This is a genomic window from Pseudomonas corrugata (assembly GCF_001269905.1).
Classification (GTDB): domain Bacteria; phylum Pseudomonadota; class Gammaproteobacteria; order Pseudomonadales; family Pseudomonadaceae; genus Aquipseudomonas; species Aquipseudomonas corrugata.
The window spans coordinates 1-57,671 of record NZ_LHVK01000010.1; the positions used below are offsets into that span (position 1 = coordinate 1).

A 57,671-nucleotide genomic window follows, 5' to 3' on the forward strand; every position below is an offset into this window, starting at 1 on the left:
CTCGCGAAGGCGGTGTGTCAGATGACATGACTATCAACTGACACACCGCCTTCGCGAGCAAGCCCGCTCCCACAAGGGGTTACCGCACCCGGGTCAGGCGTAGTAATCGACCGCGCTGGTACCGATGACGCTGGTGGTAGCGGTCGCCACCTCAGCAACACTGACCGGCAGATGCTCATCTGTCGAATCCACTCGCCCACCGGATGACGATATGCGTCCGGTCTGGGCCTGCTGCTGCGCCTGCTGGTCCGGGTTCTGTGAGCCACGGGACTGATCGGACACGTTGACGTCGACCTGGCCCATGCCTTGCTGGGCGAAACTGTCCCGCAGGCGATGCAGTTGACCCTCAAGGGCTTCGCGAACACCGGAGTGGGCACTCATGAAGGTCACCTGGGTCTGTTGATCCGGCGCCATGTTCACGCGAATGTCCAGACGACCGAGTTCAGCAGGCTGCAACTGGATGTCGGCGGCCTTGAGATTGGCGCTCGACAAATACATCACCCGGTTGACCACTTCTTCGGTCCAGCCACTCTGATTCATGGCAATGGGTTGGTTGACCGGCACCGCATTGGCGGTTTTGGGCGTAGCGGCCTGGGTCAGGGCGGCCAGGCGGTTGGCAAAATCATCCACGCGGGTGTCACTGGAAGCCGCGCCCAGATCCTTGAGACCCTCGCCGATCAGGCCGCTGAAGGCTTTTTCCCCACCTTGGCTGCCAGGACCGGTACTGTTCTGATCGGCCTGCACCGTGAGCATGCTTGCCATACCGGCGGCAAACGTCTGGGCCGACGTCGGCTCACCGTCGAGCGCAGCCGGGGCGGTGTTTTTGGATTGGCTGGTAGCGGAGACGTGACCGCCCTGCTCCATCGCCAATCGCAACGCCGGCAAGGCATCGAGCGGATCGGCCTCGGGGTCGAACTTCGGATCCTCCGGCGGCGCGGCCTGGACTACCGGGACCAGGGGAACGACCGGGGTCGCCACCGCAGCCGCGACCTGCGGCACAGTCGAAGCGTCTACCGCAGGCGTGGGTACCACGTCGGCTTGAACCACAGGCACAGCCGCGTCCGGCGGCAAAATCGGGTCGACAGCAGGATCGGCAGGGACAGCGTCCGCCACCGGAGTCTCTGTGTCGCCGTCGGCGTCATTGTCTGTCGCGCTATCGGCCTTGACCGGCTTGTCGGCGGGCAAGGATTTGCCGCTATCGGCAACGGTCGGCTCCGGAGCGGCAGCCGTTTCATCGCTGGAGTCTTTTTTGACGCCGCCGTCGTGCGTCTTGTCGCGCACCGGCTTCATCGCAGGCTCAAAGGCCGACGAGGATTTGACGGGAGCTTGCTGGGCGAAGACCTGGGCGAAGCTGGAGGCTCTATTGCCGAGGTCCGGAGCCGCTGCCGGCGGATTGACGGCAGCCTGTGGCTTGGCCTGGGCAGTGGCCTGAAGCAGTGTATTGGGCGTAACGGGCATAAAAAGGTCTCCGCTGCACTGAAATCATAGGTACAGTCGAGACTGGACAATGCAAGGGGCGGGCCAACGTTCGGACAGCGGCGATGTCCGGCAGATAATCAATCACTCAGCAGTGAAAGCTTTCGCGCTCTTCCCTGCAAAGATTTCGCACGTGGGCAAATTCGCTATCGATTTCGCTGACCAGCTTCTCGATGCCGCCCAAGGACGGTTGTTTGGCTCGCTGCTCCAGTTCGCCGCACAGTTCGGCCAAGCGGATGGCGCCCATGTTGCTGCTGCTGCCCTTGAAGCTATGGGCGGTGGCGCTCAGCCTTTCGGCGTCGCGGGCTTCATGCAACACGCGCAGGCGTGCCTCGGAGTCGTTGAGGAACGTATCCAGCAGCTCCAGATACCCATCCTCCATGACTTCCTTCAACGTGCTGAGCACGTCGCGGTCCAGATGAATCTCGTTCACTTGTTCGCTCCCTGACCAACAGTGACGCGGATTATGCCAGAGCCTCCCAGAAAAACTCCACGCGGACACTACGACCATCGTCTGACCAACAGGCCCGATGGCTCAACTGACGCACCAGGCTTACACCACGTCCCGACAACCGATCACTGTCCAACGGCCGGGCCAACACGCGGGCAACATCGAAGCCCTCACCGCTGTCTTCAACCTCAATCACCAGTCGACCACCGTCGCCGTGGGGCGTGACATGCAAGTGTATCCGGATGTGACCGGCATCCAGCTCATCCAGACGGGTGCTGCGCTCCATGTAATAGCGCGCAAAGCCCGATGCATCGCGCTTGATGCTCGAATCGAGCCCCAGCACCCCATGCTCCAGGGCATTGGAATAAAGCTCCGCAAGAACGCTGTAAAGCGCGCCACTTTGAGCCCTCAGTCCATGCACCTCAAGCAGCAATTGCAGCAAATACGGCATCGGGTTAAAGCGCTTGAGGGTCTCGGCCCGAAACTCGAAACTCACTGACCAGTCCAGCGGACTGGACTGGCCGCTATCGGAGTAGACCGGTGGCGGCGGATTGAGTTGCGTCGGCGCGACCATCCGCACTTCAACCATGCTGAAATCATCGCGGGCTTCGCCGCGAAAGTCCCGCAGGGCCTGCTGGATATCTTCGAAAAGACAATCGGGCTCACGGTTGGCGGCAAATACCTGCTGCAAGCGTTCCACACCGAACAACTGGTCATCGTCATCGCTGGTGTCGATCACGCCGTCGGACAGCAGGAAGACCCGATCGCCCACCGCCATGGGATGCACTTCGGTCCGATCATCGAATAGCTGAGGCGTAAGCACCCCCAATGGCAAGTGCCGCGCCGGCAGTGGCGTGCGCACCCCAGTGAGACCGTCATGCAAGTACCCGTCGGGCATGCCGCCATTCCAGATTTCCACCGTGCAGCGCTGGAAGCCCAGGCAGAGCAGCGTCGCACAACAGAACATGTCCACCGGAAGGATTCGTTTGAGCTTGGCGTTCATTTCCCGCAGGATCTGCGCCAAGCCATAACCTTTGGCGGTCATTCCGTAGAACACTTCCGCCAGCGGCATCGCACCGACCGCCGCCGGCAGGCCGTGTCCGGTGAAATCCCCCAGCAGGACATGCATGTCGCCGGCCGGGTTGAACGCAGCCAGCAGCAGGTCGCCGTTGAACAGGGCATAGGGCGATTGCAGGTAGCGGATATTCGGCGCGCTCAGACAGCCGGAATGGGCGATCTTGTCGAACACCGCCTTGGCGACCCGCTGCTCGTTGAGCAGGTAGTTGTGGTGCAAGGCGATCTGGTCGCGCTGCTCCACGACCGTGGCCTGCAACCGGCGCAAACGGTCCATGGCCTTGATCTTGGCGGCCAGGATCACATGGTTGTAGGGCTTGGCCAGGAAATCGTCACCGCCAGCCTCCAGGCAACGGGCCAGGCCTTCGCTTTCGGTCAATGACGTGAGGAAGATGATCGGCACCAACTGGTCACCGGCCAATTGCTTGATCTTCTGAGCAGCCTCGAATCCATCCATGACCGGCATCATTGCATCCATCAGCACCAGGTGCGGACGTTGCTCCGTGTAGATTTCGACCGCTTCGGCGCCATCGGCTGCGGTGATCACGTGATGCCCCTGGCGGCGAACAATGGTCGACAGCAGCAGTCGGTCAGCGGCACTGTCTTCGGCAATCAGGACCGTCAGCGACTCCAGATCGGACAACATGGCTGTCGATCAGGCTTTACCCGGATGGGATTTTCCCGGGTGGAATTCGTCGTGATGATGTTTGTCCTGATGGGCTGGCGCTGCCTGCGACTTGTCCTTCTCCGACTTGTCGTCTTGCGGGCCGTCGATATCGAACAGTTTGTCGAAATTGGAAATCGCGAGAATCTTGCGCACATCCGCGCCGCAGTTGGTGACATTCACGTCGGCATCTTCACCACCGGCATGATCACGGAGCAAGAGCAGCATCCCCAGCGCAGAGCTGTCGAGGTAGGTTGTATCCTTCAGGTCCACGACGTAGGTTTCAGGCTTGCGGTTGAGCTTTTCATAGGACTCGCGAAATTCCTGATGCCGGCCAAAATCGAATCGACCCTTGATCGAAATCGTCAGCTTCTTCCCATCATCGGATACTTCGGTAACGACTGACATAGTTGGCTTCCCTGTCATGGACATACGTGTACAAGGTTTAGCATCTGGTAAAGGACTGAGCAAGGTTTTGGATAACCCAACCGACAAAATCCCGACTTCACGTTCAAAACGAATCCTGGCGCGGCAGGCGCTGGGATAACTCATCCAGCAGTTTTTGCTCGCGCTTGTCTTCCAGCTGCCTCGCTTCATCGATATAGCGCTGCACCAGTTTGCGCAGCCCCTCTACCCGGGCAAAAGCTTCTTGCCAGCTCTGACGCGCCTTATCCAGGTTGTTCTGGTGCCAGACCAGGCTTTGGCGCTGCTGGTCAATGGCGGTACCCAATTGTGCAAGGAAGCCCTGGTACCCCAACAGCCACTGGCCGGAAACGCCATGACTGCCACGAGCGATCCATTGCTCCTGATATTCGAGACGGAAGTTCTCGAGGTCCGCCAGCTTGCTTTCGGCGACCGCCACCTGCCCCTGGAAATAAGCCAGTCGCTGAACAGCGGTTTTCTCGGCCTTTTCGGCCATGTCCACCACTGGCGCAAGGCGCGCCGCACGACTCGTGGCCATGGCCGATTACCCGCCGGCGACCGGAGCGAAGATGGTTTGCAGGTGCGCTTCGCTGGCGCCCATGCCGATATTGTCATTCAGGCTCTGGCGAAGATAAACGGCCATCGCCGGATAGAGATTGATCGCGGTATCGGTTTCACGGTCGCCGCCGGGCACATAGGCGCCGACACTGATCAGGTCGCGGCTTTGCTGGTAACGCGACCAATATTGCTTGAACTGCTGGGCACGTTTCATGTGCTCGGCACTGATGACCGATGGCATGACCCGGCTGATGGACGCTTCGATGTCGATGGCCGGGTAATGACCTTCTTCGGCCAGCCGCCGCGATAGCACGATATGACCATCGAGCACGCCCCGCGCCGAGTCGGCGATGGGGTCTTGCTGATCGTCGCCTTCGGACAGGACGGTGTAGAACGCCGTGATCGAACCGCCACCCTTCTCGGCGTTGCCGGCGCGCTCCACCAGCTTCGGCAGCTTGGCGAACACGGAAGGCGGATAACCCTTGGTCGCTGGCGGCTCACCGATGGCCAGAGCGATCTCCCGCTGGGCCTGGGCAAAACGGGTCAGCGAATCCATCAGCAACAGGACATTCTTGCCCTTGTCGCGAAAATATTCGGCAATGCGCGTGCAGTACATGGCGGCCCGCAGGCGCATCAAGGGCGCGTCATCTGCCGGCGATGCCACTACGACAGAACGCTTGAGGCCTTCTTCACCGAGGATGTGTTCGATGAATTCCTTCACCTCACGACCCCGTTCGCCAATCAACCCCACTACGATGATGTCGGCCTCGGTAAAGCGGGTCATCATGCCCAACAGGACACTTTTACCCACCCCAGTACCGGCGAACAGGCCCAGACGCTGGCCTCGCCCGACCGTCAACAAACCGTTGATGCAACGAATGCCCACATCCAGCGGTACGCTGATGGGGTCGCGCTTGAGGGGGTTGATGGTCGGGCCATCCATCGGCACCCAGTCTTCGGCCTTCATCCCGCCCTTGCCGTCCAGGGCCCGACCGGCCCCGTCCAGCACCCGTCCGAGCATGCTCATGCCCATGGGCAAGCGACCGGTATCGGCCAGGGGAACCACCCGCGCGCCAGGGGCAATCCCGGCCACACTGCCCACCGGCATCAGGAATACCTTGCTGCCGGAGAAGCCCATGACCTCAGCCTCGACCTGCACCGGATGGTAACTGTCGTCGTTGATCACCAGGCAGCGACTGCCCATGGCGGCACGCAGGCCCTCGGCTTCGAGGGTCAGGCCGACCATGCGTAACAGGCGTCCTTCGAGAATCGGCTGGCCGGCCAGCTCGGTGGCCTCGGCGTAGCCGCCCAGACGCTTGCCGAAGCTGGTGCGCTCAAGACGCATCGCGGCCATCCGGCTCAGCAGCAATCAACTCGGCACCGTCAGGGTCGACGGGAAAAACGACCGGGGGTTCGTCGGGCAATTCCAGACTCAGATCGGCGGCGGCCGGATGCAGGGCCTGCTCGTGCAACTGGTCGAACAGCTTGGCCATGATCTGGCTGATGCGGGTTTCGATGGTCGCATCGATGCGGCTGTGTTCGGTTTCCACCCGGCAACCGCCCGGCAACAGGGTTTCATCCTCGACGATGCGCCAGGTTTCCTCATGACGCTCGCGCAGGGCTTTGACCAGCTCGAAATCCTGGGGATTGATGTACAGCCGGACGTTGCCAACGCCCAACGGCAAAAGCTTGAGGGCCTCGCGCATGACGTGTTCGATCTGGCTCGAATCGATGGCCAGTTCACGCTGAATGACCTGCCTGGCAATGTGTTGCACCAACCCCACCAGGGATTTTTCAATCTGGGTGTCCTGCTCGGCGATAGGATCGAACAGGTTGAGCATCAGCGATTCCAATGCCCGCAGCTTGGCCGTCAGCGCCACGTCAGCTTCCTGGCGGACTTTGAGCGAGGTGCTGTGGAAGCCTTCCTTTTCACCGATGGCAAAGCCTTCGTTGTAGGCCTCCTGGCGAATGCTCTCGACCTCCTCGAGCGTCAGCGGCTGGACTTCCTCCAGCGGCACCTCTTCCATCTCCGGCAGTTCTTCCACCGGCTCCGGTTCAGGCTCGGGTACATGGGGATCGAAGCTGGGCAGCGACCAGACGTCGAAACCACCGACATCCCGGGCGCGGATCAGGTCGCTGGATGAATCATCACTCTTGGCAGACATAACGACCTTAGATCATCTCTTCGCCGCCCTTGCCACCGAGCACGATCTCTCCGGCTTCGGCCATGCGGCGGGCGATGGTGAGGATTTCCTTCTGCGCGGTTTCCACATCGCTGACGCGCACCGGGCCCTTGGCCTCGAGATCGTCGCGCAACAGTTCGGCCGCCCGTTTGGACATGTTCTTGAAGATCTTCTCCTTGACGCCTTCGTCCGATCCCTTGAGCGCCAGGACCAGCACGTCGGAGGACACTTCGCGCAACAGCGCCTGGATGCCACGATCATCGACATCGGCCAGGTTGTTGAACACAAACATGAGGTCTTCGATCTGACCGGACAGGTCTTCGTCGAACTCGCGGATCGAATCCATCAGTTGACCTTCGATCGAACTGTCGAGGAAGTTCATGATGTCTGCCGCACGCTTGATGCCACCCAGGGTGGTGCGCGAGGCATTGGAGTTGCCCGAGAACTGCTTCTCGAGAATCTGGTTCAATTCCTTCAGGGCCGCTGGCTGCACGGTATTGAGCGAAGACACCCGCAAGATGATGTCCAAGCGCACCTTGTGGTCGAAATTGCCCAGCACTTCACCGGCCTGGTCGGGGTCAAGGTAAGCCACCACGATCGCCTGGATCTGTGGGTGCTCGTAACGGATCACGTCGGCAACGGCGCGCGGTTCCATCCACTTGAGGCTGTCCAGGCCGCTGGTGTTGCCACCCAACAGGATACGGTCGATCAGGCCGTTGGCCTTGTCCTCGCCCAGGGCCTGGGTGAGCATCTTGCGCACGTAGTCGTCGGAACCCACGCCCAGGCTGGTCTGATCGCCAACGATGTCGACGAACTCGCTCATCACCTGTTCGACCTGTTCGCGGTGCACGTTCCCCATCTGGGCCATGGCCACGCCCACACGCTGGACCTCCTTGGGCCCCATGTGGCGCAGCACCTGGGCAGCGTCGGTCGATCCCAGGGACAGCAGCAGAATCGCGGCTTTGTCGACCCGGGACAATTTGGCAACAGCGGCTCGATTATCACTCATCTGCGTTGATCCACTCTTTCACGACCTGGGCCACACGACCCGGGTCTTCTGCCACCAGACTCTTGATGGCGTTCAACTGAGCGTCATAGCCTTCGCTCGGGCTTGGCAGCAGAATGCTCTGCGGTCCGCCGAGGCTGACGCGATCGTTAGCCAACTCGCCATCCAGGCCGCCCATGCCTCCCAGCTCTACATCGCCCAAGCCAGCCAACTGCTTGTTCTTGCCGCCATTGGTAATGTTGTTGAGCACCGGACGCAGCACGCCAAACACCAGTACCAGGATGAACACCACGCCCAATACCTGCTTGACCACATCCCAGAACCAGGGTTGCGAATAAAACGGAATATCGGCGATGACTTCACCGCGCTCCGAAGAGAACGGCACGTTGATCACGCTGACGCTGTCGCCACGGCTGGCGTCGAAACCGACGGCGTCCTGGACCAGGCGAGTGAAGCGCGCCAATTCGTCGGCGCTCCAGGGTGCACGGCTGGTTTCGCCATTGGCCGGGTTGACCTTGACCTGGTCGTCCACCACCACCGCAACCGACAGGCGCGTCACACGGCCCTGCTGTTGCTTGGTGTGGCTGATGGAGCGGTCGAGCTCGAAGTTCTTGGTCGATTGTTGACGCTTGTCGGCCGGGTACGGCGCCAGCATCGGTTGGCCGGTGGCCGGATCCATGATCTGCTGGCCGTTGGCGTCCACCAGCGGCTGGCCTGGTTGTATCATGCCGGCGGCGGCAGTAGCGCCCCCAGTGGTTTGCGGCGCGCTGGCCGGCGACGGCGGCTGATTGCTCAGTGCACCGGGTACACCTTGCGGGCCGTTGCTGGCGGTGCGTTGTTCGTTCACCGACTGCTCGCTGCGCAACGCCGGTTGGTCAGGGTTGAACTGCTCGGACGTCGACTCGACCGCGCTGAAATCCACGTCTGCCGAAACTTCGGCCTTGTAGCGGTCATTACCCAGGATCGGTTGCAGGATGTTGTGCACCCGCTGGGTCAGCATGCTTTCCATCCGACGGCTGTAATCAAACTGCTTGCCGGCCATGGTCAGTTCGGAATTTTCCACCTGGTCGGACAGCAGGGTGCCCTTCTGGTCGACCACGGTGATCTGGGACTTGCTCAACTCGGGCACACTGGTCGCCACCAGATTGACGATGGCGAGGACCTGCCCTGGCTCAAGAGAGCGGCCTGGGTACAGTTCAACCAGGACCGAGGCGCTTGGCTTGCGCTCGTCGCGCACGAACACCGAGCTTTTCGGAATCGCCAGGTGCACGCGGGCGCCCTTGATATTGTTCAGGCTGGAGATCGTACGCGCCAGCTCGCCCTCCAGGCCGCGACGATAACGAGTCGCTTCCATGAACTGGCTGGTACCCAGGCCCTGGTCCTTGTCGAGGATTTCGAAACCGATGTTGCCATCGGTAGGCGTCACGCCAGCGGCAGCCAACTTCAGACGCGCACGTGCCACATCGTCGGCCTTGACCAGCAAAGCGCCGGAATTCGGCTCAACGGTATAGGGAATGTCGGCGGAAGCCAGGGTTTCCATGACTTGCTTGGCGTCCATGCCCGCCAGGCTGCCGTACAGGGGACGGTAGTCTGGCTGCTGGGACCACAGCACCACGGCGAAACCAATTGCCACACTGGCAGCCAGGCCGACCAACAGGCCTACCTGACGCAACATGGTCATCTCGGAGAGGTTTTCCAGGAAGGACAGCCCGAACAGCGGCGGTTTGCCGTCTGGTGGGGTGGCCTTGGCCGGAACGTTATCTACGGCTGCTTCTGCCATGACTCAATAGTTTCCTTAGACCGGCATCTGCATGATGTCTTGGTAGGCCTGGACCAGTTTGTTGCGAACCTGGGTCAGCGCCTGGAACGAGACAGTGGCTTTCTGCGAAGAGATCATCACGTCGGTCAGGTCAACGCCACTTTTGCCAATTTCAAAAGCACTGGCTAATTGGTTCGACGCTTGCTGGGTATCGTTCACTTTATTGACGGCCTGACCAAGCATGTCGGAAAAACTGCTGCCGCCCACCTGGGGGGCCGCGACCGATTTGGGCTGCGACATCGCGTCCATCTGCATGGCCCGCATGTCCAGCATCAACCGATTAAATTCAATACCTTGGCTCATGGTCTACTCTCTCTGGCGGCCCGCGTTTTTTTGACGCTTACTCAATGGGTACACAGGTGTTAGCAACAAGGGTGCCAGCTCCACGGCGACATGAAACAAATGCTCACACAGATCTGCGTGGGAGCGAGCTTGCTCGCGAAAGCGGCCTGTCAGTCGAAACATGCATCGACTGAGCCACGTCTTCGCGAGCAAGCCCGCTCCCACAAGGAATTTGCTGGTTTACACAATTCAACTGGCGAACAGATACGCCTCGACATCCATCCCTGCGTCACGCATTTGCGCCAGCTTGTAGCGCAGGGTGCGTGGGCTGATACCCAGGCGTTCGGCCGCTTCTTTGCGACGACCGCGTTCGGCCCGCAGGGTATCGATGATCATCTGGAATTCGCGTCGACGCAGGTCGTCTTCCAACGCGCCGGCCGACTCGCTCTCCACTTCCAACCTCGGTGGGACTGGTACCGGCGCCGGCAACGGCGCGCACGCCACAGGACCTGCCAGACAGAAATCCTCCGGCTGGATCAGACCACCCTGCTGAAGGATCAGCGCACGCTGAATGGCGTTATCCAGTTCCCGCACGTTTCCAGGCCAGGGATAAGCAATCAGACAGGCCTGCGCCTCGGGCGAAAGCCTGGCCGCCGCATGCTTCATTTTATTGACGTGCCGGGCCAGCAGACGCTCGGCCAGTGGCAGAATATCGGCAGTACGCTCGCGCAATGGACGCCAGGCAAGAGGGAATACCGACAGGCGGTAATAAAGGTCCTCCCGAAAACGTCCTGCCGCCACCTCACCGGCCAGATCCCGGTTGGTGGTCGCCACCACACGGATGTCCAGACTGATGGGCTTGCGTCCCCCTACCCGCTCAACTTCCCGCTCCTGCAACACCCTCAATAGTTTGGCTTGAAGGCCCAAGGGCATTTCTGAAATCTCATCGAGCAGAATCGTGCCACCATCGGCCTGCTCGAACTTGCCGGCCTGGGCCGCAATGGCACCGGTAAACGAACCCTTCTCGTGACCAAACAGCGTCGCCTCAAGCATGTTATCGGGAATCGCCGCGCAGTTGATGGCAATGAACGGTTCGTTGGCGCGCCGGGATTGCTCGTGAATGTAGCGCGCCAGCACTTCCTTGCCGGTACCCGACTCACCGGAAATCAACACAGTGGAATCGCTGCGCGCCACCCGTGCGGCCAATTCGAGCAATTGGGCACTGGCCGGCTCGAGCGCCACCGGCCCCTCTCCCTCGACCACAGGAACGCCGAACGCATGACGAGCCACCAGATCGAGCAGCGCCTTGGGCTCGAATGGCTTGACCAGATAATCCGCAGCTCCCTGGCGCATGGCGTCCACCGCTCGCTCGACCGCCCCGTGGGCCGTCATCAGCAAGACCGGCAACTGAGGTTGGCGAGCACGCAACAGTCCCAGCAATTGATGGCCGTCCATGCCCGGCATGTTCACATCGCTGACCACCAGGCTGAAGGTGTCCCGACCCACGGCCAGCAACGCATCCTCTGCCGAACCGACCGCAACGTAGTCGTGCCCGGCCAGCACCAGCGTGTCGGCCAATGCTTCACGCAAGGCCCGGTCATCCTCAACCAGCAACACCTTGATCACCATCGACTTCACTCCACCTCCGACGCGCCGGAAAACAGCGGCAGGAGCACCAGCGCGCAGGTACCACGCCCCAGTCGCGAACGTAGTTGCAATTCTCCCTGATGCGCACGAGCCACAGCCTTGACCACAGTCAGGCCGAGGCCGGTCCCGGTGGTCTTGGTCGTGAAGAACGGCTCGCCGAGACGTGCCAGCACCGCCGGCTCGATACCGCCGCCATTGTCACTGACACACAGGTGCAAGGTACTGTCACGGCTGTACAGATGAACCTTCAGTCGTACGTCCTCGCCACCGGCCTGAATGGCATTCTCGATGAGATTCAAGACCGCACCCACCAAGGTGTCGCGGTTGCAGAGAATTTCCCCGGCATGGCTGTCGCACTGCCAGCGGATCGGCAGATCCCGCACATGGGTCAATGCTGCGGCCTGCAGGGATTGCAGGAGAGTTTTCGGGGTTACCCGGTCGGTCAATGGCAACTCACCGCGAGCAAACACCAGCATGTCCCGCACTTGATGTTCGAGCTCATGCAGGCGCTCTTTCAGACGTCCGGCGAAGCGCTGCTGGGTTTCCATCGGTAGCTGCTGTTCGGTCAAATGACTGGCGTACAGCAACGCAGCGGACAGCGGCGTGCGAATCTGGTGAGCCAGGGATGCCACCATGCGCCCCAGGGACGACAGGCGCTCGTGACGAGCTAACTGGTCCTGCAGGTGACGGGTTTCAGTCAAGTCGTTGAGCAGCACCAACTGGCCGGGTTCGGCGTCCAGCGAGCGCGTCGAAATAGACAAGCGCCTGCCGTCCTTGAGGGACACTTCATGACCATCGTCCTCGCGAGGAGCAAAGCAACGCGCAATGACGTGTCGCCACAGCTCACCTTCAAGCGGCAACCCGAGCAGCTCACAGGCCGCCGGATTGGCCTCGCGAACGAAACCATGGGCATCGATGACGATGACGCCGCCAGGCAACAGGTCGAGCAGGTTCTGCAGCCGGTTGGCCAGACGCTCTTTTTCCGCCAACTCCTGCATGCGCTGGGCGCTGACCACCGCCAGCTCGCCCTTGAGCTCAGTGACCCGGGCCTCGAGCAGACTGTAGGAATCGGTCAACTGGCTGGACATCTGATTGAACAGCGAAAACGCCTGCTCGAGCCCAGCGCGGCTTGCCTGCTCGGCGGACGGCATGAGCCCCGACTCAGGGACAGGAGACATCTGGACGTGGGCGGCTTGGTTCATCGAACTCTCTCGCTTGGCTGACCGTCAGTTAAACGGACTGTTGAGAGAGCTTTAGCAATACCCGTGCCGGAAGGTGGTAAACATGAACCGAGCTGTAGCTGGAACTCCGTGGCGAGGGGATTTATCCCCGCTGGGGCGCGAAGCGGCCCAGTTTTTGGGGCCGCGACGCACCTCAGCGGGGATAAATTCCCTCATCATAAAAAATCAGGCGGTCATGAACAGGCGTCAATCATCCGCCTGCTCATCTCCTTCGCGACGGCTCATGCCGTACTTGCGCATCTTCTCCACCAGGGTGGTGCGACGGATACGCAAGCGTTCCGCTGCACGGGCGACAATACCGTTGGCGTCATCCAGGGCCTGCTGGATAAGCCCTTGTTCCAGGCCACCCAGGTAATCCTTGAGATCGAGGCCTTCCGGGGGCAGCAAGGCACCGCTGGTGAAATCCGGTGTATGGCCGTTGATCGCCACGCGCTCTTCCAGGTCGCTACGCAGGGTATCGACCATTTGTTCGTCTTCGTCGTCGACGTAGCGGAATTTCTTCGGCAGCTCAGCCACACCGATCACACCATAGGGATGCATGATCGCCATGCGCTCCACCAGGTTGGCCAATTCGCGAACGTTGCCCGGCCAGCCATGACGGCACAGGGACATGATCGCCGCCGAATTGAAGCGGATTGAACCGCGCTTTTCGTGCTCCATGCGCGAAATCAGCTCGTTCATCAGCAGCGGAATATCCTCGACGCGCTCACGCAGCGGGGCCATTTCGATCGGGAATACATTGAGGCGGTAGTAGAGGTCTTCGCGAAAACTGCCGACCTCGATCATGCTTTCGAGGTTCTTGTGGGTCGCAGCGATGATCCGCACGTCGACACTCTGGGTCTTGTTGCTGCCCACGCGCTCGAAGGTGCGCTCCTGCAGGACCCGCAGCAGCTTGACCTGCATTGGCAACGGCATGTCGCCGATCTCGTCGAGAAACAGCGTGCCGCCGTTGGCCAGTTCGAAACGCCCGGCCCGGCTGGTGATCGCGCCAGTGAAGGCACCCTTCTCGTGCCCGAACAGCTCGCTTTCCAGCAACTCGGCCGGAATTGCTCCGCAGTTCACCGGCACGAACGGCGCTTCGCGACGCTTGGAGTGGTAATGCAGATTGCGCGCAACCACTTCCTTGCCGGTGCCCGATTCGCCCAGGATCAGCACGCTGGCGTCCGTATCGGCGACCTGCTGCATCATCTGGCGCACGTGCTGGATCGCCCGGCTGGTGCCGACGAGACTGCGGAAAAGGTTGGGTTCGCGATGCCTGCCGCGCTCACGGGCCTGATCGTACATCTCGCGGTAAACCTGGGCGCGATGCAGCGAATCGAGCAATTTGCTGTAGCTGGGCGGCATCTCGAGCGTGGAAAGCACTCGACGACGCTGGTCTTCTGGCAAGTCAAGGGAAGAATTTTCGCCCATTAACAAAACCGGAAGGAACTCATCCCAGGTTGAGAGTGTCTTTAGCAAGCCCAATAGAGTTGCGGGGGCATTTACGGTCCCGATGAGGACGCAAATGACTTCACGACTGGACGCCAGCGAGCCGACGGCCTGCTGCCAGTCATGGCTTCCGCAAGGTAAATTTTCTTCGCCAAGAAAATTTAAAATCACCGCCAGGTCACGGCGGCGGACGCTGTCGTCATCGATCAGGAGAATTTTGGTTTCACGCCACATGCAATAGCAACTTCCCTAGTCAACTCAGTGCCCGAAATTTAGGGGGCAAGCTAGACGCTTGCAGACTTGTCATGCCTGTAGACGCCTGAAATCTGTAAACAGCTACTAGTTAAGTCAAAAAACGGTGCACAGTCAAATTTATGGCGCACTTTGTTCGGATTAACTAAGCATTAACCGAACAGATGGTAAACCTTTGCAGCGTTTTGTGCTTGATGGACTTGCGACATCTCGTCGACTATCGCCTGACGCTCCCCAGTCGCCGCCTCGAGCAGTTGCTTGTAGACCCCCAGCAACTCCTCAAGATTATTGCGCAACGCCGCCTCGTCCAGCCCAGACTCGCTCATGACGTCTTCCATGCAGGTACGGCATGCCAGGTCCAATTGACCAATGGCTTCCCAGTTACGCTCGGCCAGGGCATCAACCAGGGCGTCGCGGGTTTGTTCTATTCGCTGCAGGACAAGACTCATGGGAGCACTCCTTAGAATTGCGGACCAGGCGCGGCGATGGCATCCCAGCCATCTTTGACCGTGCGCAGCAGACCGGCGACTTCGTCGAGGATCTTCGGGTCGGTCTTGGCGTTGGCTTCGGCCAAGCGCTTCATCATATAGGTATAGAGGGCGTCCAGCTCAGCCACCGCTTCGGCCTGGTTTTCCAGGTCCAGGCCCTCACGCAAGCCGCCAACGATGCCAATCGCCTTGCCGATCAGAACACCTTTATTGGCGATATCCTTACGCTCCATCGCCCCCTTGGCCTGGGCGATACGATCCAACCCGCCCTCCATGAGCATCTGTACAAGACGATGGGGGCTTGCTTCGGAGGTTTGCGCCTGAGCGCCAATCTTCTGGTATTGGCGAAGGGCTAACATTGGATTCATGTTCTACCTCATCAAAATCTGCGGTTCGTATAAACACCATATCGACGCCGCGTCAAAAAACTTTAGATCGAAAAAGCCAAAAGCCCGGAGCACTCAAGAACGCTACCGGGCTTTTTGCATCAATCAAACTCAGCTGTTTTTCTGCTGTGCCGTCAGTGCTTCGAACATGGACGTGATGTTGCTGGCGGTGGCTTTCAGCTTGCCGACCAGGGTATCCATGTCGTTGTACTTTTTCGTCAGCACCGCGGTCAGGGTTTCAATCCGGCGATCCAGTGCCAACTGATCATCGCCCAGTTTCGACTTGATCAGATCGAGGTTTTTGGATCGAGTCGTCAAAATGTTATCGACGGTCTTTCCGTTTGAGTCCTTCCTGCCGGTCTCGGTGTAAGGCTTGAGGGCGTTCTGCATGCGCTCGATCAAGCCATTGTCCCCGGTGAACAGCGTCTGGACTTCTCCACCCAACTGCTTATCGTTGAGCGCCGTAGTGAACTTCGCACTGTCGAAATCCAGGGCACCCGTTGTCTGGTTGGTGGTGATCCCAAGCTGAGACAAAACGGTCAATTTGTCGCCGGCACCGGTTTCCGACAAAGGCGCACGCATGGCCGCCAGCAAAGATCGTGGCAATGAGTCACCGGTCAACGCAGCTGAAACCGGGTTACCATCAGCATCGGTCGACGGCTTGGTCAGGGCGGTCACAGCCTTGGCAATGGCGTTGTAAGCATCGACGAATTTCTGAATCGAAGCTTTCAAGCCGTCGGAGTTGGTGGCAACCGTTACCGTTGTCGGACCACTACCGGCAACGACCAGCGTCATGCTCAACCCTGAGACAACGTTGTCCAGTTTGTTGGTAGGACTGGTCATTGCCAGCCCATCGACAGTGAACTCTGCGTCCTGGGCGAGGCCGATGGAACCGGATGAGGTTGCACTCGGCGTCCCCATCAGGACAGAACCATCCGCTTCCAGGCCGGTAATGCCACTGAGGGAAATGTCGCTGCCCGCACCGGTCTTAGTCGACCCCACCACCAGACGCGAACCGTAGCTATCGGTCACGATGTTGGCGGTGAGACCATTGGAAGAGTACTTGCTGTTGATTGCGTCCCGAACCGACTGCAGCGTCGAGCCACTCGGAACGTCAAGAGCGTAATTGGTAGACCCCTGAGTGATAGTCAAGGTACCGGGGTCCACTGCACTGGAGGTACCACCGGCGAATGCCGCCGTTGCTACTTTTGAAGAGGTCGCCAGCTTGGTTACGTTGATCGAGTAGGTACCACTCACCGCCGAGTTACCGGCCGTCACCGTCAGCGCACTGGTGTTGGCCGAAGTGGCAGCGACCCCGGTGAATTGAGGAGTGGTCGTGCTGCCCAGGCTTGTGAGCGAAGACTGGAACGTAGCCAGCAGTGACTTCAGGGTGCCAATCGCAGAAATGTTGGCGGTATTGGTCTTGGTGGCGCGGTCGATCTGACCTTGCTTGGCCGCCTTGTCGGAATCCACCAGCGCCTTGACGATTGCGGTGGTATCAAGGCCCGAGCCTAAACCCAAGCCAGGTAGAATTGGACTTGCCATGTGAAACTCCCTTCAGTGTGCCGCCGGCCTTTTGACCACTACAACGCCCAAAAGAACAGAACAACAAAATTCGTGCCAGCTGTCAGACTTCCGCGCTGAACAACAGGCTATTGGCATCATTCAAACTGTTGGCCAGTTTCAGAACTTCTTCATTCGGGATCTGGCGAATCACTTCACCGGAACCACTGGCAATTACTTTGACTACCACTTTGCCTGAAGGCTCATCAATTGAGAACTCCAGGTTACGCTTGACCGACTGAACGAACTTTTCGATCTCCTGCACAGCCTTCTTGAGTGTTTCCTGGTCGGCAGCAGCGTCTTTAGGGGCTTTCTTGACCGGTGTCACGACAGCGGGATCGGCTTGAGGCTTCTCCAACGACTTGGCGGCCACGGTGGGCGTCGGTTTCGCCGCTGGATAAGACAAGTTCAGCTTGGCGCTCATATCCATGTCCATCACCTCTTGAACGGAAAAAGCGAGAGAGTACGCAAGCGCACTCCCCCGCTAAAGTTCATCCAGCTATTACTGAAGCAGCTTCAGTACAGCGGATGGCAGTTGGTTGGCCTGGGCCAGAACTGCGGTAGATGCTTGTTGCAGAGTTTGTTGCTTGGTCAACTGTGCAGTTTCAGCAGCAAAGTCGGTGTCTTGTACACGACCCAGTGCAGCACTGGCGTTTTCGTTGATGTTCTGCAGGTTGGAGATGGTGCTGGTCAGACGGTTTTGAGCAGCACCCAGATCCGCACGGCTGGAGTTGATGGTTGCCAGAGCCGCGTCGATCGCGTCGATAGCAGCAGCGGTGTTGGTTTCGGCAGAGGCACTGTCAACAGCACTGATCACGATGGTGCCAGAGTCAACGCTCAGAGTCGCTGCGTCGAAGCCGCTGTCCAGGGTCAGGGTGATCTGGTTGTCAGTACCGGTGTTGGAACCGACCTGGAAGGTCATGGTGCCAGCGGAACCGTCGATCAGGTTCTTGCCGTTCAGGTTGGTCGAGTTGGCGATACGGGTCAGTTCGTCCGACATCTGAGCAAATTCTTTGTTCAGAGCGGTACGGTCTGCGGTGCCGTTGGAGTCGTTTCGCGACTGTACAGCCAGTTCACGCATACGCTGCAGGATGTTGGAAGATTCCTGCAGAGCGCCTTCAGCGGTCTGAGCGATGGAGATACCGTCGTTGGCGTTTTTGATCGCAATGGTCTGACCGCGGATCTGCGAAGTCATACGGGTAGCGATCTGCAAGCCGGCGGCGTCGTCCTTGGCGCTGTTGATTTTCAGGCCGGAAGACAGACGAGTCATCGAGGTGGAGAGAGCATCGGAAGCGCGGTTCAGGTTTTTCTGAACGTTCAACGATGTGACGTTGGTGTTTACTGTTAAAGCCATGACGAATTCCTCGTTGGTTGGGTACTGCGGCTTCCGGCCCTGGCAACCGCCGGGTGTGGCCTAGAGAACCTTCGTAATAGTTATCGTCGTATTCGGAACTTGCTTTAGCAGTTTTTTCAAAATTTTTGCCATCAGGGTGCCACCCCTCTTAAATCAAGGACTTGGCTGCGCTCAGGAGGTAAAAAAATGGCGCCAGGGAACCGTCCGAACCTGATCCCAGGAGTGCCATCAGCGCCGATCAATTGAAAAGTGCTCAAAAAGCCAGCCCGGTGCTCAGCAATTCCACCAGCTCATACTCAAGATAGTCGGCCAACGAAATCCAGTTCTGCGACTGCTGATCAGTGAACATCACCCCTAACAACACGCCCCAAGACGACTGGACATCGCCTGGCATCCGTTCAATCCAGGGTTGAGCCGCTTCAACCAGCGCGACCATGGCCAGTCCTGCCTCGACATCCCGTCCCAGACGAAAAAGTCCGGCACAGTCACGGGCCTCATCGATCACCTCTTGAAGCCCGCTCACTTCGTAAACTCCGGATGGAAATCAGTACCGGCGATCATCGCCCCGTCCCGACTGCTGTTATAAAAACGCACCTGAGGATGTCCGGCGATAAATCGCTCCAACTCACACAAATAGCTACGGAAGTTGAGCTGTGTCTTGACCCTCTGGCCATGCCCGTCGAGTACCCAGTGCCTGGCCACCTCCAACTGGGGGCCCAGGTCGCCATCGCTCCAACCTGCGTGAGTCCGATCATGGGGAAACGCAAAGTCGGCACCGAACAGAGTGATCCGTAGCGCCCCCATCTTCACGGCCAGATCAACGGCCGGATGGATTACGCTGCCGCCTACATACAACTCATGCCGGCTCAATTGCTGACGCATCCGGTGATAGATCGGGCTGGCGGAATAACCGACATAACGCGGCCCCCGCCAAGCGCCAATCACCAACGGGTCGGCCATTGGGAGGTAAACCAGCGCAATCTCATCGGTGTCGTCAGGCGGAAGATGGCGTGCGGTAATACGTTGATCGATGCTGACCACGATATCCGGTCGGATCCCATGGTTGATCAATGGCCGGTAGGCCGTATCAACACAGATCAACAATGGTCGTTCGGCCTGCTCACTCAAGCCGCGCAGTCTCTCGAAATGCCGTTCGAGGCTAGGCCCGGTAGCGATGACAAACGCTTCGCGCTCTTTGAAAGAGCCGAACAGCTCCCCCACGTCGCGATCCCCCTGCACGAGATGGAAGGTGGAATGCAGACGCTCAATGATTTCAGGGGCTGCTGGGTCGAACTCCCGATTGTTGAATGTCAGATGGGTTTCACTAACCAACCGGTCGCGAATCTTTGCACTGAAGTCATCGGCCAGTACCAGTTCGGCGGGCAAGGCGAAGAAAGGTAACTGAATTTCCGCTTGGTCTCCTGCGTAAAACAGTTCGACTCGCGGATCATCAAGCCACTGCGATTGATCCAACACCCGCAGCACCAAGGCGAACACCGAGCCGTTAAGAATATTCACGTGCAGGCGCTCAAGCTTTGCCCGCTCCAGCAAACGGCTCTGCAAATCCCCCAATCCCGTGCCATAGAGATGCACGACGGCAGCGTCCGACGGCAGGCTGGACGCCTGCAGCTCAGCCTCGGCACGGCGGTCATGTCGACTGGTCAATTGAATGCCATTGATGCTCAAGGTCGAGCCCAGTCCCTCCACCAGATCGGCCTGCAACCCGTCGACTTCCTCCAACAGCAAGCGCTCGGCCATGGCTGGCCAGCGCTGCTCGATCACCTGGAGATTGCGCTCAAAGAACTCGCTCATGGTGTCTCGACTTTCCATTGGGCAAAAAAATAGCGTTCAAGGTTACACCCTTGGACGCTATTTTTTATGCACGGGTTTCAGGTGGTTCAAGGGCGATAGATAATCGCTGACCCCCAGGACAGCCCAACGCCGAAACCACTCAATGCCACACGCCTCCAATTGGAGTCGAGCACATGTTTTTCCAGCAGCAACGGGATGCTCGAGGATACGGTGTTCCCGGTCTCGACCATGTCCTTGATGAATTTCTCGGGTTCGCCTTCAAAACGCCGCGCAACGGCATCGACAATCGCGGCGCTACCCTGATGGATACAGAATGCATCGATATCATCGGGCTGGAGATTGGAGTCGGCAAGCAACTCATGCAAGTGAGCCGGCACCTTGAGCAAGGCGAAGTTGAACACCTGCCGGCCATTCATGAAGAACACGCCGTCGCTGACCTTCAAGTGCGGCGCACCGGAACCGTCGGTGCCGAACTTGGACCTGCCCAACTGCCACGGTGCGTTTTCGCCCATCCAAGTGGCGGTGGCGGCGTCGCCGAACAGCATCGTCGTGTTCCGATCTTCCGGATCGACGATTTTTGAATACGGATCAGCCGTTATCAACAGCCCATTTTTCAGGCCAGCGGCTTCCATGAAGCCCTTGATAGCGTAAATGCCATAGACATAACCCGAACAGCCCAGGGAGATATCAAATGCAGCCACGGTAGTAGGCAAGCCAAGCTTGTCCTGAACGATGGCTGCCGTATGGGGCAATCCTTCTTCGTCGCCATTTTGGGTGACCACGATCAAAACGTCGATGGTTTCGCGTTTCAAACCGGGATTGTTGGCAAACAACGCATTGGCCGCTTCGACACACAGGTCCGAGGTTTCCTGTCCATCATCCTTGCGCGGTAAGAAAGCGGAACCAATCTTGCCCAGGATGAACTCTTCATCCTTCTCAAACTTCGCACCCTGTGCGTAATTGTCCACGCCGGCTACAGGAACGTAGCTCGCAATGCTTTTTATGCCAATCATTACGGCTTCCCAATCAAAAACAGCCCAATACCACCGCTCGCAACGAATCGAGGGGCGCCGACAATCGGGAAGTACGGAGGGCTATCACTGGGCCTGATGAGGGCCAGGCGCCATCTTCCCGGTCAATACAATACAGTGAAGATGCGCGTTATGACTCGCAGGTCACGAGATTTTTCCCAATAAGCCCTTTTTGCAAGGGCTCTTGGGTTGGGGACAGGAGACGGATGAGCTACGCAAGCAACCGCGCCCAATCCACAGCCACGGCAGTACCCAGCGCAAAACCGGTACCAATCAAAGCCAGATTGGGATTACGGGCTGTGTCGTGTTCGAAACGGGCTTGCCATTTCTCTTGCAAGGCCTCGGCTGCCTGCGGCGCGTCGGGCAATGTGCCGGGATGCAGCATCTGCGCCTGGGACGTCCAGACCGTGAGAAAACCTGCATCGGCCGCCTTCAGGCACAAGTCGACATCGGCAAAGGCCTCGGCAAAGGGTCCTTCGTCCAGACCGCCGATAGCCTCGTACAGCGCCTTGCGGATCATCAGACAGGCACCGGACACCGCTGAGTAGTTCTGCTCCGCCTGGTGGCCGTTGAGGTAACCCTTGGCGTCCTTGCGCTCGCCAATGAATACCGAGCCCACCCCACCGTCAGGCTTGAGCACCAGGCCCGCCTGGGTGGTGATGCCGCGAATGTCCATCTGCTTGCTGCCAACGATCCCAACTTCAGGCCGCTGGGCCTGGTTGAGCAGGCTGTCGAGCCAGTTGGCGTTGATTACTTGCGCCTGGGCCGACAACAGCACCAGGTAATCGCCCTTGGCCTGGGTGCTTGCCCAGTTATACAAAGCCGATGTATTCAGGCGGCGGTCACTGCGCAGGATGCGGATCCGGTCGCCTTTGCCTTCCAGACTGTCCAACCATTGAGCCAGTTCTTCGGATTGGCTGTGATTATCAGCGATCAGTATTTCATGGCGATGGTAACGGGTCCGTTGCAGCACGCTGACCAGCGCCTGCTGTACCTGTTCGAAATTATCACGGCTTTCGAGAATGATCGACACCAGTGGCCGCTCGGCATGCTGGTAATCGATCTGATACGTCAGCGGCTGAGCCGAGCTGACCTGGGCACGATAACCCCGTGCGGCCAGGTGACGCTTCAGGACCTGACGTTCCTGGGGGTTTTCCTGCTCTGTTGGGGCGTTGCAGATCAACAACGGCTCGGCCAGGTGCGCCAACCCTGCCAGCCCTGCGTCCTCGATCAGGCGCAACAGCAAATCCAGCTCCAGGGCCTGGACGTATTCGGCGGTAAATCCACGGGCCTGAGCCAGGACTTCACGACGAATCAACCAATGCCGAGCCATGAATGAAGGGGCCGATTGCAGCAGATCAAGGTTGACCCCGGGACGGAACACGTCGCCAAGACTGCCATCGGCCTTGCGCTGAATTTCGTCCATGGCCACGGCGCGCACGCCTTCTGCATCGATCAGTTCGAGGCTCGCGCGCAGCAGGCCGCTGGCGGTGAACTGGTCACCGGCCTCGGCAAGCATCAGCCAGTCGGCCGTGGATTGACCGATGATTTGATTGATGCGATCGACATAGTTGGTGGTGCTGACTTTGACGAAGTGTACGGTGTCACGCACCGTGGTAGTCGCCGGCAGGTCGCCGGTGGTGAAGACCACGACGTTGAACGCTTTGCAGTGACCGTTGACCAGGCTGTCGAAAGTCGCCTGCAACTTGAACATGTCAGCGTCCAGGTCCAACAACAGGATACTGAAGCGAGGCCCGCCCTGATGCTCAGCCAGATGGCCGTTAATGGCCTTGAGCTGCTGCGTGTCGGGATTACGCGCTTCGAGCCAGCTCAGCAGCCGCCCGGAGTGCATGTTCTCCAGAAGTTGCCGATCCTGTTGGCCCGGTACCGAGTCCAGTTGCTCGCCCCAGGCCAACAACTTCAGCGCTTCCTCGGGCTCGTCACTGTTTTTCAACGACTCGGCCAGGCGCTTCACCACAGTACGGTTGAAAGCGTACAGGCCTTGGGCTTCCCACAAACGGCTGCGTATCGTGCGTTCATTGTCGTTGGGCTGTACGCGCATCAACTCTTGTTGACGCAGCAGAATGCCTTCCAATTGCTGAAGCTGCAGGCGCCCTGCCGGCATGGCATGCAGGAGGAATTCAAACCCGGTCAGCAGATCGAATACCCGCTGGTTGTAGAAAGGCATTTCGACAAACTGCTGCGGCCCAAATGAGCGCACAGGCTCGCCACCAGCCTCCAACCAGGCCGAGCGAATGATCTGCGTACCTTTGAGTGAGCGCCCCTGGAGCAAGCAATCAGCCATGGCTGCAAAGCTGTCCAGAGCGATCTGTTTGACACGCCCGGGGGCCTGTTCAATGAGCGGCGTAGGGAGGGACGCCAGGAACTCGGCAAACTGCTCTCGCTCGGCGACGCTTTTTGCGTCCTTGTAGCTCAGCACAGTCAGCACGTTGGTATTGTGCTCGGAGCCGCCATAATTGAGTTCGCGAACAGCGAACGGGATCGGCAGGATCCGTGCCTTGGCGCAAGCCAGCAGGTAAAAGGTGTGTCCGATTTCCTGCCATTCGAAACTGGTCCCTGGCGGCAACAAGCTGTACCACTGCTGCAGCAGGTCGGTACGAGTCACAGCATAGAACGGCGGCAGGAACTGATCCATGAAACGGATGACCCGGTCTTCGGCCAGTTCGCTGTTGTAATCCTCATGCACCTTGCGATCACGACGGAAGTAACACACCTCGGTTGCACAGGAGAGGTACATGATCCCGTAACCGTGACACAGCCCGTAATCGGGATTGGCTTCGAGAAACTCCACCGACTCGGTCAAAGCATCGTGCAACAGGAAGTCGTCATCGGCGGCGAACACCATGTAAGGCGTTGTGACCTGGCTGACCCCATAAACCAGTTTGTCCTGCAGCCCCTTGTAGGTGAATTGCGGCAAATGCCGGTAGTCGACCGAGGGAAAGTCCCGGGCTATCTGCTCATCACATTCGACCGAAGAATCCAGCACCAGCACCGAGCAGGGGTAGCTGCTGTAGTAATGCAGCGTACGCCGCAGGAATGCGCTGCGATTATGGGAAATGACCACCACCGTGAACCGCTCGCTCAGCGGTGCTACGTTGTCTTGAAGAGTGTTTCGAACCTGCATATTTCCTGTCCCCACAACCTGCCAGACGCCAATGACTTGAAACGGATGAGTTAACGGACCCGACGCAGATAGCCGTCCGGTGCAACAGTGATGAGCAGCTTGTTCTGCAGCTGCCGGTCGATTTCGAAGTCGCCGTTTTCTTCCAGGTACTTCCACACCGCAGTCTTCGGGTTATCCCCCGGGCCCCATGGACGGTCCGGGAAAAAGTCCGCAGGCATGTCTTCCACGACTGTATCCATTACCACGCAGTAACTGCCTACCGACACCAGCGGTGCATAAAGGCGCAGCTCTTCGAGCACGTGGTCATGGGTGTGATTGGAGTCGAGTACCAGAATGACTTTTTTGCCTTGGGCGGCGGCATGAACCTGCTCGGCAATCGCGGCATCGATGCTCGACCCTTCGATCATCGTGATGCGCTTGCTCATCGGATGGCTTTCGATGGCCTCGCGGTTGTGAGGACGAATATCCAGGTCGATGCCGAGCACTTCGCCGTGGCCTTGCAGCTCCAGCAACGAGGCGTAGTAGATGATCGAACCACCATGGGCGATGCCGCACTCGATGATCAGATCAGGCTTGATCTGCCAGATCAGTTCCTGCATCGCCATCATGTCCTGCGGCAACTGGATGATTGGCCGGCCCATCCATGAGAAGTGGTAGCTGTACTTGTGCTTGGCCGACTCGTTAAAGAACTCCTTGGCCAGGCTGACAAGTTTCTGGTCTTGGCCCTGACCGGCAATTTCGGTCTGGCATTGGGCTTGGAAAGCGTTATGAATGGTGTTGTCGGTCATGTTCGAATCTCGCGGTTATTGGAACGAAGCGCTGTCAACGGCGTGGTAGACGTAGCGTCCAGCCGTCATTCGCCTGATTTCTTCGAGGTAATTGGAATTCATCACAAATACGTTTGCCCCTTCGGGCAGGAGGTGCATCGCCTCGTCGGGCGAAGAGACGCGCATACCACTCAATGGCAGGTACCGTCCCTGCTTGGCCGGATTGATATCCACCACGCAGTCCACCGCGACACCGGCCCGCTGCAGGAACAGCGAATAGATTACCCCTTTGGAAGATGCCCCCCAGATAGCAGAGCCTTGGCCCGGGGAGGTCTGGATAATCTGTACGGTACGCCCCAGGCTGCCAGTGAATCCGTCGGGCAAGGTCAGTTTCGACACCGGTTGTTCCGGTCTCAGGCGCAACGTCGCCAAGTCGGCAACGATGTACAGATATTGGCCACCGAACAGATGTCCAGCCTCGTACACCGTGCCAAACATCCGACGCAGATCGTCGAGGCGGAAATAGTTGACGTGCTCATAAAACAGGTCGAACCAGGCGCGATGCTCCAGGATCCAGTCCAGGCACGGCACTTCGATATAGATTTGTCCGCCCTGGTTGGCCGCTGCTATTTCGACCAGGAACTCCACCGGGTCCTGGATATGCTCCAGTACATGACGCAGCACTACCGCATCGGCCGACAGGCCCAGCTCGCGAGTGAACGGCGCCTTGATCACATCGACACTGTCGCCCTCGTAGGCCGGGTCTATGCCGGTGACGGCATAGCCCCGGCCCTTGAGCAGTTCCAGGAAATAGCCCTTGCCACAACCGACTTCAATCAATTGCTGGCCGGTGAAATGCCGGGCGATGATGCTCTCCACATCAGCCAGGTGTCGCTGAAACTGGCCCGAATGGGCCTGTTCGTTCTGGTAATCACTGTCGTAGCTGAGTTTGTCGGCATCGAATGCCTGATTGAATACCAACCCGCTCACTTCGTTCTGGACCAACACCATATCGGCACTCGCCGAGGCCTTGGCTGACGGCTCATCGACAAAGGTACGGTTCTGCAGAACGGGAAGACCGGTGGCCCGGTACAGCTCACGCATCATGTGGAGCCCCCAACAAGGTTTGCAAACGTTCGGCCACACCCCAGAACGCCATGGGTTCGTGAGTCGGGTACGGATAATGACCAAGGTTCAGACAAAGGGCGGCCTCTCGCTCGCGCAGACGTGCTTCGACCAACGTCCGCACCGATACCGGTTGGCCGCTCGAACAATTGACCACACCATTGAATTCACGCCGCCCTAGCAACTGCGCCAGGTAAGCGGCTGCCGTTTCGATCGGCAGGTAATCACGCAATTGTTCACCGCCAGACATATCGAATGTCGTGGCTTGGGCATCGATGGCCCGATCCAGTGCGGCCAGCAAGCTACTGGGATTCTGGCCGGCACCATGGAGATAGAATAGACGTGCCCACTGCAAGGTAAACGGACACTCGCGTTGCAACTGCTCGAGGAACAGGCGCAAGGTATTCTTGGCCATCCCATAGGGATTGGCCGGTTGCGGCATCGTCTGCTCGTCGAGTGGCCCGCTCTGCATGCCATATTCGAAGCAGGTGCCGGTGACCATGACCTGGGAAATACCTGCTTTAACCACCTGCCTGATGAACCGATAATCGGCCATCAGGTTGTGTTCGAAGTGAAACAACGCCTGGTAATTCGGCAGCCCCGGCCACGCCAGGTGCGCCAATGCATCGACCCCGTCAATCAGACCGGCGACGTCCAGCCCTTCGTCGTGAACATCGGCCGTCACGAACTCGACCCGGTCAAACCACGGCAATGCCTGGGCCGACTCGATCCGACGCGCTACAGCCCTTACCTGACCACCACGCGCCAGCAAGGCCTCGACCAGATGACGGCCGACGAACCCGGTGGCTCCGGTCACCAAAATCTTCATAGCACTGTCAACTCAGGCACAGCAATGACGAATCGCCCCTCCCATTGGCGAACCTCAGCCAACTGCTGGCTGACTTCCCCCAACAGGTTCCAGGGCAGGACGAGGACGTAATCGGGCTTTTCCAGCGCTATACGCTCAGGCGATACGATGGGAATCCGGCTGCCCGGCAGGTACTTGCCCTGCTTATGCGGATTGGCATCGGCCACCCAGGCCAACAGATCAGGCTTGACCCCGGCGTAGTTAAGCAGCGTATTGCCCTTGGCCGCCGCGCCGTAACCCACTACGCGCTTGCCTTCGGCCTTGGCCTGCAACAGAAAACGCAGCAAACCGTGCTTGATGGCTTCGGCGGCCGGCGCCAGCGTTGCGTAATAGGTGCGGGTTTTGACGCCAGCATCAAGTTCAGCCTGCAACTGCTGTTGCACCGTAGCCAGCACCGGGCGACGAACGCCATCGGCGCGCTGGACGAACACCCGCAACGAACCGCCGTGGGTCGCCAGTTGGCTGACGTCGAACACCTCCAGGCCGTTGCGCTCGCACAAGGTTTGTACAGCGGTCAGCGACAGGTAGGAGAAATGTTCGTGATACAGGGTGTCGAATTGCTGTCCGGCCATCAGCGTGAGCAACTGCGGAAATTCGAAGGTGGCGACCCCGGCTGGCTTGAGGAGCGTGGCGAAGCCACTGAGGAAGTCATTGATGTCCGGCACATGGGCCAGCACGTTGTTGGCCGCCATCAGGTCGGCCGCCCAGCCCTCGCCTTTCAATTGCGAAGCGGTATCGCGACCGAAGAACAGCTCGCGAATCTCCAGGCCTCTCGCACGCGCCGCCTCGGCGGTGCTGCGGGTTGGCTCGACGCCCAGGCACGCAATGCCGCGGCTGGCCACGTACTGCAACAGGTAGCCGTCGTTGGCAGCGACTTCCACCACCCGGCTGTCGACGCCCAGACCAAAGCGCTCGACCATCTCGTCGACATACCGTTCGGCGTGGGCCAGCCAGGTGCTGGAGAACGAGCTGAAATAGGCGTACTCGGCGTCAAACAGGCTGTCGGCGCGCGTGTAATCCTCGGTCTGTACCAGCCAGCAGTGCTGACAAACAGCGACCTTCAAGGGTACCCACTGCTCGGCCTGCTCCAGTTGGTCAGCACGCACATATGCGTTGGACGGCGGCGACGTGCCGAGATCAATCAGTGGCAACGCCAGGGCAGTCCCGCAACCTCGGCAATTCATACACGCACTCCAGCGAAATGCTCATCGAGCAAGGGATGGTTGCTGTCCCGGGTCGACAGATTATTGACAGGCAGCGGCCAGGCGATCGCCAGCCGCGGATCGTTCACCGACAAACCACCTTCATGCTCCGGTGTGTAGTCGGCACTGTGCAGATAGAGCAACTCAGCATCGTCGGTCAGGGTCTGAAATCCATGGGCAAACCCCGCCGGGATCAACAGGCTGCGACCGTCACCCGCCTTCAAATGCTCGGCGTGCCAGTGCAGAAAAGTTTCGGAATCGGGGCGCAAGTCCACGGCTACGTCCCAGACTTCACCACGCAGGCAAGTGATCAACTTGGATTCCGGTTGCGCCGCGTCCTGATAATGCAAGCCACGCACACTGCCCTGCTGGCGCGTGCAGGAATGGTTGATCTGCCGGATATGAAACGGTTGCCCGAACGCGTCCAGACTGCCTTCACAGAACAGCCGGGAAAAATGCCCGCGCTGATCCTCAAACCGTTTGTGCAGGACACTGAATAGACCGGCCAGTGGCAGTGCCTTCAACGTGAACTCGCTCACAGCGCGCCTCGGTACAAATTCAACTGGCCGAGGCTGACCTGACGCATGTCGTCACTGTTCTGCCAGGCCAGGTGCCAATCCAGGGTCTGCGCCAGGCACTGCTGCAAAGACCAACGCGGCTGCCAGCCCAGCAGTGTCCGGGCTCGACTGCTGTCCAGGCGCAAGAGGCCGGCTTCATGCAGGTCGCTCGATTCAATCCGCAGCCCTGGCGCTTGCGGCCAGCGCTCGGCAAGCAGTTGGACAACTTCGCCGACGCTACACATGTCCGCCTCGCCAGGCCCGAAATTCCAGGCACCGCCGAATTCCGGGCCTTGTTCATGAAGCCTGGCAGCCAGTTGCAGATAGCCAGCCAGCGGCTCCAGGGCGTGCTGCCACGGGCGAACTGCCTGGGGGTAGCGCAACGTCACGGGCTCATCCGCCGACCAGGCCTTGAGCACATCCGGAATCAGGCGCTCAGGGGCGAAATCGCCGCCGCCCAGCACGTTACCGGCCCGTGCCGTGGCCAGGGCCAGGCCGTGTTCGGCATACCGCTCAGCCGAAAAGAACGACGCGGCGTAGGACTGCGCCAGCAGTTCACAGCAGGCCTTGCTGCTGCTGTAGGGATCATGGCCGCCCAAGGCTTCGTTTTCGCGGTACGGCCACAACCATTCCTGATTGGCATAGACCTTGTCGGTGGTCACCAATACACAGGCGCGCACGCCACCAACCTGACGAATCGCCTCGAGCAGGTTAAGGGTCCCCATGACATTGCTGGAGTAAGTGCCCAACGGGTCGCGATACCCCTCCCGCACCAGCGGCTGGGCTGCCAGGTGCAGGACAATCTGCGGCTGCACATCGGCAAGCAGTTCCAAAAGAGCGCCGAGATCCCGCAAGTCACCGCGTCGATCATCAATGCCCTCGCTCACCCGGGCCAGTTCGAACAGACTCGGTTCGGTGGCCGGGGCCAGGGAAAAACCGCTGACCTGGGCCCCCAGGCTTTGCAGCCACAGCGTCAACCAGCTGCCTTTGAAGCCGGTATGGCCGGTCACCAGCACGCGTTTGCCACGCCAGAATTCCGGGGTCAAGTCCATTGCTTCCAAGGAGCCTCCCCGCTTTGCCACAGGGCCTCGAGATGGTTTTTATCCCGCAAGGTGTCCATGGGGTGCCAGAAACCCTCGTGCTGGAAGGCCTGGAGTTGCTGCTGTGTGGCCAATGCCGCCAGCGGCTCGACTTCCCAGGACGTCTGATCGTCGCAGATGTAGGGCAGGACCTTCGGCGAGAGCACGAAGAAACCACCATTGATCCAGCCGCCGTCACCGCGAGGCTTCTCGGTAAAACCCAGAACCCTATCGCCGTCGCGCTCCAACGCACCGTAACGCCCTGGCGGCTGGACCGCCGTCACCGTGGCCAGCTTGCCGTGGGACAGGTGAAAATCCACCAAAGCGCCGATGTTGAGGTCCGATACGCCGTCACCATAGGTGAAGCAGAACGCCTCTTCGTTTTCGAGATAACGAGCCGCACGACGCAGCCGCCCGCCGGTCATGGTGTCTTCACCGGTATCGATCAAGGTCACCCGCCACGGCTCGCTGTAGTTCTGGTGAACGTCCATGCGGTTGTTGCACATGTCGAAGGTGACATCGGAGGTGTGCAGGAAGTAGTTGGCGAAGAAATCCTTGATGGCGTAGCCCTTGTAGCCCAGGCAAATGACGAAGTCGTGGATTCCATGGGCGGAATACTGCTTCATGATGTGCCAAAGAATTGGCTTGCCACCGATCTCGATCATCGGCTTGGGTTTGAGGTGCGACTCCTCGCTGATTCGCGTTCCGAGCCCACCTGCCAGGATAACTGCCTTCATCGTCTCCCCTCTCGTTCATCACCAGGCTCGGCCAAGCGTTGTTTCGCTTTGCGGGCGCAGGGATTACACCGTCAATGCCGTTCAGAGCGCTCCGAGTTCGTCGCAAGCGCTCGTTTTATGGCGATATGAGGGGGACTTGCAGGAAACGCGCCAGCTCGATAACACCCATCTGGAGGCAGGGAACAGAGAGTCAGGCAAAACGATCAATAGAAGGAACCCTGCGGGAGCGAGCCGACTCGCTCCCGCAGTACGCGACATTCAATCCGGCAACCACCCCCACAACCAATGCTGCAAATTATCCCCACTGAGCATGAAGTCACGCAGCACCGCTTCGCGCAGTTCATCGCCCATGCGATAGCTGGCATCAGGATCGGCCAGGTGCATGCGAATCGCCCCGATCCACTCCTCGGTACTGTTGCTGCGCACTTTGGTACAGGGCAGGAAGCCGTCGTAGGCCTTGGTGTCGGTGCAGATGACCGGATAGCCACAGGCGCCGTACTCCAGCAAACGCAGGTTGCTCTTGCAGTCGTTGAAGATGTGGAACTCCAAGGGGGCCAGGGCCAGGTCGAGATTCAAGCTGGCCAGCTTGAACGGATAGTGGTTCAGCGCAACTGAGCCGTGGAACTCATGGACATAGGGCCGCAACGCCTCCGGGCACATGCCGAAGAATACCCATTCCACCTCATCGGCCAGTTCACGGACCACGTCGGCGATGATTTCCAGATCGCCGCTGTGGCTGGTCCCGCCGCCCCAGCCAACCCGTGGTTTGGATGACGTACCGCGACGGCTGGTCAACCGGGCCCACGGCTCGGGTGTCAGCATGTTGGGCACGACGCGAATCTCGCTGTGCATGCTGGACAAGGCATCGGCCAGCGCCTGGGTCGTCACCACGACGCGATCGCACAGGCCAATGCCCTCACGAAGCATCTGTTCGGTGTTGACCGGCTTGTTGCGAGCGTGGGTGTTTTTCTTGGGAGCACTGACCACATAGTCGTCGAGTTCGAAGATCCGCAAGGCGCTGGAATATTTCTTCATTCGCAGGATATCGCCGGCAGAACCTTCGCTGTATCGCCCTTGCAATACGATGCTATCCGGTGACAATCGCTCGATGTCGACAGTAGAGGGCGACTCGTAGGCGATCCGGGCAATCACCCGTCCGGCAGCTTCAAGTTCGGCCAAGGGGGCCGTGACACGATAATGGCCGACCGCAGTGGCGTTGACCGGCAGCCCCAGTATCAATGGCAGCGCACGGGTACAGAACGGGTTCCAGTTGTTACGCAATGAGGGTTCGAGGCTGAAGCTTGACGCCCCAAGCCCCAGAGAGGGACTGTAGGCCGGATCCCGTGCGATCTGCGGCAACCATTTGCGATAGAAGACTTCGCGCTCACGCTCCAGCAATGTCGCCTCTTCAGGCTTGACAGACGTCGACTGAGGGACAACCTGCATGACACTGGCATAGGGCGTCCAGACCACCAGGTACCCGTCCTTGCCCGCGCGCAAGCACATGTCGACATCGCTGAGGCCGAGACTGAAAGTTGCCTCGTCGAGGCAGCCCAGTTCCTCGAATACTTGCTTGCGAACCATCAGGCAATCGCTGCTGACCGAACTCCAGTTCTGCGTCGTATGCAAACGTTGCATGTAGCCGCGGGAGGCCGCCGATTCACCATGAAACGGCGTGCCCACCGGCCCGGCCAGACCAAGGATCTGTCCACCGCCGACAATCGCGCCCTGGGGACTGAGTATCCGTGCGCCAACCACCGCGACTTCCGGGCGCCTGGCATGATTGAGCAGCTCATCCAGCCAGTCATTTTCACAGATGACAACCTGCGGACTGAGCAGCAGCAGGTATTCGCCCCGAGCCTGGCCCGCGGCAAAGTTGCGCACTGCGGCGTCGCTGTCATCGCCGGCATAACGCAGCACGCGCAACATGCTCGCGCCCAACTGGGCCATGCTTGCCAGCCAGTCGAGCATGGCCGGGTCACGGACACCGCTGTCCACGATCAGTATTTCGTAGTGAGTGTAGGCCGTGCGTTCGATCAGGCTTTCGGTGCAATGCTGCAGTGCTGCAAGCGAGTCACCGGTGCGCACGATAATGGACACCAACGGACGAGCATCATGGTGGTAGCTGATGCGATTGATCAGCGGCAGGGTATCCCGCTGAATCTCATGGCTCACGCCGATGCGATCCAGGTGCGCGCCGACCAGTGCGGCATTGCCCTCGATGACCTCGGGCGACGATAGCCATTGGGCGAAACTCAGGGTGGATTCGACCTGGATTTCGGCAATGTGCTCAATGGTTTGTGGGCCAGCTTCTTCGACCAGACGCCATACCAGATCCTGAGGCGCCAACTCACCACGAGCCGGATCGAAACCGCCCAGGGTCATGAACCGCTCACGCTCGAAGGCCAGGGTTCGCCCGATGTAGGGATAGGCACGCATCAAGTCCAGATTGAAATCCGGCTTGAACACTGGCTCGAAGGACTCCCCATCCACCAGCGCCCCTTCGTCGCTGTATATGCAGAGAACTCCCTGCCTACCCGCCACACGCTCGGCCAGGATCAATAATGTCGAATCGCGCAGGATGTCGCCCGCTTGCAACAGGTAGAACCAGTGCGCACCTTCGAGCTGTGCAACGATGGCATTGAGTTGGCGCGGCCAATCGGCTTGGTAGGGCAACTGCAACACTCGCTCGCCGGCCTCGCAATGGGCATCGGAAAGGACCACCACGGCCTGTGCCGGGTACAGTTGGCCATCAAGGCTGCACAATGTCTTCGCAAGCGACGTCGCATCGCCCTGGGCATCGATGATCACGGGCACGATGTTCGGACGAAACGGCCAGCTATCGATGCGCGCCGGCATGACACGCTGCTCCGCCTCGCTGAACCGGCGGATGGCCAACCACTCGCGGTAAAAGTCCTCGTAACTCTCACTCTGCGCCCCTACCCGGCCATTAACGACGGTATTGCGGTTGCCCAGTACGCGGGTAACACAGAGTTCCTGCCAGGCATGAGGCTGATCAGTGGTTTTGCTCAACTCGATATAGCGCACCCATCCCGATGCTGGTGCGGCTTCACCACTGCGAGCAGAGAGCATTTGTGCCAACCACTCCCACTCCACCTTGGCAGCCTTCAGCATTTCAGGGGTTCTGCCCAAACGCTCTGCATACTTGCGCTCGACGCTCAATACCGTGCTCAACGCGATCAGATTGCCACGCCGCATCAGGCAGACGAACAGTGCGAAGTCGAGCATGGCGACAAAACCGGCGCCGTCCTGAATCAACGCAGGCAACAACTCCAGCACATCGACGCGACGCATCAGGGCAGAACTGAAATTCCCAATGAAATTGGTCGGCGTGCTTTCGAGAATCGCCAGCATGTCGTCGCCCTTGAGCACGGCATCGCTTGGCGAAAAACGGCAGTTATCAATACGCGGCGGCAAAATGAAGTTACCCGCGTCACACAACAACCGCAGCGCAAACACCACGGTTACATCAGCATGATCCATCAGCGCCTGGGCCTGGATGGCGATACTCGGCGCAAACAGCCGGTCGTCATCACACAGCACCTTGATGAACTCGCCTTGCGCCTCTTCGACACAACGCAACAGATTGCCCTGAAGTCCCAAACGCTGTGGATTTTTCAGGTAACGGACCGGATGGGCCGGCTCGGTGAAAGACTCGACGATGTGGCGAATATCATCGCCAGGCGAATCGTCGCAAACGATGATTTCGACGTGTTCGTAGGTCTGGGCCAAGGCGCTTAGCAGTGCCTGGTCAAAAAAACGGGGGTTATATGCGGGGATGACGATGCTGACGAGGGGAAGTGGCTTCACGGCAAAAATCTCGAGCGGCGGACTCCGACCCTTTCAGGCCGGAGCCCCGGAACCGCTTAGAAAGACGGTTGGCGGCTCGGTTGATACCGGCTCAGATCTTGTTGAACAGGCCCAACTGGGCAATTTTGCTGAAGGCCAGCTGAGAGGCCTGAAGCATGGTCTGCTGCAAGGTCAGGCGGGTCATTACCTCGGCCGCATCGGAATCGCGAATTGACGATTGGGTCTGGGTGTTGGCCTTGATCAAGCTTTGATTGGTATCGCTCTGGGTGTCCAGTGCCTGGCCACGCCCCCCTACCGAACTCAGCGCGCTGGACAACTGATCGGTACCGCTCGCCAGATTGCCAATGCCAGAGGCCAGCGAGGCCTGCAGCTTCTGCACCGCGATCGGGTCACCATTGGTAGGAGTATTCAACGCGGCTTTCAGTTGGCTTACGGTATCCAGAATGTTCTGGGTTTCATGGGTGTTGACCGCAATACTGAACTGATCATCAGCCGCTGGCGCGCCATTCAGAGTAAAGCTCACGCCCGAAGCGGTTGCCACGTTGCCGACCAGGGTACCGCTGGAAACCGGCTGGCTGTCAGCGGTCAATGGGGCGGCGTAGAGATCGAAATCGGTCGCACTGGTGAATTTCAGTACCGCCGAACCAGTAGGGAAACTGGCGTGGTATGCCACTGGGTCGGTGATGGCACTGTCCGTGATCTGCGTCGCGGTCGAATTGCCCGGGCTGCGTGTCGGGACGAAAGTGTCCGGCTTGGCAGCCAATGTGAAGGTATGCCCGGGCAACACGGCACCGGCTGTATCACCGGTTTGCAGGTTGATGTTCAGGGTCAGCTCCACACCACGGAACGTCACCCCTTGGCCGCTCTTGCTGGCAGGGTCGAAAGCACCGCCCTGGCTAGCTTCGGCAGTCACATCGTTACCGCTTGAGTCTGTGATTTTCAACTGAGTACCGCTGGCAAACTCTACGGTGTAGGGCTCGCCACTGCGGAATTGGTTGTTGTAGGTGACGTTGGACGACACCTGGCCGTTGGACAATACCACGCGCCCATCATCCACCGCCGGCGCGGTCATGGTGACCTGGCTGCGGCTGGTATTGACGGCCTGCTGGAAAACTTCCCAGCCAGTGCTGTTGGTGGCCATGGACATGGTGTCACCGACAGGCAGATCCAGAGTCACCTGATCACCGTTGTAGCTGTAAGTACCATCATTGTTGCGGGTGAATGGAACGGTATCGCCCTTGGAGCCAGCGAAAATATACTTGCCGTTCTCGTCCTTGCTGTTCATCAGCGTCAATAGCTGTTCTTCGATCTGTCCCAACTCCGAAGCGTTGGCCTGACGGTCCGCATCGGTATAACCGGCGTTGCCGGCGCCGACGGCCAACTCTTTGGCTCGCTGCAGCACATTGCCAATGCTGGTCATCACTGCTTCGGTGGTCCCCAGGGTCGCCTTGATGGTATTGGCGTTGGTTTCGTACTGGGACAGCATCGACGCCTGCGTGCCCAACTGCAGCAGGCGAGAAGCACCCACCGGATCATCGGCAGCAGTGTTCACGCGCACCAGGCTGCTGGCCTCTTCGCTGGTCTTGACCACATTGGCGAAGTTCTTCTGGTAGTTCGCAGCCGTGCTTTCGTAAAACTGTGAGGTAGAGATGCGCATGGGCTACGGCTCCTTAAAGACTGTTGATCAATGTGCTGAAGATTTCCTGCGCCGCCTTGATGATCTGCGAAGACGCGGTGTAGTACTGCTGGAACTTGACCAGGTTGCCGGTTTCCTCGTCCAGATCCACGCCTGACAGCGAGTCGCGCGCGCTCTTGGCGTTGTTCAGGATCGCGCCGGTGGCAGCGCTGTCGAGCTTGCCCTGGGCGGCCTTGGAGCCTACGCCCTCCACCAGCTTGCCGTAGGCATCGTTCAGGGAAATACCGCCGCTGGAGGAGCCGGTGTCGACGGTCTTGGCCGTCTGCAAACCGGCCAGGACGCTGCCGTTACGGTTGTCCAGGCTGCCAGCTTGGGAGAGGCTGACATTGATGGAGGAACCATTGGACGGCGAACCGGCGATGGACATGTCAAAGGTGACCGTGCGCTGTACCGGTGGCACGGCCGAATCCATGATCGGGTTGCCACTGGCGTCCTTGAGCGGAACACTCAGGCTCAATGTATTGCTCTCACCGGGCTTGATCGTGCCATTGCTGATCTGTACGCCCTTGGCATCGAGTAACTGGTAGGCCTGGCTGGTGCCGTCGGCCGAGGTCGCTCCGAACACCACCTTGACCGGCATGGACGTCTTGATGCCGTTCTGAATGACCGTCGTCGTGGCCGCGTCGTAGATATCCAGCTTCGTCGTCAGGGTCGGCTGCCCACTGGCAGGGATGGTCAGCGTGCCGCTGCCACCCGGCACGATGGCTGCGCCCAGAGGCGCGGCAATCGCCAGCCGCTTGGAGTCGGTCATCTCGGTCTTGATGTTGCCCGCCGCGTTGCGGGTCGGGGTGATCTTGAACGAGTCGCCGGCTGCTGCGGTGCCGTTGGCGAAGGTCAGCGAAAAGCCGTCGATCTCCGGCGCAGGCGTCGTCGCGGTGCTGAACGCGCCCATCGACGAGCCATCGGGCAGGCGCTGGACGGTGTAGTTGGTACCGCTGGTGAACGTGACCTTGTAGTCGTTGGTGGTCAGTTGGCCGGCGTCCGTGATGGCCACGTTGAAATTGCCGGAACCTGCACTGTTGTTCAGCGCGGCAACGCTGCGCTGACTGACCTGCGCGGTACTGTTGATGTCGTTGAACAGGTTGGAACCAAAGGCACCGTTCAGGTCGATGCCCGACGCCTGTATGGTGTTCATCTGGTCAGCAATCACCAGCGCGACGCGGCCCAACTCGTTCATGGCCGGATCGAGGACGGTACTGCGGTAGCGCATCAGGCCGCCGATTTCGCCACCGGTGAGCACCGAAGTGAGGTCCATGGAGCTGGAGCTGCTGTTGAGCTGGATACCCGTGCGCCCCGGATCGTTCTTGTCCGGCACGGCCTCCAGGGTATTGGTGACAGTGCCCATCACCAGCGGTTGACCGGACCCCAGGTAGATGTCCAGGCTGCTGCCGTTCTCCACGACCTGGGTACCGGTGAAGGTGGAAAGCTGGCGAATGGCTTCGCCACGGGAGTCCAGCAGGTCGTTAGGCGCGCCGCCCGAGTTGGAAACTTCGGCGATTTTCTTGTTCAACTGAGCAATGGTGGAAGCCAGTTTGTTGACCTGTTCAACCATGCTCGACAGGTTGCCATTGATGTTTTCGCTTTGCTCCGTCAACTGACTGGAAATCGAGTTGAACCGATTGCTCAAGGCCTGGGCATCGCTGAGCAGCAACTGGCGGGACGCATCGTCACCAGGCTTGGCGTTGACGTTCTGCACCGACGCGAAAAACTTGGTCAGCGCGCCGTTGAGGCCGGTGCCGCTGTCCGAGAGCAAGGAGTCCAGAGGCGTGATCTGGCCCTGATAAGCCGCCGCATCGCTGTTGAGCGAGGTGGTGGTTTTCAGTTGCGCTTCAAGGTAGGAGTTGTAGACCCGGCGCACATCGGCCAGGGTCGTGCCGGATCCGATGAACACGTTGCCGTATTGATTGGAGGCCTTGGTGGTCTGCACGGTCTGCTGACGCGAATATCCGGCGGTATCGACGTTGGCAATGTTGTTACCCGTGGTCACCAACGCGGTCTGGCTGGCTGACAGACCCGACATCCCTATATTGAGCAAACTCATGGTTCAGACCTTATAAAGTCGTGGTGGCGCCTGCGGATGCGTAGTTCTGGGAACTGGTCATCTGCCGGGCTATATGCGAAATCTTGCTGGCGTAGTGCGGGTCGGTGGCGTAACCGGCCTTTTGCAACTCGCGTACAAACTGTTCCGGGTTATCGGCCGACTTCAGCACAGCTTGATAGCGACTGTTGCTTTGCAGCAGATTGACCAAGTCATGGAAGCTGTCGCGATACGAGGCGTAGGAACGGAACTCGGCCGTCTCCTTGACCATCTCGCCATTGCGGAACTCACTGGTGATTGCCCGCGCCGAATCGCCCTTCCAGTTCTGGCTGGCCTTGATGCCGAACAGGTTGTGGCTGCTGCTGCCATCGGGTTGGCGCATGACCGACTTGCCCCAGCCGGTTTCCAGGGCCGCCTGAGCCACCAGGTATCGCGGATCGATGCCGATGCGGGCCGCCGCTTCCTTGGCCATGGGCAACATGGCGTTGACGAATTCGTCGGCATCCCGGAAGGCCTTGCGGGCCGGCGCCAATGGTGGTTGTGCCACGGCGCGACCATAGACCTGCATGTCCCCACTCGACCCGGAGGCCTTGAGCGCGGCCAGCCAGTCGCCATTGGCCATTTCGCCGGAGGTGGACTGGGTGGCGCTGACAGCGCGATCCGAGCGGATGTTCTGGACCGGCGCATTGATATCAGCGTTGGTCGATGCCGACGGCACCAGCCCGGCCAACAGACGGTCGGCCAGTTTCGGCGGCAAGGCCAGTCGACGCTGGTTGAGCAGCTCCATGTCGTTTCGATGACTGCCCTCGCCCGCCCCTTGCGGTGCGCTGACGGCCCGCGAAGCCCAGAGCGGACGCTGGCCGCTGAGGCGCGACAATGGCCCGTTGGTGGGCAATGTTCCGGCAGCCACCGGGGTGGGCACCGCCTTGACCTTGTCCAGCGCCTCTTGCTGCTTGGCAGCCGACGCAGCGGCTGCTTCGCCCGGCGCCAGCGGCTTGTTCTTGGACATCTGGCGCAGCAGGACATCGGCCAGGCCGATACCGCCACCCTCGCGAGACATGGAAACGGCCAACTGCTGGTCGTACATTTCCTGATACTGCTTGGCTTCAGGCGTATTCATTGGGTTGTCCTTGCCCAATGCCTCGGTGGCGGAACGCATGGACTTGAGCATTTCGCCGAGGAACAGCGACTCGAATTCCTGGGCCACCTTACGCAGGTTGCCATCGCTGTTCTTGTCGCCAACCTTGAGTTGGTTCAGGCGGTTCAGGTCCGAGTAGGAGCCCGAGTCCCCGCTGATCAAAGCGCCCTTGCGCATATCCATGGCCCGCTCCTCAAATCACGATCAGGTCGGCTTGCAACGCGCCGGCCTGTTTCAAGGCTTCGAGAATCGCCATCAGGTCGCCCGGTGCCGCGCCGACCTGGTTCACTGCCCGGACAATTTCATCCAGAGTGGTGCCCGGGCCGAACTTGAACATCGGCTTGGCTTCCTGTTCGGCATTGACCCGCGAACGGGGCACGACGGCAGTCTGACCGTTGGACAGCGGGCCCGGCTGGCTCACGATCGGGTCTTCGGTGATGGTCACGGTCAGGCTGCCGTGGGTCACGGCGGCCGGCGAAACCTTGACGTTCTGGCCAATCACGATGGTGCCGGTGCGCGAGTTGATGATGACTTTCGCCACCGCCTGGCCCGGGTCGACCTCGAGGTTTTCCAGGATCGACAGGTAGTCGACCCGCTGGCTCGGATCCAGGGGCGCGGTGACGCGGATCGAGCCACCGTCAATGGCCTGAGCCACGCCTGGGCCGAGCATGTCGTTGATCTTGTCGACGATGCGCTTGGCGGTGGTGAAGTCGGAGCGGTTGAGGTTCAGTGTCAGGCTGTTGCCCTGGTTGAAACCGCTCGGCACCGCACGTTCCACCGACGCACCGCCAGGGATACGGCCGGCCGACGGAACGTTGACGGTGATCTTCGAACCGTCGCGTCCTTCGGCATCGAAACCGCCCACCACCAGATTGCCCTGGGCGATGGCGTAGACGTTGCCGTCGATACCCTTGAGCGGCGTCATCAGCAGCGTACCGCCGCGCAGGCTCTTGGAGTTACCAATGGACGAAACCGTGACATCCACCTGCTGGCCGGGCTTGGCGAACGCCGGCAGATCGGCATTGATGGACACCGCCGCGACGTTTTTCAACTGCACGTTGCCCGAGCCTGGCGGCACCTTGATGCCGAACTGCGACAACATGTTGTTGAAGGTCTGCAGGGTGAACGGGGTCTGGGTAGTCTGGTCACCGGTACCGTTCAGGCCCACGACCAGGCCGTAGCCGATCAACTGGTTGGAACGCACGCCGGAAATGCTGGCGATGTCCTTCAGACGCTCGGCTTGAGCGGTGAAGGCTGCCGACATCACCAACACACCCATCAACAGCTGTTTGAGGTTCAACCGCTTAAGATTCAACTGGACCACCTAGAAAGGGAACTTCGGGCTGAGGAAGAAACGGTCGAACCAGCCCGGCTGACTCGCATCGGCGAAGGCACCGGTACCCGAGTAGGTGATGCGCGCATCCGCCACACGGGTGGAAGAAACGGTGTTATCGGTAGCGATGTCGTCGGCGCGAACCATGCCGGCGATGCGCACCAACTCGTCACCGGTGTTGAGGGTCAGCCACTTCTCGCCACGCACGACGATGATGCCGTTGGGCAATACGTCGGCGACGGTCACGGTGATGGAGCCGGTCAGGCTGTTGCTCTGGCCGGACTTGCTGTCGCCCTTGGTGGCCCGGTCGGAGCCATAACCGGCGTTGAGGCTCAGGTCATTGCTGCCAATGGGGTTGTTGGTGGTCAGGCTGGAGCCGAACAACGAAGTGAGGCCGACACTGGTATTGCTGGTTTTGTCCACCTGGGAGTTAGCGTTCTTGCTCGCCTGGGTCCGCTCGTTCAGGGTGATGGTGATGATGTCACCGACCCTGAATGCCTTGCGGTCGCTGTACAGGTTCTGCTCGAAACCGGCCTGGTAGATCGAGCCATTGTTGGCAGCGGCCGGCAGCGGCGTGCGCGGCAACACCGGGGCGTAGTACGGGTCATTGGGCCTTGGCGTAGGCGCGACACAGCCGGCGAGCGCGGTGACCCCACTCAATGCCAGAACAGATACAAAGCGTTTCATGACCCTACCTCTCGGTGTTGCAGGCGACCCTGAGGCCGCCCTATAGAAGTGATTACAGATTCTGCGTAACGAACGAAAGCATCTGGTCGGCAGTGGAGATCACCTTGGAGTTCATCTCGTAGGCGCGCTGGGTGGTGATCATGTTGACCATCTCCTCAACAGTGCTCACGTTGGACGTTTCAAGGGTGTTCTGCAGCGTGGTGCCGAAACCATTCAAACCCGGGGTGCCGATTTGCGGCGCACCACTGGCAGCGGTTTCCAGGAACAGGTTGTTACCCACCGCTTGCAGGCCGGCCGGGTTGATGAAGTCGGCGGTCTGCAGGTTGCCGATCACCTGAGCGGCCGGGTTGCCCGCCACGGTGATGGACACGGTCCCGTCGCGGCCCACGGTGAAGGTCTGGGCATCGTTCGGGATGATGATGGCCGGTTCCAGGGCAAAACCGCTGGCGTTGACGATCTGGCCATTGGAGTCCAGGTGGAACGTACCGTCACGGGTGTAGGACGTGGTGCCGTCCGGTTGCAGGATCTGGAAGAAACCGCGACCGTCGATGGCCATGTCCAGCGGCTGCTCGGTGGTTTGCAGGCTGCCGGCGGTGAAGTTTTTCTGGGTACCGACAATGCGCACACCGGTACCGACTTGCAGGCCCGACGGCAGTTCGCTGTCCTGGGTCGACTGGGCACCTGGTTGACGCTTGACCTGGTACAGCAAGTCCTGGAATTCGGCACGATCACGTTTGAAACCCGTGGTCGAGACGTTCGCCAGGTTGTTGGAAATGGTAGTCAGGTTGGTGTCCTGGGCGGACAGACCTGTTTTGGCAACCCACAGAGCCGGAAGCATTCGATTCTCCTCGTACGCCTGATTTTCGGCGCGACGCTTTAATTAATGGTTAGATCTGCAAGACCCGAGCCATGGCCTCGTCGCCTTCTTTGGCGGTGTTCATCATTTTCACGTGAAGCTCGAATTGCTTGGCCAGGGCCAGAACCGAAGTCATCTCGTCCACAGCATTGACGTTGCTCGCTTCCTGGAAGCCCGACACCAATTGCACGCTGGCGTCGATCGGTGCCGGCTGGCCATCCTTGGTACGGATAGAACCGTCCAGGCCCTTGGTCATGTTCTTGAGGTCCGGGTTGACCAGCTTGATACGGTCCACTTCAGCCATCACGCGCGGGCCCTCGCCCATGGCACGGATACTGATGGTGCCGTCCTGGCCGATTTCGATTTTCTGCTCCGGCGGCACGGCAATAGGACCGCCATTGCCCATCACAGGCATGCCATTGCCGGCCCGCAGCACGCCCAGGGCGTCAACGTTGAGACTGCCGGTGCGCACGTAGCTTTCACCGCCGTCGGGGTTCTGCACGGCCATCCAGCCCGGCCCACTGACCGCCACGTCGAGGTCGCGACCGGTTTCCACCAGCGCACCCGGGGTGAAATCGGTGGCAGGCCGCTCGGACATTGCAAACGCCCGCGCCGGAAAGCTGTCGCCGAACACCGGCATCGAGCGCGCCTGCTCCAGGTCTTTCTGAAAACCATTGGTGGAGATGTTCGCCAGGTTGTTGGCATGGGCCCGCTGCGCCAGTGCGTTCTGGCTGGCGCCGGTCATTGCCACATAAAGGTACTTGTCCACTGTCGTTCCTCTGCATGCCGGACGTTTGCCGCCCACTGCTGTGTTGCACAGCCTTAAGCAATTTGCAGACCAACTTTTTTTCTGGCGGCTCCTGGCCCGGCAAACAAAGGGCTTGCAGAATTTTGCGGGGAAAAATGAAATGTATCGAAGACGAAAAACCGGCGGTGTCATGCCGCTCAAAGGCAAAGGATTACCGTGGGGCAGACCCGCCGTTACCTGTGGCGAGGGGATTTATCCCCTCGCCACAGGTAACGGATTACATCCCAGGCTCTTTACCCACCTCATACTCGCGCAACTTATTGGCAATGGTGGTATGGGACACCCCCAACCGCTTGCCAAGTTGCCGGCTGCTGGGGTGCTCGGAATAGAGCCGTTCCAGCACCGCCTTCTCGAATCGCCCGACAATCTCGTCCAGCCCGCCGTCCAGTGAAAAGTCACCCAGGGGCTGGCGCACACCATAGTCCGGCAGACGGATATGCTCGGCCTTCACCGTCCCACCGTCACACAGGGAAACGGCCTGGAACAGCACGTTCTCCAGTTGCCGGACATTGCCCGGCCAATGGTAATGACTGAGGCGGTCCATCGCCGCCGTGGCCAGTTTCGGCAGCGCACAGCCGATCTGGCGACTGGCCTGGTCGAGGAAGTGCTCCACCAGCGGCGCGAGGCCATCGAGGCACTCGCGCAGCGGCGGAATGTGCAAGGACAAGACGTTCAAGCGGTGATACAGGTCCTGGCGAAACTCCCCCCGGGCACAGAGTTCGGACAAATCCACCTGGGTCGCGCAAATCACCCGGACATCCAGGTATACCTCTTCATCGCTGCCGACCCGCCGGAAGCAACCGTCCTGCAAGAAGCGCAGCAACTTCACCTGCAGGCGTGGGCTCATTTCCCCCACCCCGTCGAGAAACAAGGTACCGCCAGCCGTCAACTCCAGCAGCCCCAGCTTGCCTTCGGCACGGGCGCCTTCGAAGGCGCCGGGACCGTAGCCGAACAGTTCCGTCTCGGCCATGGACTCCGGCAGCCCGGCACAGTTAAGCGCCATCAGTGGTGACTGCCCGCGCGGGCTCGCCAGGTGGCAGGCCCGGGCCAGCAATTCCTTGCCGGTGCCGGTTTCGCCTTCAATCAGTAGCGGCGCGTCCAGCGGGGCCATGCGCCGGGCTTCGCGGACCACCGCAGCCATCACTTTCGAACTCTGGAAGATGCTGTCGAAGCCACGCAACTCCTGCTTGCGCACGTTATAGATGCGCTCACCGACCCGGTCGGCCCGATGCAGCGTCAACACCGCACCAGCCATGGCCTCGCTGTCGTCATGCTCCGATTGCAACGGGGCGATGTCGGCCAGGAACACATCGCCCTTGACCTTGACCCGCAGCCCGTTGATGCGCGACTGGTTGGCTCGCACCAGTTCCGGCAAATCGAAATCCTCGGCGTAGCGCGACAGCGGAATTCCCGGTACCTCGTCCACCCGCACCCCGAGCAACTGAGCGGCCGCCCGGTTCGCGGCGACGATGGAACCGCCCATGTCGATGGACAACACTGGAAACTCCAGGGCGCCGAGCAACGCATTGAGCTCCATGTGCCGACGCTCGCTGGGCATCAGCCCTACCCGCTTGACGCCGAACACGCCGGCGATACCTTCGAATTTCGGACGCAACGCCTGGAATTGAATGTTGATCAGGTTCGGGCAGTGCAGGTAGATCGCATTACCGTGCTCGCCACCAACTTCGCCCCGGGCGACGTTGATGCCGTACTCCACCAGCAGGTTGAGGATGTCCCGCAGGATGCCGATGCGATTCTGGCAGTGGACTTTGATGCGCATAAAAAGCCCCAAGGGTTCGGTGACTGCTCTTTGTCACCCGTTTTTTTACCGAGCGACGCAAATTCTTGTAAAGATTATGTGACGACTCCAGGCAAATTCCCATAGATAAATCCAGGCACGACTGGATCTCAAGGGCGATCGTAACGAAAAGTTTACGAAATAACCTCTATTACCTCGGACACACCTGCACCGCCCTGCTGCACCTACGAAAGCTTCGGGTTATCTCTAATACATCGCTGGACATAACAACAAACAGTCTTCCCCTCGAGGGAAATCAGCAGGAGAGCAGCATGAAGCAGACGCAGTACGTGGCCCGTGAGCCCGATGCGCTAGGTTTTATCCACTACCCCGCCGAAGAACATGCGGTGTGGAATACGCTGATCACCCGCCAGCTGAAAGTCATTGAAGGCCGTGCGTGCCAGGAATACCTGGACGGCATCGACAAGCTTGGCCTGCCCCACGACCGCATTCCGCAGTTGGGCGAAATCAACAAGGTGCTGGGTGCAACCACGGGTTGGCAAGTTGCCCGGGTACCCGCATTGATCCCCTTCCAGACCTTCTTCGAATTGCTCGCCAGCAAACAGTTTCCGGTGGCGACCTTCATTCGCACCCGGGAAGAACTGGACTACCTGCAAGAGCCGGACATTTTCCACGAGATCTTCGGCCACTGCCCGCTGCTGACCAACCCTTGGTTCGCCGAATTCACCCACACCTATGGCAAGCTCGGCCTGCAGGCGTCCAAGGAAGAGCGTGTCTACCTGGCGCGCCTGTACTGGATGACCATCGAGTTCGGGCTGGTGGAAACAGCGCAGGGCCGACGCATCTACGGTGGCGGCATCCTGTCTTCACCCAAGGAAACCGTGTACTGCCTGTCGGACGAGCCGGAGCACCAGGCCTTCGATCCGCTGGAGGCCATGCGCACGCCGTATCGCATCGACATCCTGCAACCGGTGTATTTCGTCCTGCCAGAGCTCAAGCGCCTGTTCGACCTGGCCCATGAAGACATCATGGGCATGGTCAAGCGCGGTCGGGAACTGGGCCTGCACACACCAAAATTTCCGCCGAAAGCCGCCTGAATGGCGTTTTTTGATCCCAAGTGAGTCTGTTGCACTGCACGGCTTTGCTTTAGCGTGGGTGCATCGACGTTCTACCCAATTCGATCCAGGAACACACCATGAACACTCTGAACCAAGCCCATTGCGAAGCCTGCCGTGCCGACGCCCCACAGGTCAGCGACGAAGAACTGCCGGTACTGATCAAGCAGATCCCGGACTGGAACATCGAAGTGCGCGACGGCGTGATGCAGTTGGAAAAGGTTTTCCTGTTCAAGAATTTCAAGCACGCCCTGGCATTCACCAACGCCGTTGGTGAAATCTCCGAGGCCGAAGGCCATCACCCAGGCCTGCTCACTGAGTGGGGCAAAGTCACCGTGACCTGGTGGAGCCACTCCATCAAGGGCCTGCACCGCAACGACTTCATCATGGCCGCCCGCACCGATGACGTGGCCAAGACCGCCGAGGGCCGCAAGTAATGCATTTCGACGCCATCGGCCGGGTGCCCGGCGACCCGATCCTCGGCCTGATGGAGGCCTATGGTGCGGACAGCAACCCGAACAAGTTCGACTTGGGTGTGGGCGTCTATAAAGACGCCCAGGGCCTGACGCCGATTCTCGAATCGGTGAAGCAGGCCGAGCGACGGCTGGTGGATCATCAGACCACCAAGACCTACATCGGCGGGCATGGCGACGCCACTTTCGGGCGGTTGATCACTGCGCTCGTCCTGGGTGCCGACGCCCGGCAGATCGCCGAACAACGCGCCGGTGCCACCCAGACCCCGGGCGGCACCGGCGCCCTGCGCCTGAGTGCCGATTTCATTGCACAGTGCCTGCCAGGCCGTGGCGTATGGTTGAGCAACCCGACCTGGCCAATCCACGAAACCATTTTCGCCACCGCGGGCGTCAAGGCCAGCCACTACCCCTACGTGGGCAGCGACAATCGCCTGGATTTCGAGGCGATGCTGGCAACCCTCAGCCAGGCACCAAAGGGTGACGTGGTGCTGCTGCACGCGTGCTGCCACAACCCTACCGGTTTCGACCTGTCCCAGGATCAATGGCGCCAGGTACTGGAGGTGGTGCGCAGTCGTGAGCTGTTGCCGCTGATCGACTTCGCCTACCAGGGCTTCGGCGACGGCCTGGAACAGGATGCCTGGGCAGTCCGGTTGTTCGCCCAGGCATTGCCCGAGGTGTTGATCACCAGTTCCTGCTCGAAGAACTTCGGCTTGTACTGCGATCGCACCGGTGCGTTGATCGTCTGCGCCCGCGACGCCGACAAGCTGGTGGACATCCGCAGCCAACTGGCCAACATCGCCCGCAACCTGTGGTCGACACCGCCGGATCATGGCGCAGCGGTGGTGGCGACGATCCTGGGTACTCCGGAACTCAAGCGTCTGTGGGCCGACGAAGTGGAAGCCATGCGCCTGCGCATCGCCCAGCTACGCAGTGGCCTGCTGGACGCCCTCGAACCCCACGGCCTGCGGGAGCGCTTCTCCCATATCGGGGTGCAACGCGGCATGTTCTCCTACACCGGCCTGGCGCCCGAGCAGGTCAAGCAATTGCGTGAGCGGCACAGCGTGTACATGGTCGGCACGGGGCGGGCCAACGTGGCCGGCATCGATGCGACTCGCCTGGACCGGCTGGCCGAGGCGATTGCGGACGTTTGCAAATAACTGCTGTACCTGCATAACCCTGTGGGGAAAGGCTTTGTCTGTGGCGAGGGGATTTATCCCCATTGGGCTGCGAAGCAGCCCCAAAATCAGTCCCTGCGGTGTGTCAGATTACTTCTGATGTAGGCAGTTTGGGGGCTGCTGTGCAGCCCAGCGGGGATAAATCCCCTCGCCACAAAAGCTCGTCATTCCATCACTGCAACCCAGTCCACTCGCGAACGAATTCAGCAATGTCTTCCTTCGGTGCCGTCCGCGCTTCTTTCTGCGGTGTGCCCAGGTACAGGAAACCGATCACCTCTTCCCCCACGTCAAGACCCAGCCCCTTGGCCACGTGCGGCGAGTACGCCAGTTCACCCGTACGCCACACTCCGCCAACACCCAGGGCATAGGCCGCCAGCAGGATCCCGTGGGCAGCGCAGCCGGCCGCCAGCAATTGCTCGGCTTTCGGGACTTTGAAATGGTCCTGCAAACGTGCGATCACCACCACGACCAACGGCGCCCGCAGCGGACCATTGAGGGCCTTTTCCACAACCGCCTCGGACACCAGCGGATCATTGAATCGCGCCGCGTCGGCCAGCAGTTCGCCCATGCGATAACGAGCCTGCCCTTCAACCGTCAGAAAACGCCAGGGCCGCAACTGGCCATGATCGGGAGCGCGCATCGCCGCGGCGAACATGATTTCCCGTTGTTCAGGCGTGGGTGCCGGTTCCACCAGGCGTGGAACGGAAACACGGTTGAGCAAAGCATCGAGAGCCTGCATCGGCCACCTCCCTGAAAAAATGTCTGGCTATTCTAGTGTTCTGTACGGCAAGTTCGTTAGCGCAAATTAGCAGACGATGCACAGGCCAGTCGCGCCGGGCGCGGTTTACATGCCGCGAGCCGTCGGTAGAATGGCGCCCTTCCCTTTCAGCCCGAGCGGACTTCATGGCGTTGCCGACCCTGCGGATCATTGGCTTCATCATCGGCATATTCCTGATCACCCTGGCGATCTTCATGGTCGTGCCCATGGCCACCCTGCTGATCTTCGAGCGCACCGGGGATCTGCCTTCGTTCCTCTGGTCCAGCATGATCACCTTCGTCGCCGGCCTGGCTCTGGTGCTGCCCGGACGCCCCGAGCACGTGCACCTGCGCCCGCGAGACATGTATCTGCTGACGGTCAGCAGTTGGCTGGTGGTGTGCATCTTTGCCGCGTTGCCGTTCCTGCTGACCCAGCACATCAGCTACACGGACTCGTTCTTTGAAAGCATGTCCGGAATCACGGCCACCGGTGCCACAGTCCTGAGCGGCCTCGACACCATGTCACCGGGCATCCTGATGTGGCGCTCGCTGCTGCACTGGCTCGGCGGGATCGGCTTCATCGGCATGGCGGTGGCGATCCTGCCGTTGTTGCGCATTGGTGGCATGCGCCTGTTCCAGACCGAATCCTCGGACCGTTCGGAAAAGGTCATGCCTCGCTCCCACATGGTTGCACGGCTGATCGTGGCGTCCTATGTCGGCATCACCATTCTCGGCACCCTGGCCCTCTGGTGGGCCGGGATGAGCCCGTTCGATGCGGTCAACCATTCGATGTCGGCCATCTCGACCGGCGGTTTCTCCACCTCGGACCTGTCCCTGGCCAAATGGACCGAGCCGGCGGTGCACTGGGTCGTCATCGTCATCATGATCCTCGGCAGCCTGCCGTTCGCGCTGTACGTCTCGATGCTGCGAGGCAACCGCCGGGCGCTGATCAGGGACCAACAGGTCCAGGGCCTGATCGGCGTGCTGCTGGTGACCTGGCTGGTGCTCGGCACCTGGTACTGGGCGACCACCGACCTGCATTGGCTGGACGCACTGCGACACGTGGCCCTGAACGTGACCTCGATCGTCACCACCTCCGGTTTCGCCTTGGGGGACTACAGCCTCTGGGGCAACTTCTCGCTGATGCTGTTCTTCTACTTGGGGTTCGTCGGCGGCTGCTCGGGATCGACGGCCGGCGGGATCAAAATCTTTCGCTTCCAGGTCGCCTATATCCTGCTCCGGGCCAACCTCATGCAGCTGATTCACCCACGTGCGGTGATCAAGCAGAAATACAACGGTCACCGCCTCGACGAAGAAATCGTGCGTTCGATCCTGACGTTCTCGTTCTTTTTCGCCATCACCATCTGCGTGATCGCCCTGCTGCTGTCGCTGCTGGGAGTGGAGTGGATGACGGCGCTGACCGGCGCGGCCAGCACCGTGTCCGGCGTCGGCCCGGGGCTGGGTGAGACCATTGGCCCGGCCGGCAACTTCGCGCCACTGCCGGATGCCGCCAAATGGATTCTGTCCGGTGGCATGCTGTTGGGCCGACTGGAGATCATCACGGTATTCGTGTTGTGCATCCCGGCGTTCTGGCGTCACTGACCTCTTTGGCCAGTCTCGTCGCCCGATACTCGCCGGGCGTGACATCGAACCAGCGGCGAAAGGCGCGGAAAAAATTGCTCGGGTCGGCGAACCCCAACAGATAGGCGATCTGCAGCAAGGTCATGGCCGGCTGCGCCAGGTACTGCTCGGCCAGTTCGCGACGGGTATCGTCGAGCAGGGCCTGGAAACTCGTGCCCTCCTCCTGCAGGCGCCGTTGCAAGGTACGCTGTGACAAATGCAGCGCCTTCGCCACCACGTCACGCTTGGGTTCCCCCTGGGGCAACAACCGACACAACACCTGGCGCGCCTTGTGGGTCACCCGGCTTTCCGAAAAACGCGCCAGGTACTCACCGGCAAACCGATCGTGGAGCTGCGCCATGGCCTCGTTGGCCGTGGGCAGCGGTGCCTCCATGTCGGCCCGCTTGAAGACCAGCGCGTCGAAGGGCGCACCAAACACCAACGGCGCACAGAACACTTGTTGGTAAGGCGCACGATCAACCGGTTCGGCCCCCTGGAACAGCACCTTCACCGGATGCAAGGTACGTCCGGTCAGCCAGTTGCACAGGCTTAGCGCACAAGCCAGAGACGCCTCGGTACTTTGCCGGGTAGTTGGGAGATGATCTCCGTGCACCGTCAGAATCAGGGCATAGTTGCCATCCAACTGGCGGATACTCAAGTCGGCACTTTCGGCAATGATCCGCTGGTAACGTACCAATCGCTGGAAACCTTCGATCAACGTCCGGCTGGACATCAGGGCGTAACCGACCACATGGAACGACGCCGGGCGCACTACCTTGCCCATGTTCAAGCCAATGGACGGGTTGCCCGACAGCTCCACCGCCAGTTGCCAGAGCCGCGTCATCGAGTCCTGGGGGAAACGGGCGTCCGGATCTTCCAGCGCATCAAAGTCCAGTCCCAACTGATTGAACAGCACACGACAATCCAGGCCGTCCATTTCCAGCGCCTTGACAATCCCCATCGCCCAGCTTGAAGAAGTCGTTCGTTCACCCATGAGGTATCACTTGCATGACAAGCCGCAAAGTACGGCCGGATTTGCGAAGGATACTAAAGTGGCGCTCATTGTCACTGGCCGTTGCAGAGGGGCGCTCTAGACTTGAAAAACAGAACCCTCACCAAAGAGCCTGCAGTCTTGGAAAACATCAGACAATTCAAGAGTTTTGCTGACTTCTATCCGTACTACCTGGGCGAGCACAGCAACAGCACATGTCGACGACTGCACTTCATCGGCACCTCCCTGGTCATACTGATTCTCGTCCTGGCCATCGCCGCAACGGCCTGGTGGTGGTTGATCGCCTTGCCGGTGGCCGGCTACGGCTTTGCCTGGGTCGGGCACTTCTTCTTCGAAAAGAACCGACCGGCGACCTTCCAACACCCGCTCTACAGCCTGCTTGGCGATTTCGTCATGTACCGCGACATGCTGCGGGGCAAGGTTCCGTGGTAGGAGCTGCCGAAGGCTGCGATCTTTGATCTTGATTCTTTATCGCCTGGAAAAAGATCGCAGCCTTCGGCAGCTCCTACAGAAGCCTTCTGCCTGGAGGAAGTGTCAGGCTCAGGCCGGTTCGGCGACTTTGAGCGCCTTCAACTGAGCTTCGCGCGCCTGGGCATCCGCCAACCGGTACAACTCGATCGAGCCGTCCCAATGCTCGATCAGCGCCGTACAGGATTCGACCCAATCGCCGCAATTGAGGTAGTCGACCTCACCCACCTTGCGGATCTCGGCGTGGTGGATGTGGCCACACACCACACCATGCAATTCGCGCTTCACGCACTCATGGGCGATGGCTTCTTCGAAGTCACTGATGAAGCTGACGGCGGTCTTGACCTTGTGCTTGAGGTACGCCGACAACGACCAGTAACCGTAGCCGTAGCGGGCCCGCCAATGGTTGAGCCAGCGGTTCAGCGTGAGGGTGAATTCGTAGGCTGAATCCCCGAGAAACGCCAGCCAACGGTGGTAACGGGTGATGACATCGAACTGGTCGCCGTGAATTACCAGCAAGTGCCGGCCGTCGGCGGTGACGTGCACCGCCTCGTCCACCAGTTGGATATTGCCCAGGATCAGCTTCGAATAGCGGCGCAGGAACTCGTCGTGATTACCGGTGACGTAGATCACCTCGGTACCGCGCTTGCTCATGGTCAGCAAACGCCGGATGACGTTGGTGTGGGCTTGGGGCCAATACATGCCGCCGCGCAGTTTCCAGCCATCGATGATGTCACCGACCAGATAGATCTTGTCAGCGTGATAGCCCTTGAGGAACTGCGACAAATGTTCGGCCTGGCAATCCCGGGTACCGAGGTGCACATCGGATATCCACAGGGTGCGGACACGCTGCTTGCGGCTGGGTCTGGCGAGCTCGGCGCTGGTCATGGGCACCCCCTCTGATCGTTTTCACCACTGTGCACACCGGCGGTTAATGGCCCATGACAGACACATGTCGGTTGCATGACAAGGCCACGCGATACACCTTCGGTGTATGCTGGCGGCCTGCCCCGGGAGACCGCGATGAGACCGATCCTCACGTTGCGCCACTACAGCCACGACCTGATCGTCCACAGCCATGACCACGCCCAACTGGTCTTCGGACTGTCGGGCGCGCTGGATTTCGAGGTGGAGGGGCGTGGCAGCCAGGTGGTACAGCAAAGTTTCGTGGTGGTGCCGGCCGGTGCTCATCATGCCTGCGGTAGCCCTCGTGGCAGCCATTGCCTGGTGCTGGATGTGCCGGACGATGAGTGGGTCGCTCAGTGCCTGGGGGATCACGCCGACGCCAGCCGTCGCTTGCTGGACAGCACCGTCCGCCTGCCCCTGGATGCGGGACAGAGCCAATTGGTCAGTTGGCTCGCGGGCAGCCCGGTAAACGATCCGCTGATCGCCCAGCAAGGAGCGGTACTGCTCCTGGCCAGCCTCAACGGTGTTCGCCAGGAAGCGACCGGCCGCCGACGCCTACCCTATGCTGCCCTTGACGCGCACATTGACCAATACGCCGCCTACCCGCTGCAAGTGGCTGACCTGGCCCGGATCGCAGGACTTTCCGCTGCTCGCCTGCACGCACGCTTCGTCGCCGAATGCGGGCAAACCCCGATGGATTACATCCGCAGCCGCCGCTTGCACAAGGCTGTAGCACTGCTGCGCGACTCGGATCTGCCCATCGGTGAGATTGCCCACCGGGTCGGCTACAGCTCCCAGAGCGCCTTCGCCGCGGCGATACTGCGCGAATTCGGCACGTCGCCAGGCAAACTGCGGCGTTCGCGCTAGCCTGACGCTAAAAAACGCCAGGATCGCGACAGACACCCACTCATCCAAAGGGTTTAAATATTGATCCCTGTGGGAGCGAGCCTGCTCGCGAATGCGGTGTGTCAGTTGATAGAAATGCTGACTGATCGGCCGCTTTCGCGAGCAGGCTCGCTCCCACAGGGAATAGTGATGGCTGATCTAAGGACTGCAATGACTCCCCGTACCGCCCTGGGCGCCCTGCACATTGGCGCACTGATGTTTGGCCTGACCGGTGTGTTCGGCAAACTCGCCGCCGCCTCGCCGGCGATCATCGTATTTGGCCGCGCCCTGTTTGCCGTGCTGGCCCTGGCGGCCTTCGCCCGCTTCGCCAGCAGCACCCCATGGCAGAAACTCCAGATACGGGACGGCTGGCGACTGCTGCTGAGCGGGCTGCTACTGGCCGGCCACTGGGTGAGCTTTTTCATCGCGGTAAAAATCGCCGGAGTGGCGATCGCCACACTGGGGTTTGCCAGTTTTCCGGCCTTCACGGTGCTACTCGAAGGGCTGGTGTTTCGCGAGCGGATTCGGGCCAATGAAATCCTGCTGGTGGTGTTGGTAAGCATTGGCCTGGTGCTGGTCACCCCGGACTTCGACCTGGCCAGCGGCGCCACCACCGGCCTGCTGTGGGCTGTGGCGTCGGGGTTGCTGTTTTCCCTGCTGTCGCTGACCAACCGCGCCGGCGCAGGCGCTGTACCACCCGTGCAGGCGGCGCTGTGTCAGAACCTGGTCGTCGGGGCATGCCTGCTGCCGATCGCCGCGCCACAACTGAGCGCGGTACGCCCGCTCGACTGGCTGTGGATCGGCCTGCTCGGGGTGTTCTGCACCGGCCTGGCCCATAGCCTCTTCGTCGCCAGCCTGAGCGTGATCAAGGCCCGCACAGCGGCGGTGGTGTTCGCCATGGAGCCGGTCTACGGCATCAGCGTGGCCTGGCTGCTGTTCGGCGAGACCCCGACCCTGCGCATGCTGCTGGGAGGCGTGCTGATCATCGCCGCCATCGTCGTGTCGAGCCAGCTAAGCGGCGCGAAGAAACCGGTGACAGGCAGCGAAGCCCCCTCTCACTGAACCCGGTCGTTGTGGCCCAGGTCCCGCTCCGGGTCGATCCGGTCGCGGACCCGTTGCTTGAGCACCTTGGCCTCGGGGAAACCGCCGTCAGCCTTGCGCTCCCAGATCTGCTCACCGTCGCAACTGATGTGGAACACCCCGCCGGTGCCCGGCACCAGGGACACCTTGCCCAAATCGTCACCAAAGGTACTGAGCAGTTCCTGGGCCAGCCAGGCAGCACGCAGCAACCATTGGCACTGGGTGCAATAGGTAATGATGACTTCCGGTTTTTGCTCGGTCATAGCAGGTCGACTCGTGGCTTCGAAGGCGCCGCCATGATACTCGCCTTTGACCGTTCGCCCCCGAGATAGACGATGCTCAATACCTGTGGGAGCGAGCCTGCTCGCGATGGCGGCAGCACATTCGACACCAATGCCAGCAGACCCACCGCTATCGCGAGCAGGCTCGCTCCCACACGGGAAGCCGTGCCTTCAGCGAATCCCGGCCAGCAGCACTCGGGCGGTCTGTTTGAGGGGTTCGTCGCCTTCCTGGAGCAATTCTTCAAGCAGGGTGATCGCTGTCTTCAAGTCGCCATCATCAATGCAGTTCTGCGCCTGCTCCAGTTTTTCAGCGTGTTCCGGCGCTTCGGGCTCGAGGGACATGGACGCCAGGGACGATAAGTCAGACTCAGGCTCAAGAGGCTGCGCCTCCAGCTCCAGCACCTGCTCTTCATCGGCGAACCCATCTAGAAAGGCATCGTCCAGCGACTCGGTTTCCAGTGGCGCGCTCCATTGCAGCTCCGGCTCGTCGAATCCCGACAGAGACAACTCCTCAGAGACGTCAACGGCAGGCGTCGCGATGGCGTTTTTTTCCTCGGCGCCGTCCTGCTCATCGGTCAGGTCCCAGTTGCTCTCCATGGACAGCGCATCCAGATCCAGCTCGAACTCATCGCCGGGAACGTGTACAGGCACAGGAGCGGGGGCTTCAGGTGCTTGAGGCTCTGGCGGCGGCATCACCACCATGGGCGCGGCGACCACAGCAACTCTCGGATAACGCCCGCGGATGTCTTCCAGTGTCCTGGCATCGACGCCCTGCGCCGATAAATGATGTTCCTGGGCCTGAAAGCCGATGGTGTCGCCCTGCTTGCCCAGCACCTCCAGCAACTTGAGGCCAAGGTCGGTGCGCTCCGGTTCCGCCAGCAACGCCGCGCGCAACAACCCCGCGGCTTCGGTGAAGCGGCCATAGGTCAGGTAGATCCCGACCCCTTCCAGCACATCTCCCAACGGCGCATCACCGTTATTGAAAGACGAAGCGACCTCGGGCTGCTCCGTATCAGCCGCCGCTGCATAGGTGTCGACAGCATCTTCGAGCATCGGCTCAGGGCGCTCCGACATCGGCTGTACGCCAGCCTGCTCTTGTCGACGACGGATGAACAGCAGCAATGCAAGCAATCCCAACAGCCCCACCAGTCCTGCCACCCACAGCCAATTGATGCCGTCGGGCTCCGGCTGCTCTGCCGCAGGAGGGGGCGCTGTCACTGGCTGCGGCTCAGCCACCGGCATGTCTTTCGCCGTCTCAGTGACCGGAGGCACGGCTGGCGACGCAGTAGGCGTAGCCGGGCCCGGCGCGACCTCAGCCAGTTTCGCCTGCAGTTCGCTGATCTGCTTGCGCTGATCGGCAATTTCTTCGTCCTGGGCCTGAAGCCGGGCCCGCAACTCGTCGACGGTTTTCTGTTGCTGCTGGTTCTGCAGCACGCTGGCCGCCAGTTGCTCGTCGACGGCAACGGCGGTCGACGCGGCGGCGGTTTCCGTCGGGGATGGCAACACGGCCGAATCGGGCAGCAGCAAGCGCTGGCCGATAGAAAGTCGGTCGCTGCCTGGGTTCAGGGCCTGAATTCCTTGCATCAACTCATGGATCGAGGCGCCGCTGCCAGCCTCGTGCAGGCGTTTGGCAATTACCCAGGGGCTGTCTCCCTGCACGACGGTATAGCGCTTGCCTTGGGTCGCCGGGGGCGGCTTGATGGCCGGCGCCGGAGTCGAGATCGAAGACTTGGGAGAGGCCGCGGGCTCGTCGGATGCAGGCACGATACCCGGCGTACCCGGTGGGTCGATCAGCACGGTGTATTCGTGCAGGAGACGTCCGTTGGGCTGATTGAGCTGCACCAGGAAATTGAGGAAAGGTTCTTCCACCGGTTTACTGGAAGTGACCCGAATGAAACTGCGCTCGCCGCGTATCACCGGGGTAAAGCGCAGGTTGCTGAGGAAGAACACCCGCTCCACGCCGGCACGATTGAAGTCGTCCGGACCAGCCAGGCTGGCCGACAGATCCCCCTCGCTGAGTCCCGCCGCATCGACCAGTGCGATATCGGCGCGCAACGGCTGGTTCAGGGCGGAATGGAGCGTGATTTCTCCCAGCCCCAGCGCAGACGCCAAAGCCGGATATCCCAATGCACCCAAGACAACTGACACGTTGACCCAACTGCGCAACGTGGACTGCAAACTTTCAAGCATGGGTATCCCTTTACGATTCGAGCGCTTCCAATACGATCGCTTAGTACTGGTTATAGTTCGCTAATCATCGAATCTCAAAAGTCGGGATATGGCAGATGTACCTCAGGATTTTTCCAGATTCGCCAGAATTCTGCCGTGAACCCGCATGCACACCCGCATGTCCTCCTCGTCGATGCCTTCGAACAGCTCCCTGCGCAATTGCGTGGCAATGGTTTCAATCTGTTCGATCAACGGCCGTGCCGGCGAGCAGAGCACGATTTTCTTGGCCCTGCGGTCCTCGGCGACGGCCTGGCGCTGCACCAGCCCCTGGCTTTCCAGGCTGTCGAGCAAACGGGCCAGGGTCGGGCCTTCGACGGCAACGCTCTGGGCCAGTTCGCGCTGGGTCGGGGCGTGTTCGAAGCGGGCCAGGTGCAACAGCACCAGCCACCGCGCCTGGGACAGACCCAGTCCGGCCAGGCGACGGTCCAGTTCGGCACGCCAGCCCCGGGACATCTGCGCCAATTGCATGCCAAAACGGTGTTGATCGGTTAACGACATAAAAAACTCATCAGATCTGAAATAGGAGAAATACTAATTATTAGTCAGCTAAGCATGCACTTTGGATTCAAGCAAGGCCTGCCCCGTACTGAATCGTTAAAGGCATGCAACTTACTGATCAGACTTCAAATTCCGACTGCAACGCAGCCCTAACGCAATACAAGACACCTTCCGGCACCCGACCGGCGAACAGCGCCGCCACTTCCGCCACCGCTGGCAACTCGCCTTCGCCATCCAGAAACGCATCCTGGACCTCGCCCATCAGTTCCTCGGGCAAATCCAGGGCCTGTTCCAGCGACAATTGCTGCTGGCCGATGGCTTCGGCAAGCATCGTGTAGACGTTTTTCTCCGAGCACTGGAGCTGTCCGGCGATCTGCAACGGGGTCATGCCGGCCCGCGCCAGGGTGAT

General features: G+C 60.1%; 51 protein-coding genes and 1 pseudogene (1 of these 52 running past the window's edge). 7 read left to right on the forward strand and 45 right to left on the reverse strand.

The annotated features are described in order from the left end of the window. Positions 1–93: 93 nt before the first annotated feature. The 38 genes and pseudogenes from AD665_RS16690 to AD665_RS16875 all read right to left on the reverse strand — a co-directional run bounded on the left by AD665_RS16690 (position 94) and on the right by AD665_RS16875 (position 44,785). Positions 94–1,458 carry a flagellar hook-length control protein FliK gene (locus AD665_RS16690; protein WP_053192873.1) on the reverse strand — a complete coding sequence of 455 codons (1,365 nt, stop codon included), beginning with the start codon at positions 1,456–1,458 and terminating at the stop codon, positions 94–96. A gap of 106 nt (positions 1,459–1,564) precedes the next feature. Next, complete coding sequence (locus AD665_RS16695; RefSeq protein ID WP_024778662.1) at positions 1,565–1,909, reverse strand: Hpt domain-containing protein; 345 nt, start codon at positions 1,907–1,909, stop codon at positions 1,565–1,567. Between the two features lie 31 nt (positions 1,910–1,940). After that, on the reverse strand, positions 1,941–3,647 hold the full coding sequence (locus tag AD665_RS16700) for an ATP-binding SpoIIE family protein phosphatase (RefSeq protein ID WP_024778661.1): 1,707 nt from the start codon (positions 3,645–3,647) through the stop codon (positions 1,941–1,943). A gap of 126 nt (positions 3,648–3,773) precedes the next feature. Then, a pseudogene (locus AD665_RS16705) lies at positions 3,774–4,073 on the reverse strand (STAS domain-containing protein); the annotation flags it as partial. Between the two features lie 103 nt (positions 4,074–4,176). After that, on the reverse strand, positions 4,177–4,626 hold the full coding sequence (fliJ, locus tag AD665_RS16710; RefSeq protein ID WP_024778659.1) for a flagellar export protein FliJ: 450 nt from the start codon (positions 4,624–4,626) through the stop codon (positions 4,177–4,179). Between the two features lie 6 nt (positions 4,627–4,632). Beyond that, on the reverse strand, positions 4,633–5,991 hold the full coding sequence (gene fliI / locus AD665_RS16715; RefSeq protein WP_024778658.1) for a flagellar protein export ATPase FliI: 1,359 nt from the start codon (positions 5,989–5,991) through the stop codon (positions 4,633–4,635). Next, positions 5,981–6,811 (reverse strand): flagellar assembly protein FliH, encoded by an 831-nt coding sequence (gene fliH, locus AD665_RS16720; RefSeq protein WP_024778657.1) that lies wholly within the window; start codon positions 6,809–6,811, stop codon positions 5,981–5,983. The genes fliI and fliH overlap by 11 nt, the downstream gene beginning before the upstream one ends. A gap of 7 nt (positions 6,812–6,818) precedes the next feature. Beyond that, positions 6,819–7,838, reverse strand: a complete 1,020-nt coding sequence (gene fliG, locus AD665_RS16725) for a flagellar motor switch protein FliG (RefSeq protein ID WP_024778656.1) — start codon at positions 7,836–7,838, stop codon at positions 6,819–6,821. After that, positions 7,831–9,615, reverse strand: coding sequence for a flagellar basal-body MS-ring/collar protein FliF (gene fliF, locus AD665_RS16730; RefSeq protein ID WP_024778655.1), 1,785 nt, complete (start codon positions 9,613–9,615; stop codon positions 7,831–7,833). The genes fliG and fliF overlap by 8 nt, the downstream gene beginning before the upstream one ends. 15 nt (positions 9,616–9,630) lie before the next feature. Then, positions 9,631–9,957, reverse strand: a complete 327-nt coding sequence (fliE, locus tag AD665_RS16735) for a flagellar hook-basal body complex protein FliE (protein ID WP_024778654.1) — start codon at positions 9,955–9,957, stop codon at positions 9,631–9,633. Between the two features lie 228 nt (positions 9,958–10,185). After that, positions 10,186–11,565 (reverse strand): sigma-54-dependent transcriptional regulator, encoded by a 1,380-nt coding sequence (locus AD665_RS16740; RefSeq protein ID WP_053192875.1) that lies wholly within the window; start codon positions 11,563–11,565, stop codon positions 10,186–10,188. A gap of 5 nt (positions 11,566–11,570) precedes the next feature. Continuing rightward, positions 11,571–12,761 carry a sensor histidine kinase gene (locus AD665_RS16745; protein ID WP_173668668.1) on the reverse strand — a complete coding sequence of 397 codons (1,191 nt, stop codon included), beginning with the start codon at positions 12,759–12,761 and terminating at the stop codon, positions 11,571–11,573. Between the two features lie 249 nt (positions 12,762–13,010). Further along, on the reverse strand, positions 13,011–14,486 hold the full coding sequence (locus AD665_RS16750; RefSeq protein ID WP_024778651.1) for a sigma-54 dependent transcriptional regulator: 1,476 nt from the start codon (positions 14,484–14,486) through the stop codon (positions 13,011–13,013). Positions 14,487–14,656: 170 nt separating this feature from the next. Then, entirely contained in the window at positions 14,657–14,953 is a 297-nt protein-coding gene (fliT, locus tag AD665_RS16755) for a flagellar protein FliT (RefSeq protein WP_024778650.1), read from the reverse strand. A gap of 11 nt (positions 14,954–14,964) precedes the next feature. After that, positions 14,965–15,360 (reverse strand): flagellar export chaperone FliS, encoded by a 396-nt coding sequence (gene fliS / locus AD665_RS16760; RefSeq protein ID WP_024778649.1) that lies wholly within the window; start codon positions 15,358–15,360, stop codon positions 14,965–14,967. Positions 15,361–15,489: 129 nt separating this feature from the next. After that, positions 15,490–16,923 (reverse strand): flagellar filament capping protein FliD, encoded by a 1,434-nt coding sequence (gene fliD, locus AD665_RS16765; RefSeq protein ID WP_024778648.1) that lies wholly within the window; start codon positions 16,921–16,923, stop codon positions 15,490–15,492. Positions 16,924–17,005: 82 nt separating this feature from the next. Then, a complete protein-coding gene (locus AD665_RS16770; protein ID WP_024778647.1) occupies positions 17,006–17,371 on the reverse strand; it encodes a flagellar protein FlaG in 366 nt (121 codons plus the stop codon). 72 nt (positions 17,372–17,443) lie between these two features. Further along, entirely contained in the window at positions 17,444–18,295 is an 852-nt protein-coding gene (locus AD665_RS16775) for a flagellin domain-containing protein (protein ID WP_024778646.1), read from the reverse strand. A 253-nt stretch (positions 18,296–18,548) separates the two neighbouring features. Next, on the reverse strand, positions 18,549–18,818 hold the full coding sequence (locus tag AD665_RS16780; protein WP_024778645.1) for a hypothetical protein: 270 nt from the start codon (positions 18,816–18,818) through the stop codon (positions 18,549–18,551). After that, positions 18,815–20,107: a motility associated factor glycosyltransferase family protein gene (locus AD665_RS16785; RefSeq protein WP_024778644.1), complete on the reverse strand. Its 1,293-nt coding sequence runs from the start codon at positions 20,105–20,107 to the stop codon at positions 18,815–18,817. Before AD665_RS16785 ends, AD665_RS16780 begins: the two co-directional genes overlap by 4 nt. An 86-nt stretch (positions 20,108–20,193) precedes the next feature. Further along, positions 20,194–21,120 (reverse strand): ketoacyl-ACP synthase III, encoded by a 927-nt coding sequence (locus tag AD665_RS16790; RefSeq protein ID WP_053192877.1) that lies wholly within the window; start codon positions 21,118–21,120, stop codon positions 20,194–20,196. A 229-nt stretch (positions 21,121–21,349) separates the two neighbouring features. Beyond that, complete coding sequence (locus AD665_RS16795; RefSeq protein WP_024778642.1) at positions 21,350–24,283, reverse strand: TIGR00180 family glycosyltransferase; 2,934 nt, start codon at positions 24,281–24,283, stop codon at positions 21,350–21,352. A 50-nt stretch (positions 24,284–24,333) separates the two neighbouring features. Then, complete coding sequence (locus AD665_RS16800; protein ID WP_024778641.1) at positions 24,334–25,071, reverse strand: cephalosporin hydroxylase family protein; 738 nt, start codon at positions 25,069–25,071, stop codon at positions 24,334–24,336. A 15-nt stretch (positions 25,072–25,086) separates the two neighbouring features. After that, complete coding sequence (locus tag AD665_RS16805; RefSeq protein ID WP_053192878.1) at positions 25,087–26,157, reverse strand: class I SAM-dependent methyltransferase; 1,071 nt, start codon at positions 26,155–26,157, stop codon at positions 25,087–25,089. Then, positions 26,147–27,004 (reverse strand): NAD-dependent epimerase/dehydratase family protein, encoded by an 858-nt coding sequence (locus AD665_RS16810; RefSeq protein ID WP_024778639.1) that lies wholly within the window; start codon positions 27,002–27,004, stop codon positions 26,147–26,149. Before AD665_RS16810 ends, AD665_RS16805 begins: the two co-directional genes overlap by 11 nt. After that, positions 27,001–28,227 carry a class I SAM-dependent methyltransferase gene (locus tag AD665_RS16815; RefSeq protein ID WP_053192880.1) on the reverse strand — a complete coding sequence of 409 codons (1,227 nt, stop codon included), beginning with the start codon at positions 28,225–28,227 and terminating at the stop codon, positions 27,001–27,003. The genes AD665_RS16810 and AD665_RS16815 overlap by 4 nt, the downstream gene beginning before the upstream one ends. Then, complete coding sequence (locus tag AD665_RS16820) at positions 28,224–28,784, reverse strand: dTDP-4-dehydrorhamnose 3,5-epimerase family protein (protein WP_053192882.1); 561 nt, start codon at positions 28,782–28,784, stop codon at positions 28,224–28,226. Before AD665_RS16820 ends, AD665_RS16815 begins: the two co-directional genes overlap by 4 nt. Then, positions 28,781–29,863 carry a CDP-glucose 4,6-dehydratase gene (gene rfbG, locus AD665_RS16825; protein WP_053192884.1) on the reverse strand — a complete coding sequence of 361 codons (1,083 nt, stop codon included), beginning with the start codon at positions 29,861–29,863 and terminating at the stop codon, positions 28,781–28,783. Before rfbG ends, AD665_RS16820 begins: the two co-directional genes overlap by 4 nt. Next, positions 29,845–30,618: a glucose-1-phosphate cytidylyltransferase gene (gene rfbF, locus AD665_RS16830; protein WP_024778635.1), complete on the reverse strand. Its 774-nt coding sequence runs from the start codon at positions 30,616–30,618 to the stop codon at positions 29,845–29,847. The genes rfbG and rfbF overlap by 19 nt, the downstream gene beginning before the upstream one ends. A 258-nt stretch (positions 30,619–30,876) precedes the next feature. Then, positions 30,877–34,449 carry a glycosyltransferase gene (locus AD665_RS16835; RefSeq protein ID WP_053192886.1) on the reverse strand — a complete coding sequence of 1,191 codons (3,573 nt, stop codon included), beginning with the start codon at positions 34,447–34,449 and terminating at the stop codon, positions 30,877–30,879. 91 nt (positions 34,450–34,540) lie between these two features. Beyond that, positions 34,541–36,106, reverse strand: coding sequence for a flagellar hook-associated protein 3 (locus AD665_RS16840; RefSeq protein WP_024778633.1), 1,566 nt, complete (start codon positions 36,104–36,106; stop codon positions 34,541–34,543). Between the two features lie 13 nt (positions 36,107–36,119). Next, positions 36,120–38,186 carry a flagellar hook-associated protein FlgK gene (gene flgK / locus AD665_RS16845; protein WP_024778632.1) on the reverse strand — a complete coding sequence of 689 codons (2,067 nt, stop codon included), beginning with the start codon at positions 38,184–38,186 and terminating at the stop codon, positions 36,120–36,122. A 10-nt stretch (positions 38,187–38,196) separates the two neighbouring features. Further along, a complete protein-coding gene (gene flgJ / locus AD665_RS16850) occupies positions 38,197–39,504 on the reverse strand; it encodes a flagellar assembly peptidoglycan hydrolase FlgJ (RefSeq protein WP_024778631.1) in 1,308 nt (435 codons plus the stop codon). 10 nt (positions 39,505–39,514) lie between these two features. Further along, positions 39,515–40,600 carry a flagellar basal body P-ring protein FlgI gene (locus AD665_RS16855; protein WP_033034505.1) on the reverse strand — a complete coding sequence of 362 codons (1,086 nt, stop codon included), beginning with the start codon at positions 40,598–40,600 and terminating at the stop codon, positions 39,515–39,517. Positions 40,601–40,645: 45 nt separating this feature from the next. Then, positions 40,646–41,341 carry a flagellar basal body L-ring protein FlgH gene (flgH, locus tag AD665_RS16860; RefSeq protein WP_024778629.1) on the reverse strand — a complete coding sequence of 232 codons (696 nt, stop codon included), beginning with the start codon at positions 41,339–41,341 and terminating at the stop codon, positions 40,646–40,648. 52 nt (positions 41,342–41,393) lie between these two features. Continuing rightward, positions 41,394–42,179, reverse strand: coding sequence for a flagellar basal-body rod protein FlgG (gene flgG, locus AD665_RS16865; RefSeq protein ID WP_024778628.1), 786 nt, complete (start codon positions 42,177–42,179; stop codon positions 41,394–41,396). Positions 42,180–42,228: 49 nt separating this feature from the next. Further along, positions 42,229–42,966 carry a flagellar basal body rod protein FlgF gene (locus AD665_RS16870; RefSeq protein WP_024778627.1) on the reverse strand — a complete coding sequence of 246 codons (738 nt, stop codon included), beginning with the start codon at positions 42,964–42,966 and terminating at the stop codon, positions 42,229–42,231. A gap of 256 nt (positions 42,967–43,222) precedes the next feature. Next, a complete protein-coding gene (locus tag AD665_RS16875; protein ID WP_024778626.1) occupies positions 43,223–44,785 on the reverse strand; it encodes a sigma-54-dependent phenylalanine hydroxylase transcriptional regulator PhhR in 1,563 nt (520 codons plus the stop codon). A gap of 290 nt (positions 44,786–45,075) precedes the next feature. Between AD665_RS16875 and phhA the strand changes: the two genes are divergently transcribed. From phhA to AD665_RS16890, 3 genes are all read left to right on the forward strand, one after another. Beyond that, complete coding sequence (gene phhA, locus AD665_RS16880; RefSeq protein ID WP_024778625.1) at positions 45,076–45,861, forward strand: phenylalanine 4-monooxygenase; 786 nt, start codon at positions 45,076–45,078, stop codon at positions 45,859–45,861. A 98-nt stretch (positions 45,862–45,959) separates the two neighbouring features. After that, positions 45,960–46,316, forward strand: a complete 357-nt coding sequence (locus AD665_RS16885; RefSeq protein ID WP_003184087.1) for a 4a-hydroxytetrahydrobiopterin dehydratase — start codon at positions 45,960–45,962, stop codon at positions 46,314–46,316. Next, positions 46,316–47,509, forward strand: coding sequence for an amino acid aminotransferase (locus AD665_RS16890; RefSeq protein WP_024778624.1), 1,194 nt, complete (start codon positions 46,316–46,318; stop codon positions 47,507–47,509). Before AD665_RS16885 ends, AD665_RS16890 begins: the two co-directional genes overlap by 1 nt. A gap of 190 nt (positions 47,510–47,699) precedes the next feature. On the opposite strand, the gene AD665_RS16895 is transcribed toward AD665_RS16890, so the two are convergent. Then, positions 47,700–48,266 carry a nitroreductase family protein gene (locus AD665_RS16895; protein WP_053192888.1) on the reverse strand — a complete coding sequence of 189 codons (567 nt, stop codon included), beginning with the start codon at positions 48,264–48,266 and terminating at the stop codon, positions 47,700–47,702. Between the two features lie 164 nt (positions 48,267–48,430). Here AD665_RS16895 and AD665_RS16900 point away from each other — a divergent pair, with 164 nt between their 5' ends. Then, positions 48,431–49,885 carry a TrkH family potassium uptake protein gene (locus AD665_RS16900; RefSeq protein WP_024778622.1) on the forward strand — a complete coding sequence of 485 codons (1,455 nt, stop codon included), beginning with the start codon at positions 48,431–48,433 and terminating at the stop codon, positions 49,883–49,885. Here the strand turns inward: AD665_RS16900 and AD665_RS16905 are convergent. Continuing rightward, positions 49,842–50,897: an AraC family transcriptional regulator gene (locus AD665_RS16905; RefSeq protein WP_080686229.1), complete on the reverse strand. Its 1,056-nt coding sequence runs from the start codon at positions 50,895–50,897 to the stop codon at positions 49,842–49,844. The two genes, AD665_RS16900 and AD665_RS16905, sit on opposite strands and share 44 nt — an antisense overlap. A gap of 138 nt (positions 50,898–51,035) precedes the next feature. Here AD665_RS16905 and AD665_RS16910 point away from each other — a divergent pair, with 138 nt between their 5' ends. Further along, a complete protein-coding gene (locus tag AD665_RS16910) occupies positions 51,036–51,347 on the forward strand; it encodes an Mpo1-like protein (RefSeq protein ID WP_024778620.1) in 312 nt (103 codons plus the stop codon). A gap of 108 nt (positions 51,348–51,455) precedes the next feature. Here AD665_RS16910 and AD665_RS16915 read toward each other — a convergent pair whose 3' ends face one another. Beyond that, positions 51,456–52,271 carry a UDP-2,3-diacylglucosamine diphosphatase gene (locus AD665_RS16915; RefSeq protein ID WP_024778619.1) on the reverse strand — a complete coding sequence of 272 codons (816 nt, stop codon included), beginning with the start codon at positions 52,269–52,271 and terminating at the stop codon, positions 51,456–51,458. Positions 52,272–52,406: 135 nt separating this feature from the next. Between AD665_RS16915 and AD665_RS16920 the strand changes: the two genes are divergently transcribed. Both AD665_RS16920 and AD665_RS16925 read left to right on the forward strand, forming a co-directional pair. Continuing rightward, positions 52,407–53,156 (forward strand): helix-turn-helix transcriptional regulator, encoded by a 750-nt coding sequence (locus AD665_RS16920; protein ID WP_024778618.1) that lies wholly within the window; start codon positions 52,407–52,409, stop codon positions 53,154–53,156. A gap of 189 nt (positions 53,157–53,345) precedes the next feature. Next, positions 53,346–54,236, forward strand: a complete 891-nt coding sequence (locus AD665_RS16925; protein WP_024778617.1) for a DMT family transporter — start codon at positions 53,346–53,348, stop codon at positions 54,234–54,236. Here the strand turns inward: AD665_RS16925 and AD665_RS16930 are convergent. The 4 genes from AD665_RS16930 to recQ form a co-directional block, all read right to left on the reverse strand. Beyond that, entirely contained in the window at positions 54,230–54,517 is a 288-nt protein-coding gene (locus tag AD665_RS16930; protein ID WP_024778616.1) for an Rdx family protein, read from the reverse strand. The two genes, AD665_RS16925 and AD665_RS16930, sit on opposite strands and share 7 nt — an antisense overlap. A gap of 189 nt (positions 54,518–54,706) precedes the next feature. Then, positions 54,707–56,725 carry a motility hub landmark protein FimV gene (locus AD665_RS16935; RefSeq protein WP_053192890.1) on the reverse strand — a complete coding sequence of 673 codons (2,019 nt, stop codon included), beginning with the start codon at positions 56,723–56,725 and terminating at the stop codon, positions 54,707–54,709. A gap of 102 nt (positions 56,726–56,827) precedes the next feature. After that, positions 56,828–57,262, reverse strand: coding sequence for a MarR family transcriptional regulator (locus tag AD665_RS16940; RefSeq protein WP_024778614.1), 435 nt, complete (start codon positions 57,260–57,262; stop codon positions 56,828–56,830). Between the two features lie 118 nt (positions 57,263–57,380). After that, positions 57,381–57,671, reverse strand: the end of a protein-coding gene (gene recQ / locus AD665_RS16945; protein WP_024778613.1) for a DNA helicase RecQ. Its footprint extends 1,836 nt past the window's final position; the window shows 291 of its 2,127 coding nt (coding positions 1,837–2,127); its start codon lies off the right edge, out of view — the gene reads right to left on this strand; the stop codon is at positions 57,381–57,383.

Bases quoted from the DNA above. Each gene is read 5' to 3' on its own strand.
- AD665_RS16875 (WP_024778626.1), bottom strand. From the start codon at position 44,785: ATGCGCATCAAAGTCCACTGCCAGAATCGCATCGGCATCCTGCGGGAC.
- fliS (WP_024778649.1), bottom strand. From the start codon at position 15,360: ATGAATCCAATGTTAGCCCTTCGCCAATACCAGAAGATTGGCGCTCAG.
- AD665_RS16930 (WP_024778616.1), bottom strand. From the start codon at position 54,517: ATGACCGAGCAAAAACCGGAAGTCATCATTACCTATTGCACCCAGTGC.
- fliG (WP_024778656.1), bottom strand. From the start codon at position 7,838: ATGAGTGATAATCGAGCCGCTGTTGCCAAATTGTCCCGGGTCGACAAA.
- AD665_RS16690 (WP_053192873.1), bottom strand. From the start codon at position 1,458: ATGCCCGTTACGCCCAATACACTGCTTCAGGCCACTGCCCAGGCCAAG.
- rfbF (WP_024778635.1), bottom strand. From the start codon at position 30,618: ATGAAGGCAGTTATCCTGGCAGGTGGGCTCGGAACGCGAATCAGCGAG.
- flgG (WP_024778628.1), bottom strand. From the start codon at position 42,179: ATGCTTCCGGCTCTGTGGGTTGCCAAAACAGGTCTGTCCGCCCAGGAC.
- AD665_RS16905 (WP_080686229.1), bottom strand. From the start codon at position 50,897: ATGGGTGAACGAACGACTTCTTCAAGCTGGGCGATGGGGATTGTCAAG.
- fliI (WP_024778658.1), bottom strand. From the start codon at position 5,991: ATGCGTCTTGAGCGCACCAGCTTCGGCAAGCGTCTGGGCGGCTACGCC.
- AD665_RS16795 (WP_024778642.1), bottom strand. From the start codon at position 24,283: ATGCAGGTTCGAAACACTCTTCAAGACAACGTAGCACCGCTGAGCGAG.
- AD665_RS16920 (WP_024778618.1), top strand. From the start codon at position 52,407: ATGAGACCGATCCTCACGTTGCGCCACTACAGCCACGACCTGATCGTC.
- fliJ (WP_024778659.1), bottom strand. From the start codon at position 4,626: ATGGCCACGAGTCGTGCGGCGCGCCTTGCGCCAGTGGTGGACATGGCC.
- AD665_RS16745 (WP_173668668.1), bottom strand. From the start codon at position 12,761: ATGTCTCCTGTCCCTGAGTCGGGGCTCATGCCGTCCGCCGAGCAGGCA.
- fliE (WP_024778654.1), bottom strand. From the start codon at position 9,957: ATGAGCCAAGGTATTGAATTTAATCGGTTGATGCTGGACATGCGGGCC.
- AD665_RS16940 (WP_024778614.1), bottom strand. From the start codon at position 57,262: ATGTCGTTAACCGATCAACACCGTTTTGGCATGCAATTGGCGCAGATG.
- flgK (WP_024778632.1), bottom strand. From the start codon at position 38,186: ATGAGTTTGCTCAATATAGGGATGTCGGGTCTGTCAGCCAGCCAGACC.
- AD665_RS16935 (WP_053192890.1), bottom strand. From the start codon at position 56,725: ATGCTTGAAAGTTTGCAGTCCACGTTGCGCAGTTGGGTCAACGTGTCA.
- AD665_RS16895 (WP_053192888.1), bottom strand. From the start codon at position 48,266: ATGCAGGCTCTCGATGCTTTGCTCAACCGTGTTTCCGTTCCACGCCTG.
- AD665_RS16790 (WP_053192877.1), bottom strand. From the start codon at position 21,120: ATGATTGGCATAAAAAGCATTGCGAGCTACGTTCCTGTAGCCGGCGTG.
- AD665_RS16885 (WP_003184087.1), top strand. From the start codon at position 45,960: ATGAACACTCTGAACCAAGCCCATTGCGAAGCCTGCCGTGCCGACGCC.
- AD665_RS16915 (WP_024778619.1), bottom strand. From the start codon at position 52,271: ATGACCAGCGCCGAGCTCGCCAGACCCAGCCGCAAGCAGCGTGTCCGC.
- AD665_RS16775 (WP_024778646.1), bottom strand. From the start codon at position 18,295: ATGGCTTTAACAGTAAACACCAACGTCACATCGTTGAACGTTCAGAAA.
- AD665_RS16800 (WP_024778641.1), bottom strand. From the start codon at position 25,071: ATGACCGACAACACCATTCATAACGCTTTCCAAGCCCAATGCCAGACC.
- fliT (WP_024778650.1), bottom strand. From the start codon at position 14,953: ATGAGTCTTGTCCTGCAGCGAATAGAACAAACCCGCGACGCCCTGGTT.
- AD665_RS16855 (WP_033034505.1), bottom strand. From the start codon at position 40,600: ATGGGTGTGTTGGTGATGTCGGCAGCCTTCACCGCTCAAGCCGAGCGT.
- AD665_RS16815 (WP_053192880.1), bottom strand. From the start codon at position 28,227: ATGAATTGCCGAGGTTGCGGGACTGCCCTGGCGTTGCCACTGATTGAT.
- AD665_RS16810 (WP_024778639.1), bottom strand. From the start codon at position 27,004: ATGAAGATTTTGGTGACCGGAGCCACCGGGTTCGTCGGCCGTCATCTG.
- AD665_RS16700 (WP_024778661.1), bottom strand. From the start codon at position 3,647: ATGTTGTCCGATCTGGAGTCGCTGACGGTCCTGATTGCCGAAGACAGT.
- phhA (WP_024778625.1), top strand. From the start codon at position 45,076: ATGAAGCAGACGCAGTACGTGGCCCGTGAGCCCGATGCGCTAGGTTTT.
- AD665_RS16900 (WP_024778622.1), top strand. From the start codon at position 48,431: ATGGCGTTGCCGACCCTGCGGATCATTGGCTTCATCATCGGCATATTC.
- AD665_RS16770 (WP_024778647.1), bottom strand. From the start codon at position 17,371: ATGGATATGAGCGCCAAGCTGAACTTGTCTTATCCAGCGGCGAAACCG.
- flgH (WP_024778629.1), bottom strand. From the start codon at position 41,341: ATGAAACGCTTTGTATCTGTTCTGGCATTGAGTGGGGTCACCGCGCTC.
- AD665_RS16840 (WP_024778633.1), bottom strand. From the start codon at position 36,106: ATGCGCATCTCTACCTCACAGTTTTACGAAAGCACGGCTGCGAACTAC.
- fliH (WP_024778657.1), bottom strand. From the start codon at position 6,811: ATGTCTGCCAAGAGTGATGATTCATCCAGCGACCTGATCCGCGCCCGG.
- AD665_RS16925 (WP_024778617.1), top strand. From the start codon at position 53,346: ATGACTCCCCGTACCGCCCTGGGCGCCCTGCACATTGGCGCACTGATG.
- AD665_RS16740 (WP_053192875.1), bottom strand. From the start codon at position 11,565: ATGGTGATCAAGGTGTTGCTGGTTGAGGATGACCGGGCCTTGCGTGAA.
- AD665_RS16805 (WP_053192878.1), bottom strand. From the start codon at position 26,157: ATGATGCGTGAGCTGTACCGGGCCACCGGTCTTCCCGTTCTGCAGAAC.
- AD665_RS16750 (WP_024778651.1), bottom strand. From the start codon at position 14,486: ATGTGGCGTGAAACCAAAATTCTCCTGATCGATGACGACAGCGTCCGC.
- AD665_RS16785 (WP_024778644.1), bottom strand. From the start codon at position 20,107: ATGAGCGAGTTCTTTGAGCGCAATCTCCAGGTGATCGAGCAGCGCTGG.
- fliF (WP_024778655.1), bottom strand. From the start codon at position 9,615: ATGGCAGAAGCAGCCGTAGATAACGTTCCGGCCAAGGCCACCCCACCA.
- flgJ (WP_024778631.1), bottom strand. From the start codon at position 39,504: ATGGATATGCGCAAGGGCGCTTTGATCAGCGGGGACTCGGGCTCCTAC.
- fliD (WP_024778648.1), bottom strand. From the start codon at position 16,923: ATGGCAAGTCCAATTCTACCTGGCTTGGGTTTAGGCTCGGGCCTTGAT.
- AD665_RS16890 (WP_024778624.1), top strand. From the start codon at position 46,316: ATGCATTTCGACGCCATCGGCCGGGTGCCCGGCGACCCGATCCTCGGC.